Annotated in this window: 51 protein-coding genes and 1 pseudogene (2 of these 52 only partly in view); 17 read left to right on the top strand and 35 right to left on the bottom strand. The window is 63.9% G+C overall.

The genetic code is table 11. From position 1 onward, the window contains the following. A protein-coding gene (locus tag AC0L3J_RS15440; protein WP_473347555.1) for a sensor domain-containing protein crosses the window boundary here: on the bottom strand, positions 1-1,519 show its 5' portion. 1,166 nt of this gene lie to the left of the window's left edge; the window shows 1,519 of its 2,685 coding nt (coding positions 1-1,519); it begins with the start codon at positions 1,517-1,519; its stop codon lies beyond the left edge, outside the window. Positions 1,520-1,721: 202 nt separating this feature from the next. On the opposite strand from AC0L3J_RS15440, the gene AC0L3J_RS15435 reads away from it, so the two are divergent. Next, positions 1,722-2,825: an NAD(P)/FAD-dependent oxidoreductase gene (locus AC0L3J_RS15435; protein ID WP_473347554.1), complete on the top strand. Its 1,104-nt coding sequence runs from the start codon at positions 1,722-1,724 to the stop codon at positions 2,823-2,825. 167 nt (positions 2,826-2,992) lie between these two features. On the opposite strand, the gene AC0L3J_RS15430 is transcribed toward AC0L3J_RS15435, so the two are convergent. Beyond that, a complete protein-coding gene (locus AC0L3J_RS15430) occupies positions 2,993-3,172 on the bottom strand; it encodes a YdcH family protein (RefSeq protein WP_007596254.1) in 180 nt (59 codons plus the stop codon). 327 nt (positions 3,173-3,499) lie between these two features. Here AC0L3J_RS15430 and AC0L3J_RS15425 point away from each other — a divergent pair, with 327 nt between their 5' ends. The 3 genes from AC0L3J_RS15425 to AC0L3J_RS15415 all read left to right on the top strand — a co-directional run bounded on the left by AC0L3J_RS15425 (position 3,500) and on the right by AC0L3J_RS15415 (position 4,305). Further along, positions 3,500-3,706 (top strand): YdcH family protein, encoded by a 207-nt coding sequence (locus AC0L3J_RS15425; RefSeq protein ID WP_027519980.1) that lies wholly within the window; start codon positions 3,500-3,502, stop codon positions 3,704-3,706. A gap of 118 nt (positions 3,707-3,824) precedes the next feature. Further along, entirely contained in the window at positions 3,825-4,031 is a 207-nt protein-coding gene (locus AC0L3J_RS15420; protein ID WP_473347553.1) for a hypothetical protein, read from the top strand. 22 nt (positions 4,032-4,053) lie between these two features. Continuing rightward, complete coding sequence (locus AC0L3J_RS15415) at positions 4,054-4,305, top strand: hypothetical protein (RefSeq protein ID WP_473347552.1); 252 nt, start codon at positions 4,054-4,056, stop codon at positions 4,303-4,305. Here AC0L3J_RS15415 and AC0L3J_RS15410 read toward each other — a convergent pair whose 3' ends face one another. After that, positions 4,306-5,070 (bottom strand): GGDEF domain-containing protein, encoded by a 765-nt coding sequence (locus AC0L3J_RS15410; RefSeq protein ID WP_473347551.1) that lies wholly within the window; start codon positions 5,068-5,070, stop codon positions 4,306-4,308. A gap of 141 nt (positions 5,071-5,211) precedes the next feature. Between AC0L3J_RS15410 and purE the strand changes: the two genes are divergently transcribed. Both purE and AC0L3J_RS15400 read left to right on the top strand, forming a co-directional pair. After that, positions 5,212-5,700 carry a 5-(carboxyamino)imidazole ribonucleotide mutase gene (gene purE, locus AC0L3J_RS15405; RefSeq protein ID WP_473347550.1) on the top strand — a complete coding sequence of 163 codons (489 nt, stop codon included), beginning with the start codon at positions 5,212-5,214 and terminating at the stop codon, positions 5,698-5,700. After that, positions 5,697-6,803 (top strand): 5-(carboxyamino)imidazole ribonucleotide synthase, encoded by a 1,107-nt coding sequence (locus AC0L3J_RS15400; RefSeq protein WP_473347549.1) that lies wholly within the window; start codon positions 5,697-5,699, stop codon positions 6,801-6,803. The genes purE and AC0L3J_RS15400 overlap by 4 nt, the downstream gene beginning before the upstream one ends. 36 nt (positions 6,804-6,839) lie before the next feature. Here AC0L3J_RS15400 and aqpZ read toward each other — a convergent pair whose 3' ends face one another. After that, positions 6,840-7,562 (bottom strand): aquaporin Z, encoded by a 723-nt coding sequence (aqpZ, locus tag AC0L3J_RS15395; RefSeq protein ID WP_247401078.1) that lies wholly within the window; start codon positions 7,560-7,562, stop codon positions 6,840-6,842. Positions 7,563-7,823: 261 nt separating this feature from the next. On the opposite strand from aqpZ, the gene rpsU reads away from it, so the two are divergent. Next, positions 7,824-8,138: a 30S ribosomal protein S21 gene (rpsU, locus tag AC0L3J_RS15390; protein ID WP_007614218.1), complete on the top strand. Its 315-nt coding sequence runs from the start codon at positions 7,824-7,826 to the stop codon at positions 8,136-8,138. Between the two features lie 125 nt (positions 8,139-8,263). Continuing rightward, positions 8,264-8,914, top strand: a complete 651-nt coding sequence (locus AC0L3J_RS15385) for a tetratricopeptide repeat protein (protein ID WP_473347548.1) — start codon at positions 8,264-8,266, stop codon at positions 8,912-8,914. Between the two features lie 27 nt (positions 8,915-8,941). On the opposite strand, the gene AC0L3J_RS15380 is transcribed toward AC0L3J_RS15385, so the two are convergent. The 11 genes from AC0L3J_RS15380 to AC0L3J_RS15330 all read right to left on the bottom strand — a co-directional run bounded on the left by AC0L3J_RS15380 (position 8,942) and on the right by AC0L3J_RS15330 (position 22,378). Beyond that, positions 8,942-9,889, bottom strand: a complete 948-nt coding sequence (locus AC0L3J_RS15380; RefSeq protein WP_473347547.1) for a prolipoprotein diacylglyceryl transferase — start codon at positions 9,887-9,889, stop codon at positions 8,942-8,944. Positions 9,890-9,981: 92 nt separating this feature from the next. Beyond that, positions 9,982-10,266 carry a cupin domain-containing protein gene (locus AC0L3J_RS15375; RefSeq protein WP_275169581.1) on the bottom strand — a complete coding sequence of 95 codons (285 nt, stop codon included), beginning with the start codon at positions 10,264-10,266 and terminating at the stop codon, positions 9,982-9,984. Between the two features lie 35 nt (positions 10,267-10,301). Beyond that, a complete protein-coding gene (locus tag AC0L3J_RS15370) occupies positions 10,302-11,399 on the bottom strand; it encodes a calcium:cation antiporter (RefSeq protein ID WP_473347546.1) in 1,098 nt (365 codons plus the stop codon). 70 nt (positions 11,400-11,469) lie between these two features. Next, positions 11,470-12,951 carry a sodium:proton antiporter gene (locus AC0L3J_RS15365; RefSeq protein ID WP_473347545.1) on the bottom strand — a complete coding sequence of 494 codons (1,482 nt, stop codon included), beginning with the start codon at positions 12,949-12,951 and terminating at the stop codon, positions 11,470-11,472. Continuing rightward, on the bottom strand, positions 12,905-13,702 hold the full coding sequence (locus AC0L3J_RS15360) for an alpha/beta hydrolase (protein ID WP_473347544.1): 798 nt from the start codon (positions 13,700-13,702) through the stop codon (positions 12,905-12,907). The genes AC0L3J_RS15365 and AC0L3J_RS15360 overlap by 47 nt, the downstream gene beginning before the upstream one ends. A gap of 143 nt (positions 13,703-13,845) precedes the next feature. Then, entirely contained in the window at positions 13,846-15,243 is a 1,398-nt protein-coding gene (locus AC0L3J_RS15355; protein ID WP_456768037.1) for an NAD(P)(+) transhydrogenase (Re/Si-specific) subunit beta, read from the bottom strand. Between the two features lie 42 nt (positions 15,244-15,285). Further along, the gene (locus tag AC0L3J_RS15350; RefSeq protein ID WP_007596278.1) at positions 15,286-15,603 is read right to left on the bottom strand and encodes a proton-translocating transhydrogenase family protein; all 318 of its coding nucleotides are present in this window, start codon (positions 15,601-15,603) and stop codon (positions 15,286-15,288) included. A gap of 11 nt (positions 15,604-15,614) precedes the next feature. Beyond that, positions 15,615-16,742 carry a Re/Si-specific NAD(P)(+) transhydrogenase subunit alpha gene (locus tag AC0L3J_RS15345; protein ID WP_473347543.1) on the bottom strand — a complete coding sequence of 376 codons (1,128 nt, stop codon included), beginning with the start codon at positions 16,740-16,742 and terminating at the stop codon, positions 15,615-15,617. Between the two features lie 137 nt (positions 16,743-16,879). Further along, on the bottom strand, positions 16,880-17,032 hold the full coding sequence (locus tag AC0L3J_RS15340) for an aa3-type cytochrome c oxidase subunit IV (protein ID WP_473347542.1): 153 nt from the start codon (positions 17,030-17,032) through the stop codon (positions 16,880-16,882). A gap of 142 nt (positions 17,033-17,174) precedes the next feature. Beyond that, positions 17,175-20,201 (bottom strand): patatin-like phospholipase family protein, encoded by a 3,027-nt coding sequence (locus tag AC0L3J_RS15335; protein ID WP_473347541.1) that lies wholly within the window; start codon positions 20,199-20,201, stop codon positions 17,175-17,177. Positions 20,202-20,455: 254 nt separating this feature from the next. Next, positions 20,456-22,378 (bottom strand): M3 family oligoendopeptidase, encoded by a 1,923-nt coding sequence (locus tag AC0L3J_RS15330; protein WP_473347540.1) that lies wholly within the window; start codon positions 22,376-22,378, stop codon positions 20,456-20,458. Between the two features lie 127 nt (positions 22,379-22,505). Here AC0L3J_RS15330 and AC0L3J_RS15325 point away from each other — a divergent pair, with 127 nt between their 5' ends. The 3 genes from AC0L3J_RS15325 (at position 22,506) to AC0L3J_RS15315 (ending at position 28,419) form a co-directional block, all read left to right on the top strand. Then, entirely contained in the window at positions 22,506-23,999 is a 1,494-nt protein-coding gene (locus AC0L3J_RS15325; RefSeq protein ID WP_473347539.1) for a sigma-54-dependent transcriptional regulator, read from the top strand. A 347-nt stretch (positions 24,000-24,346) separates the two neighbouring features. Beyond that, positions 24,347-26,509 (top strand): L,D-transpeptidase family protein, encoded by a 2,163-nt coding sequence (locus tag AC0L3J_RS15320; RefSeq protein ID WP_473347538.1) that lies wholly within the window; start codon positions 24,347-24,349, stop codon positions 26,507-26,509. A gap of 275 nt (positions 26,510-26,784) precedes the next feature. Continuing rightward, positions 26,785-28,419: a peptidoglycan L,D-endopeptidase MepK gene (locus tag AC0L3J_RS15315; RefSeq protein WP_473347537.1), complete on the top strand. Its 1,635-nt coding sequence runs from the start codon at positions 26,785-26,787 to the stop codon at positions 28,417-28,419. A gap of 15 nt (positions 28,420-28,434) precedes the next feature. Here AC0L3J_RS15315 and AC0L3J_RS15310 read toward each other — a convergent pair whose 3' ends face one another. The 3 genes from AC0L3J_RS15310 to AC0L3J_RS15300 form a co-directional block, all read right to left on the bottom strand. Next, the gene (locus AC0L3J_RS15310) at positions 28,435-28,857 is read right to left on the bottom strand and encodes a DUF1801 domain-containing protein (RefSeq protein WP_473347536.1); all 423 of its coding nucleotides are present in this window, start codon (positions 28,855-28,857) and stop codon (positions 28,435-28,437) included. A 61-nt stretch (positions 28,858-28,918) separates the two neighbouring features. Then, the gene (locus tag AC0L3J_RS15305) at positions 28,919-29,191 is read right to left on the bottom strand and encodes a DUF2312 domain-containing protein (RefSeq protein ID WP_007596286.1); all 273 of its coding nucleotides are present in this window, start codon (positions 29,189-29,191) and stop codon (positions 28,919-28,921) included. 208 nt (positions 29,192-29,399) lie between these two features. Next, positions 29,400-29,702: a DUF1244 domain-containing protein gene (locus AC0L3J_RS15300; protein WP_007596287.1), complete on the bottom strand. Its 303-nt coding sequence runs from the start codon at positions 29,700-29,702 to the stop codon at positions 29,400-29,402. Positions 29,703-29,880: 178 nt separating this feature from the next. Here AC0L3J_RS15300 and AC0L3J_RS15295 point away from each other — a divergent pair, with 178 nt between their 5' ends. Together AC0L3J_RS15295 and pyk are read left to right on the top strand one after the other, a co-directional pair. Continuing rightward, entirely contained in the window at positions 29,881-30,474 is a 594-nt protein-coding gene (locus AC0L3J_RS15295; RefSeq protein ID WP_027570349.1) for a DUF1036 domain-containing protein, read from the top strand. Next, a complete protein-coding gene (gene pyk, locus AC0L3J_RS15290) occupies positions 30,471-31,907 on the top strand; it encodes a pyruvate kinase (protein ID WP_473347535.1) in 1,437 nt (478 codons plus the stop codon). Before AC0L3J_RS15295 ends, pyk begins: the two co-directional genes overlap by 4 nt. 150 nt (positions 31,908-32,057) lie before the next feature. Here the strand turns inward: pyk and AC0L3J_RS15285 are convergent, their stop codons facing one another. Next, positions 32,058-32,738 (bottom strand): TetR/AcrR family transcriptional regulator, encoded by a 681-nt coding sequence (locus AC0L3J_RS15285; protein WP_027520003.1) that lies wholly within the window; start codon positions 32,736-32,738, stop codon positions 32,058-32,060. A 295-nt stretch (positions 32,739-33,033) separates the two neighbouring features. On the opposite strand from AC0L3J_RS15285, the gene AC0L3J_RS15280 reads away from it, so the two are divergent. Then, the gene (locus tag AC0L3J_RS15280; RefSeq protein ID WP_473347534.1) at positions 33,034-34,524 is read left to right on the top strand and encodes a hypothetical protein; all 1,491 of its coding nucleotides are present in this window, start codon (positions 33,034-33,036) and stop codon (positions 34,522-34,524) included. A 205-nt stretch (positions 34,525-34,729) separates the two neighbouring features. Here AC0L3J_RS15280 and AC0L3J_RS15275 read toward each other — a convergent pair whose 3' ends face one another. Beyond that, positions 34,730-34,894 carry a Flp family type IVb pilin gene (locus AC0L3J_RS15275; protein ID WP_456768028.1) on the bottom strand — a complete coding sequence of 55 codons (165 nt, stop codon included), beginning with the start codon at positions 34,892-34,894 and terminating at the stop codon, positions 34,730-34,732. Between the two features lie 298 nt (positions 34,895-35,192). Here AC0L3J_RS15275 and AC0L3J_RS15270 point away from each other — a divergent pair, with 298 nt between their 5' ends. After that, a complete protein-coding gene (locus AC0L3J_RS15270; protein ID WP_473347533.1) occupies positions 35,193-36,674 on the top strand; it encodes a hypothetical protein in 1,482 nt (493 codons plus the stop codon). Between the two features lie 133 nt (positions 36,675-36,807). Here the strand turns inward: AC0L3J_RS15270 and AC0L3J_RS15265 are convergent, their stop codons facing one another. The 12 genes from AC0L3J_RS15265 to tolQ all read right to left on the bottom strand — a co-directional run bounded on the left by AC0L3J_RS15265 (position 36,808) and on the right by tolQ (position 51,938). Then, entirely contained in the window at positions 36,808-37,659 is an 852-nt protein-coding gene (locus tag AC0L3J_RS15265) for a dienelactone hydrolase family protein (protein WP_473347532.1), read from the bottom strand. Between the two features lie 392 nt (positions 37,660-38,051). Then, positions 38,052-39,266, bottom strand: coding sequence for an ABC transporter substrate-binding protein (locus AC0L3J_RS15260; protein WP_473347531.1), 1,215 nt, complete (start codon positions 39,264-39,266; stop codon positions 38,052-38,054). Positions 39,267-39,557: 291 nt separating this feature from the next. Next, complete coding sequence (gene ftsH / locus AC0L3J_RS15255) at positions 39,558-41,480, bottom strand: ATP-dependent zinc metalloprotease FtsH (RefSeq protein ID WP_007596301.1); 1,923 nt, start codon at positions 41,478-41,480, stop codon at positions 39,558-39,560. A gap of 276 nt (positions 41,481-41,756) precedes the next feature. Beyond that, positions 41,757-42,803 carry a tRNA lysidine(34) synthetase TilS gene (gene tilS / locus AC0L3J_RS15250; RefSeq protein ID WP_473347530.1) on the bottom strand — a complete coding sequence of 349 codons (1,047 nt, stop codon included), beginning with the start codon at positions 42,801-42,803 and terminating at the stop codon, positions 41,757-41,759. A gap of 77 nt (positions 42,804-42,880) precedes the next feature. After that, positions 42,881-43,939 (bottom strand): tol-pal system protein YbgF, encoded by a 1,059-nt coding sequence (gene ybgF / locus AC0L3J_RS15245; protein ID WP_473347529.1) that lies wholly within the window; start codon positions 43,937-43,939, stop codon positions 42,881-42,883. Between the two features lie 183 nt (positions 43,940-44,122). Then, on the bottom strand, positions 44,123-44,611 hold the full coding sequence (pal, locus tag AC0L3J_RS15240; RefSeq protein WP_007596304.1) for a peptidoglycan-associated lipoprotein Pal: 489 nt from the start codon (positions 44,609-44,611) through the stop codon (positions 44,123-44,125). A 268-nt stretch (positions 44,612-44,879) separates the two neighbouring features. Further along, positions 44,880-45,641: an N-acyl amino acid synthase FeeM domain-containing protein gene (locus AC0L3J_RS15235; RefSeq protein WP_456768024.1), complete on the bottom strand. Its 762-nt coding sequence runs from the start codon at positions 45,639-45,641 to the stop codon at positions 44,880-44,882. A 163-nt stretch (positions 45,642-45,804) separates the two neighbouring features. Further along, positions 45,805-48,135: a putative bifunctional diguanylate cyclase/phosphodiesterase gene (locus tag AC0L3J_RS15230; protein WP_456768023.1), complete on the bottom strand. Its 2,331-nt coding sequence runs from the start codon at positions 48,133-48,135 to the stop codon at positions 45,805-45,807. A gap of 242 nt (positions 48,136-48,377) precedes the next feature. After that, positions 48,378-49,724: a Tol-Pal system beta propeller repeat protein TolB gene (gene tolB / locus AC0L3J_RS15225; protein WP_007596313.1), complete on the bottom strand. Its 1,347-nt coding sequence runs from the start codon at positions 49,722-49,724 to the stop codon at positions 48,378-48,380. Between the two features lie 41 nt (positions 49,725-49,765). Then, entirely contained in the window at positions 49,766-50,725 is a 960-nt protein-coding gene (locus AC0L3J_RS15220) for a protein TolA (RefSeq protein WP_473347528.1), read from the bottom strand. Between the two features lie 3 nt (positions 50,726-50,728). Beyond that, on the bottom strand, positions 50,729-51,178 hold the full coding sequence (gene tolR / locus AC0L3J_RS15215) for a protein TolR (protein ID WP_018453789.1): 450 nt from the start codon (positions 51,176-51,178) through the stop codon (positions 50,729-50,731). Between the two features lie 43 nt (positions 51,179-51,221). Then, entirely contained in the window at positions 51,222-51,938 is a 717-nt protein-coding gene (gene tolQ / locus AC0L3J_RS15210; RefSeq protein ID WP_007596319.1) for a protein TolQ, read from the bottom strand. A 422-nt stretch (positions 51,939-52,360) separates the two neighbouring features. Here tolQ and AC0L3J_RS15205 point away from each other — a divergent pair, with 422 nt between their 5' ends. Next, complete coding sequence (locus tag AC0L3J_RS15205; RefSeq protein ID WP_473347527.1) at positions 52,361-52,879, top strand: DUF2231 domain-containing protein; 519 nt, start codon at positions 52,361-52,363, stop codon at positions 52,877-52,879. Positions 52,880-52,914: 35 nt separating this feature from the next. Here the strand turns inward: AC0L3J_RS15205 and AC0L3J_RS15200 are convergent. Then, positions 52,915-53,681, bottom strand: a pseudogene (locus AC0L3J_RS15200) (serine acetyltransferase domain-containing protein). 314 nt (positions 53,682-53,995) lie between these two features. Here AC0L3J_RS15200 and AC0L3J_RS15195 point away from each other — a divergent pair. Then, positions 53,996-55,159 carry an acyl-CoA desaturase gene (locus AC0L3J_RS15195; RefSeq protein WP_473347526.1) on the top strand — a complete coding sequence of 388 codons (1,164 nt, stop codon included), beginning with the start codon at positions 53,996-53,998 and terminating at the stop codon, positions 55,157-55,159. A gap of 207 nt (positions 55,160-55,366) precedes the next feature. On the opposite strand, the gene AC0L3J_RS15190 is transcribed toward AC0L3J_RS15195, so the two are convergent. Together AC0L3J_RS15190 and AC0L3J_RS15185 are read right to left on the bottom strand one after the other, a co-directional pair. Then, the gene (locus AC0L3J_RS15190) at positions 55,367-55,852 is read right to left on the bottom strand and encodes a DUF2852 domain-containing protein (protein WP_007614282.1); all 486 of its coding nucleotides are present in this window, start codon (positions 55,850-55,852) and stop codon (positions 55,367-55,369) included. Between the two features lie 120 nt (positions 55,853-55,972). Further along, positions 55,973-56,256, bottom strand: partial view of a TetR/AcrR family transcriptional regulator gene (locus AC0L3J_RS15185; RefSeq protein WP_473347525.1) — the 3' portion only. 457 nt of this gene lie beyond the right edge of the window; 284 of the gene's 741 nt are visible here — the last part of the coding sequence; the start codon falls outside the window, past its right edge; its stop codon occupies positions 55,973-55,975.

The following is a 56,256-nucleotide window of genomic DNA, read 5'->3' as shown; positions in this document are numbered from 1 at the left end:
TGACCTCCTTGAGGCCGTCGAGATCGACGCACAGAACCGCGAACTCCTCGCCGGTGCCCTCGCAGGCCTCGATCATCTGGGTCAACGCCTGCAGGAAAGCCGCACGGTTCGGCAAATCGGTGAGGCCGTCGTGATAGGCCATGTGCGCCATGCGCGACTCGGTCTGCCGGCGATCGGTGACGTCCTCGTGGGTCTTGATCAGATATTGCGGCTCCCCCGTGTCGCTCAGCACGGTGGCGCGGCGGGTGAGGAACAGTCGCAGCCCGTCCTTGGTAGAGATCGGGTGCTCTTCGGTGATCATCCCACGCTTCTTGATCGCGGCTTCGTCGCGCGCGATGATCAGCTTGGCTTCCTTGGGATTGAAGATGTCAGACGCGGTCAGGCCCGTGGCTTCCTCGCGCCTGCGGTTGAGAATCGTCTCCGCGCTGCGGTTGGCGAGCAGGTAGCGGCCGTCCTTGACCTGCTCGACGATCAGCGCCACCGGGATGTTGTCGACCACGAGCTCCAAGAACTTCTTGGTGCTCTCCAGCTCCTGTGACAGCGAGCGACGGTCGGTGATGTCCTCGAACACCACCAGCAGAAATTCAGGCTTGTTGCTCTCGTTTCGGACCACGATCCGGATCGAGGCCACCATGCGCTGGGTCGCGCCGCGCTCGACCTCGAATTCGTTGCGGTACTGGCCGGAGGGCGCGATGAGCGCCGCCCGGTCTGTCGCCTCGATGCTGGCCGCCGAATTCGGCCCGAAAAGCTCGCGCGCATTCTTGCCGACAACCTGGTCCCGCGAAAATCCCCAGAAGCGCTCATAGGCGCTATTGGCGAAGATGTAGCGACCATCCTCGATGTTCTTCGCGGCCACACAGGCCGGCACGTGGTCCAGCAATGTTTCCAGGAACTGCTTGGTGGAGGCGAGCTGCCGGGACAGCCTGCGCTGCTCGCTGACGTCCAGATGCGTCGCCACCGAGCCGCCGTTGGGCAGCACGAAATACTTCACGAGGATGGCGCGCCCGTCAGGCAGTTCGGTGATCAAGCCGTTCGGGCTTGCCGCCTTCTCGTAGAACTCGTCGTCGGAAGCACCGAGCACCCCCCGCTGGCGCCGCAGCTCGAGGATGTCGTGGCCGGTCATTCCGGCCCAGATGTCCGACCGCGTCAAGCCGTAGATATCGAGATAGCGGTCGTTGCAGAAGATGATGCGCCGCTGCGCATCCGTCATCACCACGCCCTGGTTGAGGTTGTTCATGGCGGAGGAGACGAAGGCATTGCGCCGCAGCTGCAGACGCCTGGTCCGGCGCAGCGAGGAATGGATCCACAGCGCGATCGCGGCGAAGAACGAACAGATCACAATGCCCGCGATCAGGGCTTCCCAGATCACGTTGGGATCAAGCTCGCCGAGATAGCTCGGAGGGCTGAAGCTGTCGGAGAGGGCAAAGGCGCGCGCAGGCGCGACCGCTGCGGCCAGGCACACGACGGCCTGCACCGCAATCGGAAGCGCGCTGCCCGCGTGCCAGTTCTTCTCAGCCATCAGCCACCCGCGATTTCAACGTCGGATTGTCTGGCCTGGCGGGTTTGGATCGGGTAAACGCCTGTACGCGCAACGGAACAATGTGGCATCAAATACGGCAATTGCCCTGACATGATAAATGCTTCCTTAACGGAAAACGCCCCCGCGCCGCCGTTCCCAGGCGTGAGGCCTTCGTCGCTTCGAGCGGATGTCCTGCACAACCATGGATAGGGTCGACTGCGTCGTCATCGGAGCCGGCGTGATCGGGCTCGCGGTGGCTCGAAAGCTGGCGCAAGCCGGGCGCGAGGTGATCGTGCTCGAGCAGGCCGAGGCCATCGGCACCATCACCTCCTCGCGCAACAGCGAGGTGATCCATGCCGGCATATACTACCGCGCCGGAAGCTGGATGGCGCGCATGTGCGTCGACGGCAAGCACGCGCTCTACCGTTACTGTTCCGAGCGCGGCATCCCGCACAGGAATTGCGGCAAGCTGATCGTCGCGACCAATCCGAAAGAGACCGAGAAGCTGCAATCGATCAAGGCGCATGCCGAGGCCAATGGCGTGCTCGACATGCAGTTGCTAACGGGCGATGCGGCACGTGCGCTGGAGCCGGCGCTCGCCTGCGACGCCGCGCTGCTGTCGCCGTCGACCGGCATCATCGACAGCCACGCCTACATGCTCTCGCTGCGCGGCGAAGCCGAGGACGCGGGCGCGGCCTTCGCGTTTCATACCCCGCTGATCCGTGCCAAGGCGACCGCCGGCGTCATCGAGATCGAGGCGGGCGGCGAAGCGCCGATGACGCTGCAATGCAGCCTCCTCGTCAATGCCGCCGGGCTCTCGGCGACCACGGTGGCGCGCAACATCGAGGGCATGCCGCTGGAACGGATCCCGACGGCCTACCTCGCCAAGGGAAACTACTTCAGCTGCAATGCCAAGGCACCGTTCTCGCGCCTGATCTATCCGGTACCCGAGCCCGGCGGGCTAGGAGTGCATCTGACGCTGGACATGGCCGGGCAGGCACGTTTCGGCCCCGACGTCGAGTGGATCGAGACGATCGACTATGAGGTCGACCCGTCACGCGCCGAGCGCTTCTACCCGGCCATTCGCAAATACTGGCCGACGCTGCCTGACGGTGCGCTCATGCCGAGCTATTCGGGCATCCGCCCGAAGATCGTGCCGCCGGCGGTGGCCACGCAGGATTTCTTGATGCAGGGCCGGCGCGATCACGGCGTCGAAGGCCTGATCAATCTGTTCGGCATCGAGTCGCCCGGATTGACGTCATCGCTCGCGATCGCGGATCACGTCGCGGAGCTCGCAAACATTTAGCGCTCAAAGCGAACTGAAGTTCGGTCACGCGTAAAGAACCACGTCCAGACAAGACGCTGGAGCCGCGCAATCCTTGCACGGTGCGCACCTTACAGCAGGGATGAGCGCAAAGGCTCTCATCCCTGCTTGAAGGGTGCGATCAACTCTACGCTGTTACGGGGGGGTTACTAGTGGAGCGTGTCGCCGTGCCTTAGACGCTCGATCTGGTCCTTGACCATCAACTTCCGGCGCTTCAACTCAACAATTTGCAGGTCGTCTGTTGAAAGGTGCACGAGAGCTTCGTGCAATTCGTTTTCGAGAGTTTTATGCTTCCGTTCCAATTCAACCAGATGTGCCTGAATTGTCATTCGAAACCTCCTCGGTAGGGGTGAACCTTGGATTCGACCGGACGACGAAGTGTACATCACCGATTCGTTCTGTCGATGGGTATCCGTCGTCGCACTGTCATTTTTGAAAATTCATATGTAACGAAGCGTGAGTAAGGGAACCACGCGGGAAAAATCCGTGATATCAATGCGCTTGCGCAACGTCGGAGCGACCGCAGAAATATCCCGCGGGAGATCGACGCGGGACAGCCCGAGATCGCTTGCGATCACGGCGCGCAAGGACGATAGTTTCCACAGGGCATCCACAGCCTTAATCTCACGCCTATCGGTTTTTCGGCCACCGCAGACATGACCAATGAAGATGCGCGCGAACTCGAATCCGAGCTCGCCCGGTTGCACCAGGAACACCGAGATCTTGATGCGGCGATCGATGCACTGCATCAATCGCCCGCCCCCGACCTGTTGCGGTTACAGCGGTTGAAGAAACGCAAGCTGTTGTTGCGTGACCGTATCGCGTTCATCGAAGACCAGATCACGCCCGATATCATCGCCTGATCCACAGGAGGACAGCTCACGGCGACCCGCCGCATGTGAATCCGCTTGACTCGAAAGGAACAAAATAAGAACATTTGGGCACCAACGCCCCCGGGAAAACCGTCCAAGGAAAACGCAGATGTCGGCAACCGCCCTTCTCGACAACGGCCATTATGAACAAGCCTGTGATCAGGCGATCGCGATGTGCGACGGCAATCTGCGCAGCACCATCAAGGCGCTGATCATGGCCAATGAATATCTGGAGGCCGAGCTGGAGGAATTGCAGGCGGCGGTTTCCGCAGGTTGCATTCCGGAGACCTCGCGCAGCAAGAGCAGCGCCGCCTGACTGTCAGCTATCGGAGCCGACCATGTCCGATGTCACCTATTACGTTGCATTACCTTTCCTGACCGACGAGGACGGCTCGCCGGTCGCAGGTGCGGCCGAGGAATGCCAGAGCGCGGCGGCCGCGTTACGGCGCGCCGAGATCATGTCGCACAGTGCCGGCCACACCGGCGCCGTCGCGTTCAGCCGCAGCGGCGATCCCATGACCGGCGAATTCGGCGACGCCAAACTGCTCCGCAGCTTCGGCAACGTACCGAAAGACCTCGGCACACTTTAACTAGCTGCTGACGAGCCTGATGCGCGGCTCGTGCCGCCGGTGCGCCTTGCGCACATACATGGCGGCATCGGCCTCCTCCAGGGCCCGCGTGGCGTCGGACTGCACTCCAAGCAGGGCGACGCCGGCGGAAGCGCCAGCGCTCACGTGCTGGCCGCGAAAGACAAAGGACAATTCGTCGACGGCCTGCTCGAAAGCCGCGGCCTTCGCCTTCGCGTCGGTCTCGCTGAGATTCCAGAGCAGCAGCGCGAACTCGTCGCCGCCGAGCCGGCCCACCACGTCCGAGGCGCGGATCTGCCGCGTCAGCGTGGTGGCAATCGCCCTCAGCACCTCGTCGCCGGCCGCATGGCCGAAGGAATCGTTGATCGGCTTCAGCCGATCGACGTCGAGCACGATCAGCGCGCCGCTGGCGCGGTAGCGCTTCATGTAGGCGACGGCGCGAGCGAGCTCGCGTTCGAAGCCGCGCCGGTTCGGAATTTCCAACAGGAAGTCAGTGTCGGCGGCTGCCTCGAGCTCCGCGACCCGCCGCAGCGCCCCCTTGAGCTTGCTCCGGAGGTCGCGGATGGTCGCGTTGACGGCCGGCTTCATAGCCCCTTTGGCGCCGCCAGCGGCCGACGCCCCGCGCCGCGCCGGAAGCTTGGCCCGACTCTTGGTCGGACTCTTGGCCCGACCCTTGGCCAGACGCTTGGGAGCAACTTTGGAGCGACCGGCGCTGGTTTTCGGGCCCTTTTTGGCCTTCGCAGCGCTCGCCCTTTTTGGTTTCTTCATGGGCATCCTGCTCAATGAAGGCTTGCGGGGATTCACCAAGACAGGATAGTGCATTCCCTTCTCCTTGCCACCGCCTTGCGAGCAACCGGCCGGAACCGCTAATCTGGCCTATCTTCCTGTTTTTCGAGCACAATTGACGTCATGACCGCGCCAATCGCCATCATCATGGGAAGCCAGTCGGACTGGGACACGATGCGGCATACCGCCGACACGCTCGCAGCGCTCGGCGTTGTCGCCGACACCCGCATCGTTTCGGCACACCGCACCCCCGACCGGCTGTTTGCGTTCGCCAAGGGCGCCAAGGGGGCCGGTTACAAGGTCATCATCGCCGGCGCGGGCGGCGCTGCGCACCTGCCCGGCATGGCGGCAGCGCTGACGGAACTGCCCGTGTTCGGCGTTCCCATCGAATCCAGGACGCTCAAGGGTATCGATTCGCTCTATTCGATCGTCCAGATGCCCGCGGGCATCCCGGTCGGCACCCTCGCCATCGGCAAGGCCGGCGCCATCAATGCGGCGCTGCTGGCGGCCGCCGTGCTGGCCTTGTCCGACGCGGCCTTGTCCGACCGCCTCGCCGCCTGGCGCAAGGCGCAGACCGAGGCCGTGGCCGAATGCCCGGAGGACAAGGCGTGACTGACGCAAAGCAGGTGAAGCTGAAGCCCGGCGACACCATTGGTATCCTCGGCGGCGGACAATTAGGGCGGATGCTGGCTATGGCGGCGGCACGGCTCGGCCTGCGCTGCCAGGTGTTCTCGCCCGATCCGGATTCACCGGCCTTCGACGTCGTCCTGAATGCGACCTGCGCCGAATATGCCGATGTCGAAGCACTCGAGCTGTTCGCCAACGACGTCGATGTCATCACCTACGAATTCGAGAACGTGCCGTCCGCGGCCGCGATGGTGCTGGATGCGCGCCGTCCCGTGCTGCCCAACCGCAAGATCCTCGAGACCACCCAGGACCGGCTCGCCGAGAAGGATTTCGTGACGCGGCTGGGCATCGGCACCGCAGCCTATGCCGACGTCACCTCGGTCCCGTCATTGCGCGAGGCTATCGCCAGGATCGGCCTTCCGGCGGTGCTGAAGACCCGCCGCTTCGGCTATGACGGCAAGGGCCAGGCCATCATCCGCGAGGGCGACGACGTCGCGAAAGTGTGGACCAGTCTCGCCACCAAATCGGCCATCCTGGAAGCCTTCGTGCCGTACGAACGTGAGATTTCCGTGATCGCCGCCCGCTCCGCGACAGGCCAGGTCGAGTGTTTCGACGTCACCGAAAACGAGCACCGCGACCACATCCTGAAGATCTCCCGAGCGCCCGCCCGGATCCCGGATGTGCTCGCCGAGGAAGCGCGCAGCATTGCCGGCAAGATCGCCGGCGCGCTCGATTATGTTGGCGTGCTTGCCGTCGAGATGTTCGTGCTCGCCAACGGCACCGGACCCAAGGTGCTGGTCAACGAGATCGCTCCGCGCGTGCACAATTCCGGACACTGGACGCTCGACGGCGCATCCGTCTCGCAGTTCGAGCAGCACATCCGCGCCATTGCCGGCTGGCCCCTCGGCAAGCCCGTGCGCCACGGCGAGGTCGTCACCATGACCAATCTGATCGGCGACGAGATCAACGACTATGACAAGTGGCTGAGCGTGCCGGGCGCGACCGTGCACATCTACGGCAAGGGCGCGCCGCGCCCCGGCCGCAAGATGGGGCACGTCACCGAAGTGCGACCCACGACCGGCGATTGACGGGACCGCGGCGCATGCCGCGATCCCGCTTTGCGATTACGCCGTCTTTGCGCCAGCGACGACGCCGGTGGGTTCGTCGCTGAGCCAGCGATAGATCACCCCGCCCAGCGCGCCGCCGATCAGCGGCGCGACCCAGAACAGCCAGAGCTGCGACAACGCCCAGCCGCCGACGAACAATGCAGGCCCCGTGCTGCGCGCCGGGTTCACCGAGGTGTTGGTGACGGGGATGCTGACGAGATGGATCATCACGAGCGCGAGTCCGATCGCCAGCGGCGCAAAACCCGCGGGCGCACGGCCGTGGGTGGCGCCCATGATGATGAACAGGAACATCATGGTCATCACCACCTCCGTAAGGAAGCACACGATCATGCTGTACTGGCCGGGAGAATGGGCGTCGTAGCCGTTGGACGCGAATCCTTTGCTGACGTCGAAGCCGGGAGCTCCGCTTGCGATGACGTAGAGAAGCCACGCGGCCACGATCGCGCCGGCGACCTGTGCGATCACATAAGGCAGGATCTGTCCGGCCGGAAAACGTCCGCCGGCGGCAAGACCGACGGTAACGGCCGGATTGAGATGGCAGCCTGAGATGTGGCCGATCGCGTAGGCCATGGTGACCACGCTGAGCCCGAACGCGAGGGAGACACCGACCAGGCCGATGCCAACCTGCGGAAAGCCGGCCGCGATCACCGCGCTCCCGCAACCTGCGAATGTGAGCCAAAAGGTGCCGATAGCCTCGGCCGCGTATTTCTTCATATCCATGTGTGTGGTCCCCTGCTTTCAAAGATTCCGGACCAAAGCTCCGGAAACGGCCCCACCCTTGGCGTCAAATCTCCCAAATCAGGGCCGCACAGAGGTATTTCGCCTCATTTAATGGCTGAACTTGGCCCGAAACCCCGCTTGGCCGGTGGACATCCCAAGTTTTGTCTGATACATCCGCGCCCTCAAGGTTAAGGGCTTGTGCGTTTCGCCATCCCTTTGACTTACCAGAATTCAAATCCGATCCACTGAAGAGGATGCCGCGTGCAGGTTCTCGTTCGCGATAACAATGTCGATCAAGCCCTCAAGGCGCTGAAGAAGAAGATGCAGCGCGAGGGTATTTTCCGCGAGATGAAGCTCCGCGGTCACTACGAAAAGCCCTCCGAGAAGAAGGCCCGCGAAAAGGCCGAAGCCGTGCGTCGCGCACGCAAGCTGGCCCGCAAGAAGCTGCAGCGCGAAGGCCTGCTGCCGATGAAGCCGAAGCCGGTGTTCGGCGCCGGCCCCGGCGGTGATCGTGGCGGTCGCGGTGGCCCCGGTGCTGGTGCAGGTGCAAGTGCTGGTCCGCGCGGACCGCGCTGATTTACCGAATTTGAGAGACTTCAGTTTTCGATAACGCGGGCCCCTGGCCCGCGTTATTGTTTTGTGAACGGTGCCTTCCTGGGATGGGGCACTACCGATGCGGCACCAGCGCGAGCGAACCGTAGATGGCCTCCCCTTTCCCCAAGCGCGGCTTGGCGCGGTTATGCCAGATCTTGCTGCAGCCGTTTGCGCTGGCCTTGATGGGGATTTCGCTGTGCGGCTGCTCCTTCGACCTGGGATCGCTGACGCCAGAGAAGGAGAAGCCGCAGGAGGCACCCAAGGCAGCCACGACCGCCGAGAACGTGGTCAGCGCCGGCAATGTCAGCGAAGCCCAGGCCCATACGGCAAAGGCCCAGGCCCTGGCAAAGTCCGGCGAGACGGCGGCCGCGCTCGATGAATTCAATCACGCGGTCGGACTCGATCCCTACAATGCGCAGGCGCTCTATGGCCGCGCCCTGATCTACCAGGGCAAGAACCAGCACGATTTCGCGATCGCCGATTTCAGCGCCGCGAGCGGCCTAAACCCGCAGAAGGTCGAGCCGCTGCTCGGCCGCGCCATCAGCTATCTCGCCCTCGGCAAGGTCAAGGAAGCCGCGGCGGACCTGGATGAGGCTTCCGAGGCCGACCCCCACAATGCCCAGGTCTGGACCATACGCGGGCAAGCCTATGAACGGCTGGGCGACAGGACCAAGGCGGCGGCGTCCTACGCCAAGGCGGTCTCGCTTCGTCCACGCGACGACGTCGCCCGCAGCGGCCTCGCCCGCGTCGGCGGCTGACGATTCTGGCGCAGCGCAGGCGCCGTCTTAATCCGGGGTGACGCTCTTCGGCAGAACGGAATGGAACATGGACTTGACGCCCGACAGCATGTCGTCGGCGACATTGGTCTTCGGCCGCGGCATGGACGCGCCGGCATCGGCGCGCAGATCGAGAGGGGGCGCGATCATCGGGACCGGAATATCAGCCGGGGGCGTCAGCCGATTCGGGTTCTCGTTGCCGACCGAGGCGGTATAGGGCGGGCTCGCCTGCGACGAGCCGCCATTGCCATAAGCCTCGGCTGCGGGTGTCGAGACCGTGATCGGCGGCGGCAACGGACGCACCGATGACGTATCCACGGGAATGATACGCGGGGCCTCCGGGGTGCGGGCGACTTCACGCACCGCAGGCTCCTGAGTCTTCTCGGGCGACTTGGTCTCGGAAGACTTGGTCTCGGAAGACTTGTTGTCGGAAGCTTTGGCCTCAGCCGCTTTGCTCTCAGGCGACTTGCGTAGGCGCTCGATCGCGGCGCGCACGAGATCGTTGGCGTCGGGGGTTGCGGCCGGCGCGGCAGCAGCCGGCGCCGAATTGGCCTCCACCACCGGGGTGGCGGGAGCGGGTGCACTGACGGCCGGGGTGGACTTGGCGACTGCCTTCTCGCGCGCGGACGGCTTGCCACGCGGCGAGGCCTCGGCCGGTGCCACGTCCGCCGTCGAGGTCTTCGGCTCCGCAGCGGGCTGATCGGCAGCCTTCTCGGTCGCCGGCTTGTCTGTCACCTTCTTCTCGGAAATGCCCTTGGCCTTGACGCCGGGCGCGGGGAGGTTGGCCACATCAGCGGGCTTGCCGTTCTTGCCAGCCTCGGCCGGCGCCGTCACGGCCGCGGGTGCATCCGCCGCCGGCTTGGCGTTGATGTAATGATTAACGATGTACGCCCCGATGATCGTTGCGAGCACCGAGGGGAAGATGTCCATCGAGATTTTAGCGATGTATTTCAGCATTCCGGCCACTCCCCGCGCGATCTGATGCGGGAACTTTGAGGCATAGTGAGGGATCAACTGCGACAGATCAATGGCAAAGGGGTACGCCGGAATTACGGCTTCAGCTCGACCTCAAGGAACACGATCTCGGTTGCGGTTTCGTTAAGCACGTCGTGCTGGACGCCGGCCTTGCGAAAATAGGATTTCCCAGCCGCAAGCTGTGCTTTGGACCGCTCGCCACTGGGTGCCACGATGGTCATTTCCCCTGCGACCACGGGAACAATGACGTAGTCCATGCCGTGCGTGTGATGCCCGGTGGCGCTGTTTGGCGCGAGCCGCCACTCGGTCACCCGAACCTGCTCATTGTCGACCTGAACCTCGGACTTGGCGGCAAGCATCGGAACTCTCCTGGGGGCATATCCGGAAAACCGGTTCAGGGCACGAAAACCATGAACACGTAGACGGCAAATACCACCATATGGACCAGCCCGAACAGGACATTGGTCCTGCCTGTACCGAAGGTCAGCATGCTCAAAAAGAAGGTCAGGAGCAAAAGCACGATGCCCTGCTCGCTCAGGCCGAGCGTGAGCTCCTTGTCGAGTGCATAGGTGGCGACACCGACGGCCGGGATGGTCAGCCCGATGGTAGCCAGCGAGGAGCCCAAAGCGAGGTTGATACTCTTCTGGAGGTCGTTCTTGCGGGCCGCCGAGACGGCCGCGACGCCTTCCGGCAGCAGGATCAGGAGCGCCACCAGAAGTCCGGCAAAGGCAGGCGGCGCACCAATTTTGGCCCCGACGGCGTCGACGACCAGCGAGAATTTCTTGGATAGCAGCACGACCGCCAGCAACGCGATCAGCAGCAGCACGATGCTGAGCACCATAGTCCGGCCCGACAGATGCGCCTCGCCGCTGCCGCCGCCCGCCCGTTCGTGAACGAAGTAATCCTTGTGCAGTACGGTCTGGGTGTAGAGAAACACCCCGTACAGCGCGAGCGTGACAACGTCGACGAAGCCGAGTTGAACCGCCGAATAGACCGGGCCCGGCGTGGTCGTGGTGTAGTTCGGCATGATCAGGGTGATGGTCGCGAGCGCGAACAGCACGCTGAGATAAACGTTGGCGCCGGAGAGCTGAAAGCCCTGCTCGCGATAGCGCAGGCCGCCGATGAAGATGCAGAGCCCGACGAGGCCATTGCAGACGATCATGACCACGGCGAACACGGTGTCGCGCGCCAGTTCCGGGGCCGGCTTGTCGCCCAGCATGATCGTGGTGATCAGCGCCACCTCGATGATGGTCACCGCGAGCGTCAGCACCAGCGTGCCGTAGGGTTCGCCGACCCGCTCGGCGATCACTTCGGCATGATGGACCGCGGCAAACACCGTGCCGAACAGGATGACGAGGAGCACGAGGGCGAAGACGAGCCCGCCGAACGACAGCGTAAACACGTAGCCCGTCGCGCTGACGGCCGCGAACAGCAGCACCGCCAGCGCCGGAAAGATCCAGGCCGACCGAGGCATCGGATTGTGCGCGCTCATCCACCGGCTCCAATTGCTTCGCGCAAATTCATCGCATCTTGGGCGAGCAGTAGCAAATCGGGCGGCAGATTCAATGCCAGCGCAGGATCGGAGCGAACGGCAGCAGCGTCAGCAGCACGAATAGCGGGATCAGCACCGCGCTGGCGCGCACGAAATAACCGAAGAAGCTCGGCATCTCGATGCCGTTCTCGCGAGCGATGCTGCTCACCATGAAATTCGGCGCGTTACCGATATAGGTGAGCGCGCCCATGTAGACTGCGCCCATGGAGATGGAGGCGAGCGTACCCGAGAGCTCGTGCATCATCACCTGCGGGTCCCCACCGGCCAACTCGAAGAACAACAGGTAGGTCGGCGCATTGTCGAGGAACGCCGACATCAGGCCGGTAAACCAGAAATAGGCAACCTCGCGCGGCGTGCCGTCCGGCGTCGTCACGGCCGACAGCAGCCAGGCGAACGCGCCGTGATGGCCGGCATTGAGCATGGCGATGACCGGGATGATCGCGATAAAAATGCCGGCGAACAGCTTTGCGACCTCGCGGATCGGCTCCCAGGTGAAGCCGTTGGCCTGCCTGTGCTCGTCCGGCGTCAACCACACCGACAGGCCCGCTATGGCCAGCAGCGCCGCGTTGCGGGCGATGTCTTCCAGCTCCAGCGTGGTCCCGAGAATGTCGAAGGCGATGCCGGGCTTCCACATCGCCGAGGCCAGCAGGCTCGCGACGATGGCAGCGATCAGCACCAGGTTGACGAGGCCGCGGATGCGGACCGGCTTCGCGGCGCCGGCAGCGCCGGGCAAGGGTTCGCTACGGAAGCGCCAGACGTCGATGACGACGAAGATCGCGAGCAGCAGTCCGGCAACGATCGCCGTCTGCAGCCAGATGGTCCGCGTGGTCCAGAAGAAGCCGACGCCATGCAGGAAGCCGACGAACAGCGGGGGATCGCCGAGCGGGCTCAGCGCGCCGCCGACATTGGCGACCAGGATGATGAAGAAGATGACGACATGGGCGTTGTAGCGCCGCGGCCGGTTGGCGCGGATCAGAGGGCGGATCAGGATCATGGCCGCCCCCGTGGTGCCGACGACGCTCGCCATCACCGTACCGAGCGCGAGGATGCCGGCGTTGGCCGCCGGCGTCGCCTTGATGTCGCCCGTCACGAGAATGCCCCCGGCCACGACATAGAGCGAGAACAGCAGCACGATGAAGCCGAGATACTCGGCGAGCATGGCGTGAACGAGCGCCGCCAGCGTCGCCATGCTCCCGGCAAGGATGACCAGCGAGGCGAGTGCCAGCAGCGACCAGGCTGCGGCGATCTTGCCGTAATGATGGTGCCAGAATCGTGCAAACAGCAGCGGGCCGAGCGCGATCGACAGCAGGAGGCCAGCAAACGGCAGCGCATAGGGCCAGCCCATCGCCGCGCCGTCGAGCCCGGTCGCAGCCCATGCGTGCTGTGGCAACAACATCACGAGGATCGCGGCAATGAACCCGCTCGCGCGCCGAACGACAAGTCGTCTAGAAAGCAATGAAGCGCCTCGCCGTTTCAATCGCACCGAATGCATCGAGATTATCGTGTCCACCGCCTGGAAAGCGAACGAACTGCTTCGGTTCGTGCGCAAGCGCGAACAGACGCTCTCCGAACACGATCGAAATGGCAAGGTCATCGGTGCCATGCATCACCAATAGCGGCACAGTGACGCGCGGGATACGCTCGTCGGAATGAAATGGATCGCGCATCAGCAGGCGCACCGGAACGTACCAGAACGATGAAGCTGCAATGTCGGCCGTCGATGTATAGGGCGCTTCCAGGATGAGTTTTCCAACACGATGCTCCGAGGCGCTCGCGACAGCGACGCCGGTCCCGAGCGAAAAGCCCCAGGCGGCGATTCGTTCCGCCGCGTAGCGCGCGGTGGTGAAGGCGTAGGCTGCCGCGGCATCGCGCAGCAGGCCGGCCTCACTCGGCGCCCCGCTCGAGCCGGCATAGCCACGATAGGACAGCGCGACGAGGCCGGTGCCGTCCGCCGTCATGGCCTTGAAACGGCTGATGCGACCGGCGAGATAATCGCCATTGCCCGGAAAATACAGGATCACGGGACGACCGGGCTTCGCCGGCACGTGCCAGACGATGACCTTTTCGCCATCGGAGGTGGTCAGGACGTGCTCTTCGGCCTCAGGGAGGCCTGCGGCGTCCGGCGTGGTGCGACCGACGGGCGGGATCGGAAACAGCATCTCGCGCTGCCTGACATACAGCACGACGAGACCGGCGCAATAGACGGTCACGAGCAGGACGGCGATCCACTTGACGATGGTCATGATGACGCGGCCCGGCCCCCGTTCTGGGCTTTGCGCCGGCTCCGCAGCAATTTCATGACCTCGCCCGTGGCGCGCCGGAACGTCACAGCAGCCGCACGCCGCCGCATGGCGGCGCGCTTGGCAATGGCCCGCTTGCCTGCGCGCTACATCGCCTTGACGATGTTCTCGGTGACCTTCTTGGCGTCGCCGAGCAGCATCATGGTGTTGTCGCGATAGAACAGCGGATTGTCGATGCCGGCATAGCCCGAAGCGAGCGAGCGCTTGATGAACATCACTGTGCCGGCCTTCCAGACCTGGAGCACGGGCATGCCGTAGATCGGCGAGGTCTTGTCCTCTTCGGCGGCCGGATTGGTGACGTCGTTGGCGCCGATCACGAAGGCGATGTCGGCCTGCGCGAATTCGGAGTTGATGTCCTCGAGCTCGAACACCTCGTCATAGGGCACGTTGGCTTCGGCCAGCAGCACGTTCATGTGGCCGGGCATGCGGCCCGCGACCGGGTGAATGGCGTATTTCACCTCGACGCCTTCCTTCTTCAGGACGTCGCCCATTTCGCGTAGCGCATGCTGAGCCTGCGCCACCGCCATGCCGTAGCCGGGCACGATGATGACCTTCTGCGCGTTCTTCATGATGAAGGCCGCATCGTCGGCCGAGCCGAGCTTGGCCGGCTTCTGCTCGCCGCCGCCACCGCCGGCCGCCGCGGTCTCGCCGCCGAAGCCGCCGAGGATGACCGAGATGAAGGAGCGGTTCATCGCGTGGCACATGATGTAGGACAGGATCGCGCCGCTTGATCCCACCAGCGCGCCGGTGATGATCAGCGCGGAATTGCCGAGGGTAAAGCCGATGCCGGCCGCGGCCCAGCCCGAGTACGAGTTCAGCATCGAAATCACGACCGGCATGTCGGCGCCGCCGATCGGGATGATCATGAGGACGCCGAGCGCCAGCGCGATGATGACGATCAGCCAGAAGTCAAGCGCGCTGCCCGACATCACCAGCCCGACGATGAAGACGACGAGGGCGACCGCGAGCGCGATGTTGATGATGTGACGGAACGGCAGGATGATCGGCGCGCCGCTCATGCGCGCGGACAGCTTCAGGAACGCGATCACCGAACCGGTGAAGGTCAGCGCGCCGATGGCGACGCCGAGCGACATTTCGACCAGGCTCTGCGGATGAATGTTGCCGGGGCTGCCGATGTCGAAGGCCTCCGGCGCGTAGAACGCGCCGGCGGCGACCAGCACCGCGGCCATGCCGACCAGCGAATGGAAGGCGGCGACCAGTTCCGGCATCGAGGTCATCGGCACGCGGCGCGCGATCACCGCGCCGACGCTGCCGCCGATCGCGATGCCAAGGATCACCAGGATCCAGGCGAGGCCGTCCGCCGGCGGATGGCTGGCCAGCGTGGTGGCGACCGCGATCGCCATGCCGATCATGCCGAAGAAATTGCCCTGCCGCGATGAGGCGGGGCTGGACAGCCCGCGCAGTGACAGGATGAACAGCACACCCGCCACGAGATACAGAACTGCAGCCAGATTGGCGTTCATCTCAGGTCCCCTTTGTCTTTGTCACCCCGAGGTGCACGCCGCTCACTTCACCTTCTTCTTGTACATCGCCAGCATGCGCTGGGTGACAAGGAAGCCGCCGAAGATATTCACGCAGGCAAAAATGAGCGCGATGAAGCCGAAGCCGCGCGCCCAGCCTGAGCCGCTCGAAATCATGCCGACGCCGACCGCGAGCAGCGCGCCGACCACGATCACCGAGGAGATCGCATTGGTCACGCTCATCAGCGGTGTATGCAACGCCGGGGTCACCGACCACACCACGAAATAGCCGACGAAGACGGCGAGAACGAAGATCGACAGCCGGAAGACGAAGGGATCGACGACCTGTGCAATATGCTCCATGACGGCTCTCCTTACGCTTTCGGCTGGAAATTCGGGTGGATGACGGCGCCGTCTCGGGTCAGCGCGGTCGCCTTGACGAGTTCGTCGTCCCAGTTCACGGCCAGCGCCTTGCTGGTCTTGTCGACCATCGTCTCGATGAAGTTGAACAAATTGCGCGCGTAGAGGCTGGAGGCCGACGCCGCGACGCGGCCGGCGACGTTGGTGTAGCCGACGATCTTGATGCCATCGACCTCGGCGACCTCGCCCGCCTTGACGCCTTCGACATTGCCGCCGCGTTCGACGGCGAGATCGACCAGCACCGACCCTGGCTTCATCGACTTGACCATCTCGGCCGTGACGAGCCTCGGCGCAGGCCGGCCCGGAATCAGCGCGGTGGTGATCACGATGTCCTGCTTCTTGATGTGCTCGGCGGTGAGCGCGGCCTGCTTGGCCTGATACTCTTTCGACATTTCCTTGGCGTAGCCGCCGGCGGTCTGCGCGTTCTTGAATTCCTCGTCCTCGACGGCGAGGAATTTCGCGCCGAGCGATTCGACCTGCTCCTTGGTGGCGGGCCGGACGTCGGTCGCGGTGACGACGGCGCCGAGACGGCGCGCGGTCGCGATCGCCTGAAGGCCGGCGACGCCGACACCCATCACGAACACTTTGGCGGCGGGCACCGTGCCGGCCGCGGTCATCATCATCGGGAAGGCGCGTCCGAAGGCCTCGGCGCCCTCGATCACGGCGCGGTAGCCGGCAAGGTTGGCCTGCGAGGACAGCACGTCCATCACCTGCGCGCGCGTGATGCGCGGCATCAATTCCATCGCGAAGGCGGAGACGCCGGCATCGGCGATCGTCTTCAGCGCGGCCTCGTTGCCGTAGGGGTCCATGATAGCGATGACGAGCGCGCCGCGCTTGTACTGCGCCAACTCGGAGGCTTCAGGGCGCTTCACCTTGATGATGATGTCGGCGTCCTTCAGCGCGTCGGCGCTGACGGTGGCGCCCACGGCGGTGAATTCGGAGTCCGGCAGGCCCGACTTGAGGCCGGCGCCCGGCTCGATGGCGATCTCGGCGCCTAACGCCTTGAACTTCTTCACCGTATCCGGCGAAGCGGCGACCCGCGGCTCCGACGGATCGATTTCCTTGGCAACGGCGATCTTCATAGGCCCTCCGGCGACGCGGGAAGAAGCGCGCACGCGAACTTAGCGTTACTCCCGCAACGTTGGATACCGGTTTTCAATCCGGCTTGATTGCAAATTTTATGGGCACCGACGACGCTGGCGGTGCTGCAGGCGGTGGATCAGGTCAGGAAGATCGCCATCAGGATCACGATAAGCGCGACCGAGACCGTGCCGTACTTCACCAGCGTGATGAAGCCCTCGTAGGTCTGCTCGTGGGCAACGTAGTCGTTGCCGTCGGCGGTGCTGTACGCCACTTCGCTATGGTCAGCCATGAATTGTCCCCAGTCGAAAGTCGAATTTCACGGCTGGGATACCGCAAACTTCCGGGTAGGGCAACGGCAGGCAGGCGCGGTTTCCCGGCAAATCGGGTCATTTGGAATTCCAATTGGCGGGAAAGCTCGGCGCGAGAGCCGCTCAGCCTTGATCGATCATGGTGCCCGTGGCGGTCGCGGCCTGTCGCGGCAACGCCGGAAGACCGAGCGCCTCGCGGACCGCATCGACCACCGGATCTCCTCCCTTGGTGAAGTTCGCGGTCCGTCGTCCTGTTCCCGAGCCGACGGACACCGGAAGCTCGCCGTTGAGGAAACCATGGGTCATGTGGAAACCGAGCGCGCGGTAGACCTCGAACTGTTCCTCCGAGAAGAACTGATCGCCCGTCGCTTCATGCGGGAAGGTGTCGTTGCGTCGGGCAAAGTCGCAGATGTAGTCGTTCTCGTCGCCGGTGAGCGAGGATTTGATGTAGATGAGATAGCCGTTCTGCTCGGCGCCGTAATCGATGACGCCGATGGCGACGTGGACGTGATCCTGCGAAGCGTCGTCCGCCTTGTCCTGCGCCGTCAACTCGGTCTTCCGGTCGGCATTGCGCGCCATCAGCGCGCGCGTGCGATCGCGAATAGGTTGCCATGGCAGGTTGATCCGGACGCCGAGATCGATGCGGGCGTAACGCTGCAACGTCATCAGAGAGCTGAAATTCATCGGCGCATCGGCTTCCGCATCGACCGCGATGATCACCTTGCAGCGCCGGCGCAACAATTCGTAGACACCGAGATTCTCGATATGCCCCCCGTCGGTCAGGTAGACCGCGTCCGCATTCTCGTAGAGCCGGCCCGAGATTTCCGACCATAGATACAGTGTCGAGCGATGCTGCGGCCGCTCCCGATCGTCGACATATTGTGGATTCTTCAGCCAATAGCCGAGCCGTACATTCAAGAGCGCGAGCGTCGGCGTCAGCGGCCTGATCGAGTTCGATCCCATATTGGACGAGGCGGCGGCTCCTGAAATGGCCATCGCGGTCGCAAGATCGAGTCCGCTTTCTTTCTGCTCGAGCTTGGCGGTGTCGCAATAGCCGGTCGCCTCGCTGCCGGACCATACCGGCGAGAACAGAAAGAAATCCGCATTGCGGCCGCGCCGGTTGGCATAATCCGAGCCCTGGATGTTGAGCGCAGCATTGATCAGATGGTAGGGCGCCGCCAGCTGATAGGTCCTTGTCCCGTCCTGTGCGGTCTCTCTCGGGCACAAATCGCTCAGCTTGAGGTCGAGTTCGGGGAAATCGCGCCCCTGATCGAGGCTCGGGACGTCCTTGGCCATACGCCGCTTGGGCATGTCGGGGCGGAAAAGAAAGGCCTTGCTCAGCCGGTCGCGATACAGCCTGTGCAACGAATTGGCATTCGGCCGCATGATGAGCGATACGATCAATAAGACGAGCGCGACGGTAAAATACAATCCCCCCATCGGCAGGTTGATGTTGTTGGAAATCCTGTAATAGCCGAGCAGCGTCATCGACCAATGGTCGGGATTGGGATCGCCGAACGGCTTCGCTGCGGCCAGCAGCCAATGCGGGATGTGCGAGGCCACGTCGACCTTCGCCGGAGCCGCAACGATTGCGCCGTCCTTGCTGGCAATCTCGGCCGACAATGTCTTGGCTTCCGAGTTGAACTGAACCTTGCCGGACAGGCTGGCAGGCGCGGCTTCGACCGGCCCGGTCATGGGATCCGCGCTCCAACCGCTGACATCGCACTGCCGGCTATTGGCGCCAACCGCCTTGTCGTTCGCGATGCCCCAGAAGCAAAGATAGAGATAGCCGATCCAGATCAGCAGCGGCAGCGCCAACCCTGCGATCCAGACTGCCGCCTTGGCGACATAGGCAAGGATGCGGGAGGTGAGATCCGACGCACCCGCGCCCTTCAAAAGACCGCCCAGTTGCTGCCGGAACACCGTCACGAGAGCTGCAATCGGCGTGGTGACCGCTGCAAGTGACTTGACCCACCCAACCACAACACCGGCAACCAGTCCCGCCGCCTGATCGGTCCCGCTGCCCTCGGCCACGCCAAACATCTGCGCAATCATGAAGGGCTGGAATTCGAAGAAGGCGATCGCACCAACCAGCACCAGATAAGTCGCACCCATGGTCGGCAGATGGCCACGGAACTCCTGGAGACGATCGTCCGGCAGGAACGAGCGCCGCAGCGCCCACAGCAGGAACAGCAAGAGGCCCAACAGCGTCGCGGAAAGCGTGAGCGCAAAATGCGCGATCGGAAAGTAGTGCGCGGCGTTGCAGATCAGGCCCATGACGAGCGAGATGCCGACGAGATAAGTAAAGAACTCGCGGCGATTGACCGGCCAAATCATGCGATGAATCACGCCGACGATCAGAAAGACAACTGCGAGAAAGGCACCGGCCAGAGAGAATCCGAACGTCTTTATGACCGGATAATTGCCGATGAAGGAAAAGACCTGTCCGTCAAGAACGTTGACGCCGAACAGATTGGGCGCATAGAGGCACGACCTTGCCGGATTCGAGATGATTGTCAGCGCGACGAGCAGAAGAACCACCGGCAGCACGAAGCCAACATTAGCGACAAGCCCGCGGACGACGATGGCAATGCCGGTCAGCAGGTCGCGCGCACCGGCCGGAATCAGATAGTTGGAATAGTTCCTGATATGGCCCACGGCCTGCGTGTCGCTGATTTCGCTTGCACGGTCAGTCGAGCCGGGAAGCGGCTGCTCGCCAAAGACGAACCTGTTCGCCGCGGTCATCGTCGCGCTGAGCGAGCTGCCGATATAGCCGCCGCCAGAGACCGTCGAGAGATAGTCGATGCGCTTGATCAGTTCGTAATGATTGAGGGCCTGCAATACGCCAAGACATATGGCGGACGAACGGATGCCGCCGCCGGACAGCGCGAGCCCGACGACGTCGTTGACGTCGCGCTTTGCCGGGATGACGGGAACGAAAGGTTTCCCGGAATCGGGCGAAGAACCCTCGCGAGGGCCTGCGTCGAGCCCCTTGATGCGGTCGGCTTCCAACGCCGCGCGCCGGCTGTTGATGGCCGCGAATTCGGTCTCGATGATCCGGCTGAACTGGGTGGACCACCCCGTTTCATCGTTTGCCGCCGTCAAGTTCGGCTCAAAGACTTCCGTCTGCCGATCGCTTTCGCTGGCCACGTCCGCCTCCCCAGCGCCTCGCACAATCAATTAAAAATTGCACACGAAGGAATTAGTACGCAGAAGATTAGTCTACGGGCGCAGGCGAACGTTCAACTTCCTCCCGAAGCATTTCGAGGCCACCAGCCTAGCATGCTGCGGCTGCGAGATGGCCGAATGAGCCGCTACAGTTCCGTCGGAGACCCGCTTCCGTTGACGGACCCTTCGCGAGGTCCCATCCACACCGCTCCGACGTAGGATCGACAGCGCCGCCTTCAGCCCATCGCTTCCAGCTCGTCGATCATCCCAGCGATGACGCTCAGGCCGCCATCCCAGAACTTTGGATCCTTGGCATCGAGCCCGAACGGGCGCAGCAGTTCGGAATAATGCTTGGTGCCGCCGGCGGCGAGCATGTCGAGATAGCGTTCAGCGAATCCCTCGGCCGCATTCTCGTAGACGGCGTAGAGCGAGTTCACGAGACAATCGCCGAACGCATAGGCGTAGACGTAGAACGGCGAATGGATGAAATGCGGGATGTACATCCAGTAGTTCTCGTAGCCCGCTTTGATTTCGATTGCCGGCCCGAGGCTCTCGCCCTGCACCGAGAGCCAGATCTCGCCGAGCCGCGTCGCGGTGAGCTCGCCGTTCTTGCGTTCGGTGTGGACCGCGCGCTCGAAGGAATAGAACGCGATCTGTCGCACCACGGTGTTGATCATGTCCTCGACCTTGCCGGCGAGCAGCGCCTGGCGCTGCTTCGCGCTCCTGGTCTGCGCCAGCAGCCGCCGGAAGGTCAGCATCTCGCCGAACACGCTCGCGGTCTCCGCCAGCGTCAGCGGCGTCGGCGCCATCAACGCGCCGTTCCCGGCGGCCAAGACCTGATGCACGCCGTGGCCGAGCTCGTGGGCGAGCGTCATCACGTCGCGCGGCTTGCCCTGGTAGTTCATCAGCACGTAGGGGTGCGCGGACGGCGTGGTCGGATGCGAGAACGCGCCGGGCGCCTTGCCCGGACGCACCGGCGCGTCGATCCAGCGGTCTGTGAAGAAGCGCTCGGCGATGTCAGCCATCTTTGGCGAGAAGCCGCGATAGGCGGTAAGCACCATGTTTCGCGCGTCGCCCCAGCCGATCACGTCGGTCGCCGCAAAAGGCAGCGGCGCGTTGCGGTCCCAATAGGCCAGGCGCTTCCTGCCGAACCAGCGTGCCTTCAGCGCGTAATAGCGATGCGACAATTTTGGATAGGCCGCACGCACCGAGGCGACCAGCGCATCCACCACCTCGCGCTCGACGCGGTTGTTCAGATGCCGGGAATCCGCGACGTCCTTGAAACCGCGCCAGCTGTCGGAGATGTCCTTGTCCTTGGCCAGAGTGTTCGTGATCAGCGCAAAGGTGCGCTCATTGGCCTTGAAGGTCTTTGCGAGCGCCTCCGCCGCAGCCTTGCGCTTGGCGCCGTCGCGGTCCTGCAACAGATTGAGCGTCGGCTCGATCGCGAGCTCCTTGGGCCCGACCTTGAAGCGCAGGCCCGAGATGGTCTGGTCGAACAGCCGGTTGAAGGCGGAATATCCGGTCTGCGCCTTCTCCAGGAAGAGCTGCTCGAGCTTGTCGTCGAGCTGGTACGGCTTCTCCTTGCGCAGATCCTCGATCCAGGGACGGTAGTGCGCGAGCTCGGTGGCCTGCATCGCGCGGTTCAAAATATCGTCATCGACGCGATTGAGCTCGAGCGCGAAGAACAGCAGATGCGTCGATGCCGCCGTCAGGCGCTCGGAAACGTCGCCGTAAAACTTTGAAATCTTGGGGTCCACGCTGTCGCCGGCATGGACGAGACCGGCATAGGAGCCGAGACGGCCGGCGAGGTCGTCGATCGCCTCATAGCGTCGCACGGCTTCAGCGAGCCATTTTCCGCCATCTTCCTTTGCTGTTCCTGTTGCGAGCTTGCCCTTGTAGTCCGTCTCGAACGCGACGCAATCGGCATCCATCTTTGCGAGATCGCGCGCCACTTCCGGCGCATCGATCCCGGAATAGAGGTCGGCGAGGTTCCACTCCGGAAGCTTGCCGGTCTTGCTCGCAGGCTTGACGAGTGAAGGCTTGGCGAGTGAACGCTTGGAGGGTTTTGCCTTGGCTGCGGATGTCTTGGTGTTCGGCTTGCGGAGAGCGGGCTTGCTAGCGGCGGACTTCTTAACTGCAGACTTGGAGCGCGAATTCATTGTGTGGGAAACCTGTGTTCAACAATCGCGACGGCGGGCGGGGGCATCAGGATTTAACAGTGCGTTAATCGGCTTCGGCCAGAGTGCCCCGATTCGAGACAGATAGTAGTAGCGTGCGGGGAACACCATGGCTGCCAGTATTTTGATCGCCGACGACGACGCTGTAGCCCGCCGGCTGGTCGAAAACATGGTGCAGAAATGCGGCTATGAGACGATCGTGGTGGACTCCGGCGACGCGGCGATTGCCGCCCTCACCGCCCCTGACGCGGCCATCGACGGCGTCATCCTCGATCTCGTGATGCCCGGCCTCGACGGCATGGGCGTGCTGGCGAAAATCCGCGAAGCGGGTCTCAGCATCCCCGTCATCGTGCAGACGGCCCATGGTGGCATCGACAATGTGATCTCGGCGATGCGCGCGGGCGCGGCCGATTTCGTGGTCAAGCCGGTCGGCCTCGAGCGGCTCCAGGTCTCCCTTCGCAACGCGCTCAATTCGTCCGCGCTCAAGGGCGAATTGCAGCGCATCCGTCACAGCCGCGAGGGGCGGCTGACCTTCTCCGACATCATCACCCGCGCCGAGGCGATGGCGGGCGTGATGCGCGCGGCGCAGAAAGCAACAAACTCATCGATCCCGGTGCTGATCGAGGGCGAGTCCGGGGTCGGCAAGGAGATGTTCGCGCGCGCCATCCATGGCAGCGGCGAGCGCAAGGCAAAGCCGTTCGTCGCGGTCAATTGCGGCGCGATCCCCGACAACCTCGTCGAGTCCATCCTGTTCGGTCACGAGAAGGGTGCCTTCACCGGCGCCACCGAACGCCACACCGGCAAGTTCGTCGAAGCCCATGGCGGCACGCTGTTCCTGGACGAGGTCAGCGAGCTGCCGCTGAGCGCGCAGGTCAAGCTGCTTCGCGCGCTCCAGGAAGGCGCGGTCGAAGCGGTCGGCGGCCGCAGACCCGTGAAGGTCGACGTCCGCATCATCTCGGCGACCAACCGCAGGCTGCTTGAGCGGGTCAAGCAGGGCCACTTCCGGGAAGATTTGTTCTATCGCCTGCATGTGCTGCCGCTCACGATCCCATCGCTGCGCGCCCGGCGTGAGGACATTCCGCATCTGCTCAGGCATTTCCTGGCCCGCTTTGCCGCCGAGGAGAACCGCCCCATCACCGGCATCAGCGGCGAGGCCGTTGCGCACCTTGCCCAGCTCGATTGGCCCGGCAACATCCGCCAGCTCGAAAACGCGGTCTATCGCGCCGTGGTGATGAGCGAGGGCGACCAGCTTGGCCTCGACGACTTCCCCCTGATCGCCTCGCAGCCGCATCCGGGAACAGACATTCCGACCGCGCCGCTAATGCTGGAGCCAATCGCGGCCCCCTCCGTCGTGTCGGGTAACGACATACCGATCGCACCGCTGCCGCAAGCGGGTGCTCTCTCCATGCTGACCGCGACCGGCGACGTCCGGCCGCTGGAGGACATCGAGAACGAGATCATCCGTTTCGCGATCTCGCATTACCGCGGGCAGATGTCCGAGGTCGCCCGCCGCCTCAAAATCGGCCGGTCCACCCTCTACCGCAAACTCGATGAGGCCGGGGTTCCCGGTCATGGCGGCAAAAGCGGTGAGGAGACGCACTGAGCCTGACGCGAACGGAGGTTCGTCCGGGCGGAGCGATACGACTGTAAGCCGTTCGTACGACGACGGAATTCGACTGCGATTTGAACCGTGACTTGGAAGTGACAGACACAGGGAAAAGCGCGTGGCAGAAGAGCACAATCCGTTGCCAAGAGGCTTGCTTGAAGTCAGTTTGTCGTGAGTTGTCCCGGGTAGCGCTGGCTGCGAAATCGGGGCCTGTATATCGTCTGCGTAGGATTCGTTGCGTGCAGGCGTGCAACTTTCGAGAGGCCGGCGCGGTTTAGCCGAAGCTCAATAGGCGATAACGAAGCTGTTCCACGGGGGACAGTTCACCCGAGGGGTGCGACACAATGCGTGACTGTTTGAACCACCGTGCAGGCTTTGACCGTGTCTTGATGACGGTCGCGGCGACCTTCCTCACGGTATCGGCCAGCTCGGCCCTGGCGCAGGATCAGGCGCGCAGCAGCGCTGCCGAGCTCGCGATCGAAGCCGCGATCCCGCGCCCCGAACCCGCAAACGTCCCGCCCCCGACCGCATCCGACATCAAGCTCGACACCACCGCCACGGTTCAGGACTCGGCAAAAGAGCCGGTCAAGGAACCCGTGAAGGCCGAAGCCGCTCCCGCGCCGGACAAGGTCGAGACCAAGCCTTCCGACGTCGCCACCACGCCGGCGACCGAGGCGCCGAAGAGCGAGACGGCGAAGACCGAACCTGCCAAGGCCGACACGGCGACAACGCCGGCCGCGCCCGCCACCGCTGCGGCTCCGTCCTCGGAGCCGGTGAAGGCCGCGAGCAACGTTCCCGCGGCCGACCAGCCGGTCGCCGACAAGCTCAAGGACATCATCGGCGCCAAGACTTCGCGCTATTTCGACCGCAAGAACGAGCGCGCGGCGATCGAGAAGTTTTACGGTGCACGCGACTTCGCGCCGGTCTGGACCCAGGCCGGCAGCCTGACCGCTGCGGCCAAGGGCGTGATCGCGCGGCTGAAAGACGCGGCGTCCGACGGTCTCAATCCCGCCGATTACCCGCTGCCGGACTTCGCAGCCGCCACGACACCCGATACGCTTGCCGATGCCGAGCTCAAGCTCACCGCCAGCATGTTCGACTATGCGCGCCAGGCCCAGAGCGGCCGCATGCACTGGTCGCAGGTCAGCGGCGACATCCTCTATCCCGAGCATCCGGTCGATCCGAACGAGGTGCTCGCCAAGGTCACGACGGCGGCGGACGCCTCCGCGGCGCTCGACAGCTACAATCCGCCGCAGAAGCTCTACAAGGAGCTGAAGGCGAAGCTCGCTGAGCTCCGCGGCCAGGGCAACGGCCCGGCGATCGAGATCGCCGATGGTCCGACGCTGAAATACACCCCGGCCGGCAAGAAGCAGGCTGAAATCGTCGTTGAAGATCCGCGCGTGCCGCAGCTGCGCGCCAAGCTCGGCATCACTGAGAACGCCAGCGACACCCGCTATGACGCGGCGGTCGCAGAAGCCGTGCGCAAGTTCCAGAACAGCGCCGAGCTCAAGGCGACCGGCATCCTCGACGACAAGACGGTCAAGGCGATCAACACCCCGAAGCGCGACAAGCAGATCGACGTGGTGCTGGTGAACATGGAGCGCTGGCGCTGGCTGCCGCGCGACCTGGGCGTGCCCTCGCTCGGCGACGCCTACGTCATCCTCAACATTCCCGACTACACGCTGAAGGTGATGCAGCGCGGCCAGCAGGTCTGGACCACCCGCGTCGTCACCGGCAAGCCCGGTACGCATGCGACCCCGCTGCTCACCGAGACGATGAAGTACATCACGGTCAATCCGACCTGGAACGTGCCGCCGTCGATCGTCTACAACGAATATCTGCCGGCACTTCAGCAGGACCCGACCGTGCTCCAGCGCATGGGCCTCAAGCTCGAGCAGAACCGCGACGGCTCCGTGCACATCTCGCAGCCGCCCGGTGAAGCCAATGCGCTTGGCCGCATCCGCTTCAATTTCCCGAACAAGTTCCTGGTCTATCAGCACGACACGCCGGACAAGAACCTGTTCGCCCGGGACGAACGCGCCTTCAGCCACGGCTGCATGCGCGTGCAGAACCCGGATCAGTACGCGTCGGTCCTGCTCAACATCGCGATGCCGAACGAGAAGTACACGCCGGAACGCGTCCGCAGCATGTACGGGAAGAGCGAGATCGACCTGAAATTCCCGACCCCGATCCCGGTCAACATCACCTATCAGACTGCATTCGTGGACGATGGCGGCAAGCTGCAATTCCGCAAGGACGTCTATGGCCGCGACGCGACCATGATCAACATCCTGAAGAACGGTCGCGGCAAGGATCTCGAGAACGTCGTCGCGCACTCCCAGCCAAGCTATTCACGCCCGGCAACGACGCTGCCGAACGGCGTCCTGGCGGCCAATGGCGGCTCGTCCGGCCCGAATTTCTTCGAGCGCCTGTTCGGAGCGCCGACCCCGCCGCCGGCCCCGGTCGGTCGCCGGCCGCCGCAGCAGCAGCGGGTGTTCACCCGCTGAGCCAGGCCGCCCTGGGTCTGATTTCCTGAAATTCCGCAGTAAAATCAGCGACTTCATCCTCTGGATGGGGTCGCTTAACGTTAACCATTCTCCACCTGACCTCGGGCAGCGGGCGTTTTTTTGCCACACTCACCCGGTTAGGTTCGCGATCTGACTTGGTTTGGGGGCGGGAAGGTCAACGTCGAATTAACCTTCTCGCTTTAACAAAGCGTTCACCCTCTTTCGCGCGCTACCGGGGTTAGCGGGAGAGTCCATTTTGAACGCTCGTCGACTGGGTGGGCTCTAACGTGCTGACTGGTATTGCACGCCAATTTGCTGTGCTGTCGTTGTCCCATGCGGGAGTGAAGGCCGGATCACGGATCGGCCTCGCTGCCGTATTGCTGCTTGCTGCCGCGGGTTCAGTTCATAACGCCGCCGCGCTGAACGAGACCAAGACGCTCTCCTTCCACCACACCCATTCCGGCGAAGACCTCACCGTCACCTTCAAGCGCGACGGGCGCTACGACGAAGCGGCGCTGAAGCAGCTCAACCACTTCCTGCGCGACTGGCGCAGCCAGGACGAGACGGTCATGGACCGTCACCTCTTCGACATCCTCTGGGAAGTCTATCGCGACGTCGACGGCAAGCAGCCGATCCAGATCATCTCGGCCTACCGCTCGCCCGCCACCAACTCCATGCTCCGCCGCCGCTCCTCCGGCGTGGCGCGCTTCAGCCAGCACATGCTGGGGCATGCGATGGATTTCTACATCCCGAACGTGCCGCTGGAGCAGATCCGCTTCGCCGGCCTGCGCCTCCAGCGCGGCGGCGTCGGCTTCTATCCGACCTCCGGCTCGCCGTTCGTACATCTGGACACCGGCAGCATCCGGCATTGGCCGCGCATGACGCATGACCAGCTCGCCCGGGTCTTCCCGGACGGACGCACCGTCCATGTCCCGACCGACGGCACGCCGCTGAAGGGCTATGAGCTCGCCAAGGCCGAGATCGAGCGGCGCGGCAGCGGCGAGGATTCCGGCAGCAAGTCGAATTTCTTTGCCGCCCTGTTCAAGGGCAAGCCGGCTCCGGCCGCCGCGAGCAACGACGAGGATGACGAGGGCGCGCCCGCTCCGGCCGCGAAGCCTGTCGCGCCGACCGTGGTCGCCGCCGCGACCAAGCCGGCCGATCCGGTGCCGACGCCACGCGCCAAGCCGTCAGTCGCAGCGACGATCCAGCTCGCCTCGGCCGATGCGCAGATCGTCGCGCTGCCCAAGCCGAAGCCGGCGCCCGTAGCTGACAAGCCGGCCGCCGGCAAATCTGCTGACGCCAAGCCCGAGACGCCCGCCGATATCATCAATGCCCGTGGCTTCTGGGATGCCCCGGCTACGCCGCAGCAGGCGACGCCGGCCCAGATTGCCGCGCTGAAGGCCCGGCAGGCGCTTGCCGCCGCCACCGATCCGCAGCCGACCGCGAGCGTGTCCAGCGCCGCCTATCAGGCCCTGGCCTACGCGCCGGCGTCCGCCTCCCCGGTCGACCGCGCCAATGTCGTCGCCGCCTCCGCGCCGATCCCGCGCTCCGCCCGTCCCACCGCCGCGTCGCGCAACCTTGCGCCCGCGACCGAGATCAACACGGTGGTCGGCAAGCGCATCGATGGCTTGGTCGCAACCGCGACCCGGCTCTCCGCAGCCAAGGGCGAAAGCATCTGGCTCAAGATCGTGATGCTGTCGCCGAGCGCCAGCCGCGCGATGTCGGTCACGCTGATGGGCGAGCTCGACACGGCCGCAATGCGCGCCTACTTCGTCAAGCCGCAATCCGTGATCGCCATGGGTTTTGCCGACGATCCGATGCAGGGCCTGTCCTGCGACAGTTTCTCGGGCACCGCCACCGCCAAGCTCGAGACGACGTCGTTCGTCATGCGGACGGCTTCGCTGCGCTGAGGTCTTCGCGCGCCGCTAACGCTTCTTCCTTCGTCGATCCAGATGATACGTCAACGCCAGCGACAGGCAGACCGATAGGTCCTGCTTCGGCAGCTTGCCCGACACCGGCAACAGCAGCGCCCTGGTCTGCCGATATTCGAACTGATCGGGAAAGCGTTCGCGAAAGGTATCGACCAGCGTCGTCTTGCAGTTGAACAGAATCGCGGCGTGCGCGGAGTCCTTCAGGCGGCCGAGCCGGATCGTGCTGCCACTGCCGGTCTCTTCGGTGAGATAAGCGGGCTCGCCCCATTTCAACGTTTCGGTGAGACGGCCGATGCCTTCATGCGCCGCGGCGGTCGCGAAGATCAGCTCGCGCACCCAAAGCATGCGCTTGCCGATCGACGCCGGAAAAGCGTCGTAGGCACGGCTTACCTCGCGCGGCAGCGGCGGCGCAGTCACCGCGGTCTCCTTCGATCGACATGGTGTCGCCCTGGCGAAAGCCAGGACGACACCGATAAGCTCAGATCATTCCCAGTGCCTGCATGTAGGTCTCGAGGATCGTCTCGGCCTCGGCGCGCTCGTTCGGGTCCTGCTTGCGCATGCGCACGATGGTGCGCAGCGCCTTGACGTCGTAGCCATTGCCCTTGGCCTCGGCGAAGACGTCGCGGATGTCGTCGGAGATCGCCTTCTTCTCTTCCTCCAGCCGCTCGATGCGCTCGATGATGGACTTGAGCTGGTCCTTGGCAAATTTCGTCGCGGGCTCGTCGTCGCGGACGGCGGCGGAGGTGGCCATCTTGGTACTCCCAATGGAACTGGCAAAACGAGGTGACGCCGGCATCCTCACCGCGCGTGCTGGTTAGACCCTTAGGGTTCGGACCTCTCGGGTTCAAGGCAGCATCGCGCTCGTCCACAGCGCGCCCACACCTTCCTACGATGCGTCGAAGAAAGCTGTTGTGTGATGCGACTCAAGGCACTGTGCAGCAGGCTGCCGGCGAGGCCGTTCAGTGCCCGGGATGAACCTTCTTCATGGCATCGAGCTGCTCAGGCGTGGCCGCGCCCTGGTATTTCGACTTCCACGCCTCGTAAGGCATGCCATAGACGGCTTCCCGGCTCTCGTCCTTACTCAAGGCGACGCCTTGGGCGTCGGCGGCGTCCTTGAGCCAGTTGGACAGGCAGTTGCGGCAGAAGCCTGCGAGATTCATCAGGTCGATGTTCTGGACGTCTGTCCGCGTCTTCAAATGATCGACCAGGCGCCGGAAAGCGGCAGCCTCGAGTTCCGTTCTGGTTTTGTCGTCGATTGCCATGGCTGGATCCCTCGGCTTTGCGAAATTGGCTGTGACCTGGATGGGTCACCCTTACGAGATCAGGTGGGGCCTGTCACAGATTTTGCCATATCGCGGCGCACACGGGCGCGAAACCGGCTTCGGGCAGTTCCCGGGCCCTACGCCAAATCGTCAATGATCTGATATAGCTTCCGCGACAATGATCGCCGAATCTCCCCGCTCCCCCCTTCGCCTGCTCGCCCGGTTGGTCCCGGTGCTGGTGGTTGGCTTGCTATGTTTCTGGGCTAGCCCAGCCTCGGCCGATTTCCGGCTCTGCAACAACACGTCGAGCCGGGTCGGCATCGCGCTCGGCTACAAGGATGCCGAGGGCTGGACCACCGAGGGCTGGTGGAACATCTCCTCCCGTTCCTGCGAGACCCTGCTGCGGGGAACGTTGGTGGCCCGTTTCTATTACATCTACGCCATCGACTATGACCGCGGCGGCGAATGGTCGGGCCAGGCCTTCATGTGCTCGCGCGACAAGGAGTTCACCATCCGCGGCACCGAGGATTGCCTCGCGCGCGGCTATGACCGGACCGGCTATTTCGAGGTCGATACCGGCGAGCAGCGGGCCTGGACCGTGCAGCTCACCGATGCCAACGAGCAGCCGTCAAAACAGCAGCGCGTACCCGGTCTCCCCGGCCCGGTTGGCCCGGGGGTTCCGGGTTTGCCCAATGGCCCGCCCGGTGGTACGCCCCCCGCCGCGCCTGGCCTCCCGCCAGCTCCCTCGCCCCCGTCTGGAAATAAGCCATGAGGCGTCTTCGCCGTATCAAGATTCTCGCGACTCTGGGACCTGCTTCTTCGGACCTCGCGATGATCCGCCGCCTGTTCGAGGCCGGCGCCGACCTGTTCCGCATCAACATGAGCCACACCCCGCATGACAAGATGCGCGAGCTCGTGGCGACGATCCGCAACGTCGAGAGCAGCTATGGCAGGCCGATCGGCATTCTGGTCGATCTCCAGGGGCCAAAGCTCCGGCTCGGTGCCTTCGCCGAAGGCGCGGTCCAGCTCCAGAACGGCCAGACCTTCACGCTCGATTCCGACAAGACGCCGGGCGACACCACCCGTGTCCAGCTCCCGCATCCGGAGATCCTGGCCGCGCTGCGGCCGGGCCATTCGCTGCTGCTCGACGACGGCAAGGTGCGGCTGATCGCCGAGGAGACCTCGAAAGATCACGCGGTGACGCGCGTCGTGGTCGGCGGCCGGATGTCCGACCGCAAGGGCGTCAGCCTGCCCGACACCGACCTGCCGGTCTCGGCGATGACGCCGAAGGACCGCGCCGATCTCGAAGCGGCGCTGGTCACCGGCGTCGACTGGATCGCGCTGTCCTTCGTGCAGCGCGCCGACGACGTGCTCGAGGCCAAGAAGATGATCCGCGGCCGTGCGGCAGTGATGGCCAAGATCGAGAAGCCGCAGGCGATCGATCGCCTCGCCGACATCATCGACGCCTCCGACGCCCTGATGGTGGCGCGCGGCGACCTCGGCGTCGAGCTGCCGCTGGAACGCGTGCCGAGCCTGCAGAAGCAGATGACACGCATGGCGCGGCGCGCCGGCAAGCCGGTGGTGATCGCGACCCAGATGCTGGAATCGATGATCCAGTCGCCGGTGCCGACCCGCGCCGAAGTCTCCGACGTCGCCACAGCCGTCTACGAAGGTGCCGACGCCATCATGCTGTCGGCGGAATCGGCGGCCGGCAAATTCCCGGTCGAGGCCGTCTCGACCATGAACCGCATCGGCGAGGAGGTCGAGCGCGACCCGATCTATCGCTCCGTCATCACGGCACAGCGGCCCGCCCCGGAAGCCACCGCCGGCGATGCCATCGCTGACGCCGCGCGGCAGATCGCCGAGACGCTCGACCTGCCGGCCCTGATCTGCTGGACCAGCTCGGGATCGACCGCCGTGCGGGTGGCGCGCGAGCGGCCGAAGCCGCCGATCGTGGCGATCACGCCGAACGTCGCGGCGGGACGCCGGCTGTCGGTCGTCTGGGGCATACATTGTGTGGTGGCGGAAGATGCGCGCGACCAGGACGACATGGTGAGCCGCGCCGGCCAGATCGCGTTCCGCGACGGCTTAGTCCGGGCGGGCCAGCGCGTGATCATCGTCGCCGGCGTGCCGCTCGGCATCCCCGGCACCACCAACATGGTGCGCATCGCCTCGGTCGGCCCCGAGGGCGAAGCGAATATCTAGGCCCGCTAACACGCGGCAAACAAAAATGTCGAAAACAACCCCATGCACAGTAGCCGGCGGGTCCGGCGCATGTGCTGGGGTTTTTCGCAAAGGCGAGCTCTGGCAATGGCCTGGGCGCGATCAGGTCCGCCGGTCGATCAGGCTGACGTTTTAGGCCCCAACCAGCGCTTTCGCCGCCGGCAGCAGCGTCTGCTGTACGACGAGACCCCTGGCGCGAGCGTCCATGACGCCGACCGCGCGGAGCGCCAAAAGCGTCACGGTCTGCACGGCATCGCGCATCCTGGCGGGATCGTCGAGATTGTCCGGCGCAAGCGGTCCGACCAGGGCCTCGTGCAGGGCGCCGAGCAGCGCGGTGGCGGCGAGCGCGGTGTCCTGCGCCGGCAGGTGGCCGGCGCGCACGGCGGCGTCGATCCGCGAGGCCATCTCGCCTGCGATCTCGCGCCGGCTGGCGAGACGTGAAGCGCTGACATCGACATCGACCGGCTCGGCCAGGATGCCCCAGGCGAGCCTGCGCTGTGACAGGGTATGCACCGCCACGGTGGTCACCGCCGCCGCCAGCGCCGAAGACGGCCCCGGCGCCGCATCGGCGGCTCGCCGGATCGCCGTGAGCTCGTCGCGGGAGACTTCGGCGATCAATTCGGAGATCAAATCGGCCTTGGATGGGAAGTAGCGGTAGACCGTACCCGCAGCGACGCTTGCGCGAAGCGCGACCGGCGCAATCTGCACCGCCGCCATCCCGCCTTCCGCCGCCGCCTCCCGCGCCGCCGCCAGTATCGCACTGCGCCGGGCCGCAAGGCGCTTCACCACTTGATGCGTCCGCCGATAAACCATGGCGCGCTTCCTGTCCCCAGCATCCGGTCCGGCGCAAAGCTCGACCGCATGCTTTTTCGCTGATCTTCGCCCAAATCGCCCTCAAGAACTGAACAACTATTCAGGGCGGAACACAAGACGCAAATGAGCATATGCGCGCGACGCAAACTTCGACGCGAGGAGAGCAGGTAAACGCATTCTTGCTTGGCGCGGCCGCGGTATGACGATCCGGTTTACCTCAACTTAAAAGCGATCATGCTCAGGTTGCCGATGCTTGCGCGCTGCTGCGTGCTGTCGTTTCAGCCCCGAGAGTCCGATGTCGATTTCCATGACAAGCAGCGTGCCCGTCCGCGGTGTTGCGCGCTGGCTTCTGCCGTTCTGCATCGCCGCCGGCGTCTACCTGTTCTTCCTGGGCATCGGCGACATCATGCTGCGGGATACCGATACGCTGTGGCAGATCAAGATCGGGCAGTGGATTCTCGAACACCGCGCCCTGCCCTACACCGACATCTATTCCTTCACGCGAGCCGGCGAGCCCTGGATCTCGAGCTCCTGGCTATCACAAGTCCTGTTCGCGCTGGCTTACGAGCCGTCGAACTGGTCGGGGGCAGTTATCCTGACGTCGCTCGCGATCGGAGCGACGGCGGCGATTTTCGTCTACTTGCTTGAGCCCTATCTGGAGCCTGTGCGCGCCTTTCTGCTCGTCACCCCGCTCCTCTTCATGTCGATGGGCCACTTTCTCGCCCGCCCGCACATGCTGGCACTGCCTGTCATGCTGGCCTTCGTCGGCGGGCTGCTGGCGGCCGCCGATCGGCGCACCGCGCCCTCGTGGCTATTGCTTCCCTTGATGGCGCTATGGGCCAATCTTCACGGCGGCTTCGTCATGGGGCTGGCGCTGATTGGACCCATCGGCCTCGATGCGATCGCGTCCACCGATCGCAAGGACCGCTTTGCACTGGCGTCGCGCTGGGCCTTGTTCGGGCTTGCTGCGCTTGCCGCAAGCTGCTGCACGCCCTATGGCTGGAATACGCCGCTCGCATCGGCGAAAATCCTCAGCCTAGGCAAGTTGCTCTCGCAGATCTCGGAGTGGATGCCCGCTGATTTCAGCTCGTTCGACTTGTTTGGTGCCAGCCTGCTCGGATTGATCGCCCTCGGCTACTACAAAGGATTGGTGCTGCCGTGGACCCGCATTCTTCTGCTGCTCGGCCTGGTCTGGGCGGCACTCAACCACGTCAGAAACATCGAGGTCTTTGCGTTGCTGACCCCGCTCGTGCTGGCGAAACCGTTGAGCGAACAATTGGGCGCGGCCAGAGCGGTCGTGCTCGCACGGGCTGAAGCACGGCCGTCCTTTGTAGTGACCGCGATCGCCGCGCTCGTGATCGTTGCGACCAGCTGGAGTATCACGCGGTCCTATGCCACGCCGACGCGGTATGCCTTTATCGGCAATCCGACCCCTCGGGCTGCAGTCGACCTGCTCGAGCAGCGGCACGCGCAACGCATCTTCAGCACCGCGCCGATCGGGAGCTATCTGATCTTCCGCAATATCAAGACCTTCATCGATGGCCGTGCCGAGCTGTATGGAGAGCAGTTCGTGCTTGACTATTTCGACGCCATCGAGGGCAAGAACGCGGAGACTCTGCTGCGTCTGCTTGATACCTACCAGATCGACGCCACACTGCTGAACGGATCGACTCCCGCCGCAAGGATCATGGACCACGTGCCGGGCTGGAAGCGGCTCTACGCGGATGACCTTGCCGTCATCCACGTCCGCGACGACGCACCGGCGAAACCACCCTCATCACCGTGAACCACGGATCAGGCGTTTAACCGTCGCGGACTCGCATGGACGCGACGGCTTCGGCGAAGAAAGGACTTCGCTAGAACAAGACTTTGCTGGAACAAGTCTTGGCCGGAACAAGACTTGGCACGAAAGGCTTGGCACAAAAGGCTTGGCACAAAAGAAAAGAGCCTTGTCCGGGACAAGGCTCTTTCTACTCTTGGTTCGTTCAGTCTTACTTGAGGCTGGACGAGATCGAGTTGAACTTGGCGTTCAACGTGGAGCCCAGGTTATTGACGACAGTGATGATCGCCAGCGCGATACCGGCGGCGATCAGACCGTATTCAATGGCGGTGGCGCCGGATTCATCTTTCGCGAAATTCGCAACGAGGTTCTTCATAAAGAGCTCCAAATGAGTACACGAGGCTACAACTGATCTGGTCTGTTTGGGCTTCCCAGCGCCGCTCGACCATGAAACCGAACGTAGTGGCAAAGAATTGCGCCGCAGTTAATTCGACTGCGGAAACACAGAGCGGTTTGCGTGTATCCGCCGATGGTAAACCAAAATCTAAAACGATCCGTTAAATTGTCGAGACATCAAGCCAGCCCGGCATCCCCGGTTTACCCGGAATTATGCCCGCCGTGGTCCAATGTCGATCGCTCGGCACCCCGACAAAACAACAGGACGACGAGGCGGCATGTCCCTTTCCTTTGCCAACAGCATCACGGTGCAAGGTCGTGCGCGAGCCCTGGTGCCGCTGTGCGTCGGTGCGGGCGCCTATCTCTTCTTCATGTATGTCGGCGACACGCTGCTTCAGGACTCCGACTCGTTCTGGCAGATCAAGATCGGACGATGGATCCTCGATCACGGCGCCATGCCGTACACGGACATCTATTCCTTCACGCGGACGGGCGCGCCGTGGATTTCGACGTCGTGGCTGTCGCAGGTACTGTTCGCTCTCTCCTATGCGCAATTGGGCTGGGCAGGTCCCGTTATCCTCACCGCGACGGGAGTCGCGCTCACGGCCGCGATCTTCGTCTATCTGCTCGACCTGCAGATCGAGGCACCGCGCGCAGTGCTGTTTGCGATGCTGGCCCTGCTGCTGTCGCTGCATCACGTCCTGGCGCGTCCGCATATCCTGGCGCTGCCTGTCATGGTGGCGTGGGTCGGCCTGTTGATGGCGGCCGCCGACCGCAGGAGCGCGCCGTCCTGGTACTGGCTGCCGCTGATGGCGCTGTGGGCGAACTTGCATGGCGGCTTCGTGCTCGGTCTGGCGCTGATCGGTCCGATTTCGCTCGAGGCCGTCGAGCACGCCGAGAAAGGACGGCGGCTGCAGCTGTTCCTGCGCTGGGTGCTATTCGGCATCGGCGCATTGGTCGCGAGCTGCTGTACGCCGTACGGCTGGAGAACGCTGCTGGGCGCCAGCAATATCTTGGGCCTGGGCGAGTTGCTCTCGCTGATCTTCGAATGGATGCCGGCGAACTTTGCCACCTTCTCCTCGTTCGAAGGCGCCCTGCTCGGTCTGATCGCGTTCGGCTATTATCGCGGCCTCGTGCTCTCGGCGCCCAGGATCTTCCTGATCCTGTTCCTGACCTGGAGCGCGCTGACCCACGTCAGGAGCATCGAGGCGTTCGCGTTCCTGGTGCCGCTGGTGCTGGCAAAACCGCTGGGCCAGCTGGCTTCGCGCCCGCAGCCGGACGCAACCGGTGCCGACCGCTGGCCGGCCCGCTATGTCACCGCGCTTGGCGCGCTGATGATCGTCGCCGCGAGCTGGACCTCGACCTCGCTTTACATGCAGCATCACCACTTCACCTTCACCATGACGCAGACTCCGGTCGCGGCAGTCGACTTGCTCGAACAACGCAAGGTCCAGCGCGTCTTCAACGCCTATCAGTTCGGCGGCTATCTGATTTCGCGCGACATCCCTGTTTACGTCGACGGCCGAGCCGAGCTCTATGGCGAGAATTTCGTCATGGACTTCTTCAAGGCGACCGAGGGCAAGAAGCCCGAGCTGCTTCCGCGGCTGCTCGACGAATACAAGATCGACGCAACGCTATTGGCCGCCGACGCGGCCGGACCGCAGATCCTGGACATGCTCAAGGGCTGGAAGCGGATCTATACGGACGATATCGCAGTGATCCATGTTCGGGACAATGCGGCTGCGACGCCGCCGAAGTGAAAACGTAGCTCCCGTGAATGGGACGTCCGCTTCAAAGGGTGAAGCAGACTTGAACAGGCACTCGGGCCACTTCGCCGCTGACCCGAGGCGGACGATGCGTGATGCCGATGCCGCGCACTCGCCTCGCCGTCACTTAATGGGAAAATTGAGCAGCGAGGAAACTCCGCATCTCCTGGACTGACTGGGCGGCCGCGGTGGGATCATATTTGAGCCAATGTCCGAGATATTCCCTGCCGTCGGCGAAGGCCGGGGAATTAAAGGCGTGATAGGCACCGGGATAGACGATCAATTTTACGGGTGCTCCCCTGTCGGCCCGCCGCTTCATCCAACGCTCGCAGTCCGTCGCGGGCGTCCAGTCATCGAGTTCGCCGATCATGATCAATGCAGGAACGATGAGTTCCTCGGAAGCGACGCCGCAAAGCGGGTAGTAGGCCACGGCGGCCTTGAACTTTCGATCCCGGGGGACGTCAAAGATTTCCGCCTGATGGTTCGACGCCAACTGCAGCGCAACCATTGCACCCTGCGAATATCCAATAACCGCGATACGGTGAGAATCGACGAAGGGAAGATTGGAAAGATAGGATAGCGCGCCTAAAGCATCACCTTGGCGGGTAAGCAGCAGACCCGGCGTCACCTGGGTGCAGGCGTTCTTGATGCCACGGGTCGCAAAGCTATCCAGCATAAGCGACACATAGCCCCGCGCGTTGTACGTTCGGGCGTCTTCCGAAAGTCCATCGCATCCGTGGAGATACACAATGGCGGAAAATGGGCCGTCGCCCTCAGGTTTCGACAGGTACCCCTCAATCGTTTCAGACGCTGCTTTCGGCGTTTCGCCACGTTCGCGCGCCAGGCGCTGTTGGAGTTGGCCGACGTGAACGGAAGCACTTTCGAACCTGACCAATTCTCCCGCCAAGGTGGCGGCGTTGGTGGAAAGGTATGCAACGAACACCGCTACACCGAGACATGCTTTGGCTCGTGTAACCATTTCCTTCCCTCCGTTTCCCGAACGGAGTCAACGTAGCAGGCTCATGTCCGCCCATCCACACCGTAAGTCTATGAACTGCACGGACACTTATGGCCGGCGCAAACGAACGAACGCCTGTCCTCATGTCGCCTTTCGGGGGTGGACTGGAAATGGTCGACGCGCGGCCAAACGATGCGAATGGCCCGTGGTCGACGCGCCAAGGCGAGTTGCCGCTCCTCGCTTCCGAGGGCGTAGCAGACATAGCAAGCGTTCGCGGGCTGATCGGGGTTTCAGTATCCGTCTCGGCGCTTTGAATTGGGCGTCCAGGAAGTCAAACCTTCCCCGATCGAGAGAGATGATCCGAGTTCCGGACTCGCATTGGTTCGACCAAAAAGCCGATCCCTCATCAATCATCAATTGCCCGTTTGCAGTTCGCCGAAGCGCTCCCAGCTCTTGCCATTGAAGCGCATGAACTGCATCTGGTCGACCGGGACATGGTCGGTGGTGCCGGTACTGACCTTGATGCCGGGCAGCAGCATCGGCAATTCGAGATCGCGGATCGCAAACGCCTGCTTGAGGATGTTCTCGGTCGACAGATCATTGCCGCAGGCTTTCAGCACCGCCTCCAGCGCCATGGCGCTGTTGTAGGCGTTGACGTAATTGGTGTCGTGCTGGTCGGCCTCCGGCAAATATCTGGTCATGAACTCGCGCCAGCCCCTGACGCCGGCATCGTCCTTCCAGGCGGGATCGTCGGGGTCCTTCACGTAAGCGGTGGAGAGGATGCCGGTGCCGGCTTCCAGTCCCGCAGGCTCCATCACCGTCGAAACCCACACCGCAACGTTAGACAGGAACGTCATGGGCCGCCAGCCGATCTCGAAGGATTTGCGGATCGCTTGCGCCGCGAATTTCGGCGTCGCCGCGATCACGAATACATCGGCGCCCGAGGCCTTGAGCTTCACGATCTGGGAATCGATGGTCGGGTCCTGGATCTCGTAGGTCGCGCCCGTGACGACGCTATCGTATTTCTCGCCGAGCACGTCCTTCAGCCCGGCGAGATAGTCGCGGCCGTAATCGTCGTTCTGCGAGATAACGGCGAACTTCGCGTTCGGATTCTTCGCCAGCGCGTAACGCGCATAGAGCCGCGCTTCATAGCGGAACGGCGCCTGCACGCCCATCGTCGCCTGCGGATATTGCGCGACGTCGGCGAATTTCGAGGCGCCGGAGCCGATGAAGAGCTGCGGCACGTTCTTGGACTGGAGGTATTTCGCGATCGCCGTGTTGTGGGCGGTACCGATCGAGGAGAAGATCAGCGCCACCTCGTCGCTCTCCACCAGCCTGCGGGTCTGCTCGACCGATTTCGGCGGCGCGTAGCTGTCGTCGAGCGAGATCAGATTGACCTTGCGGCCGTTGATGCCGCCCTTCTCGTTCAGCATCTTGAAATAGCCGACCTCGCCCTTGCCGAGCGCCCCGAAGGCCGACACCGGCCCGCTATAGGGCATGGTCTGGCCGATTCTGATCTCGGTCGCGGTGACGCCGCGCATTTCCGCGGCGGCGGATGGAGCGGACGGGAATGAGACTATCAGGAACGATACGGCGCCAAGCGCGCCCAATGCCCTCGCAAAGCGCATCGGCTTGCCCTCCCCTTTGTCTGCGCGGTCGAGCCGCACCTTTATTTGAGGAGAGCATGCCACGACATCACCGCAGACTCCAATGGCCATGAGTCGCGAGGATCGGAGAGCCAGCAAAGGTAAGGGTGCCACCAACGGCGGCGCCCCAGAGATGGTCGGCACTGCGCAAGGGCGGCTTTGCGCACCTACCTGTTCGTCGCGAGACGCTCAGTTGCCCACGTTCGAAAAGCACCACCCAACAAAAAACGCGGCGTTTCCGCCGCGTTTTTCAATTCAATCTGCCGTACGCGATTACGCCTGCGGCTGCGGCTCCAGGCCGGGATCCGGATCGGGCCGCGGGCGCGACTTGCCGGCCGGAGGCACGGCGGAGGCGCGCGGCGTGGTCGGCTCGAGCACAGATTCGCGGTTCGGCTTCTTGCCCTTGAGCAGGTCGATGATCTCGTCGCCGGAGAGCGTCTCGAATTCGAGCAGGCCCTTGGCGAGAGCTTCGAGATCGGCGCGCTTCTCGGTGAGAATACGCGTCGCTTCGTTGTAGCCTTCTTCGACGAAACGTCGGATCTCGGTGTCGATCTTCTGAACCGTCGCTTCCGATGCGTTCTGGGTGCGCGACACCGACATGCCCAGGAAAACCTCGTCCTGGTTCTCGCCATAGGACACGGTGCCGAGCGCCTCGGACAGGCCCCAGCGCGTCACCATCATGCGCGCCAGACGCGTCGCCTGCTCGATGTCCGACGACGCACCCGAAGTCACCTTCTCGCGGCCGAAGATCAGTTCTTCGGCGACGCGGCCGCCCATCATGATGGCAAGGCGCGAGGTCATCTGCTCCAGCGACATCGACAGCTTGTCACGCTCGGGCAGCTGCATGACCATACCCAGCGCACGGCCGCGCGGAATGATGGTCGCCTTGTGGATCGGGTCGGTCGCGACGACGTTGAGGCCGACGATGGCGTGGCCGCCCTCGTGATAGGCCGTCAGCAGCTTCTCTTCCTCGGTCATCACGAGCGACTTGCGCTCGGCGCCCATCATCACCTTGTCCTTGGCTTCCTCGAACTCGGCCTGGGTCACCATCCGCTTGTTGCGGCGGGCGGCGGTGAGCGCGGCTTCGTTGACGAGGTTCATCAGGTCGGCACCGGAGAAACCCGGGGTGCCGCGCGCGATGGTCTTGAGGTTGATATCCGGCGCCAGCGGCACCTTGCGGACGTGGACCTTGAGGATCTGCTCGCGGCCGACGACGTCAGGGTTCGGCACCACGACCTGACGGTCGAAGCGGCCGGGACGCAGCAGCGCGGGATCGAGCACGTCGGGACGGTTGGTCGCGGCGATCAGGATCACACCCTCATTGGCCTCGAAGCCGTCCATCTCGACCAGCAACTGGTTCAGCGTCTGCTCGCGCTCGTCATTGCCGCCGCCGAGGCCGGCGCCACGGTGACGACCGACGGCGTCGATTTCGTCGATGAAGATGATGCAGGGCGCGTTCTTCTTGGCCTGCTCGAACATGTCGCGGACGCGGCTGGCGCCGACGCCGACGAACATCTCGACGAAGTCCGAACCCGAAATGGTGAAGAACGGCACGTTGGCTTCGCCCGCGACCGCACGCGCGATCAGGGTCTTGCCGGTGCCGGGAGGGCCGACCAGCAGCACGCCGCGCGGAATGCGGCCGCCGAGGCGCTGGAATTTGCCGGGGTCGCGCAGAAATTCGACGATCTCCTGCAGGTCCTGCTTGGCCTCGTCGACGCCCGCAACGTCCTCGAAGGTGACGCGGCCATGCGCTTCAGTCAGCATTTTTGCGCGCGACTTGCCGAAGCCCATCGCCTTGCCGGCGCCGCCCTGCATCTGCCGCGACAGGAAGATCCACACGCCGATTAGCGCGATGAAGGGCAGCCAGGAGACCAGCAGCGAGACGAACCACGGCACGTTGTCGCCGGGCGGCTTCGCGGTGATCTGCACCTTGCTGTCATAGAGGCGCTTCACGAGCGTCGGATCGCTCGGCGCATAGGTCTGGAAGCTCGAGCCGTTGGTGAAGGTGCCGTGAATGTCCGGCCCCTGGATCACGACGTCGCGCACATTGCCGCGGTCAACCTCGCTCAGGAGCTGGGAGAAGGCGATGTCCTGCGAGGAGGCGCGCTGACCCGGATTCTGGAAGAGCGTGAACAACGCCAACAGCAGCAGGACAATGATGACCCAGAGGGCGAAATTGCGCAGATTGGCGTTCATCGATCTTCCTTCGTGGTCGCGCGGATCGCGGCCTGAGCCTTGGGCAGTTATTTGGGCAGCGCGAGGAAATCCCCAAGGAATCCTCTCGGTTAGACGGATACAATCTAGGTGTCGCTCCGGTCGCTGCCAAGGGAACGAGATGGGACTATTTAGCCCATCTTAGTCCGATTCCCGCTGAAATAATGGCGCCCGGATCCGGGTTTTTCCTGCCTGGTTAAGGTGTCCTCACGGCGCGGTCTCGAAACGGCCGGTGCGATGATCCGCCCTTATCCAGCCTTATCCACGCTTGCGCCGGGCCGGCGCCGGCGCGATGCGGATCCGTCCCCCGGCAAGGCTGATCAAGGCCCCCGCAAGCGTCTGCTTCAGGGCCGGCCGGCCATTTGCGGGTGCGCGCGCGGCAATGGCCTGATCGAGCACGGCCAGGAGGGATTCGACCTTGCCGAGTTCCGCCGGTCCCTCATGCCCGAACGCGTTGATGGCCCGCAGCAGGATCCGCAGCCGGACCTCCTCCGGCAGGGCGGCAAACATGGGGGCCTCGAAGCTTCGAACGCCGGCCTGCGGCGCATCGCCGCGATCCCGCAAACGGAGGAAGCGCTCGGCTCCATCGGTCAGCACCTCGACGGCCGCATTGGCGCGCGCCAACCTTGCCGCGAGCCGGGCCAGGCTGCGGGCATCACCGCCCTCCGCCGCGAGCTGCGGCAGCAGCGCACGCAGCCGCGGCCGGGTAAAGGCAGCGTCGTGGTTGGTGGGATCGTCGGCAAAGCCGATCTTCGCCCGCTTCAAGGTCGCGATCAGCTGCGACTTCGGGACATCGAGCAGTGGACGCGCAAGAACGACGCCGTCGCGCTCGGTGAGACGGGCCATCGCCGACAGCCCGGCCAATCCGCTGCCGCGGACAAGCCGCATCAACAGGGTCTCGGCCTGGTCGTCGCGGGTGTGGGCGGTCAGCACGTGGCTCGCACCGGCGATGCGCGCGGCCTGCACGAGCAGGCGGTAGCGGGCTTCGCGCGCGGCGGCCGGCAATCCCGTTTTCGGCTTGGCGCCGCGCCAGCGCAGGGTCCGATGCGGCAAGCCAAGCCCGGTCGCCAGACGCTTGACCTCGCGCGCCTCGCGCGCCGCCTCCGGCCGCAAGCCGTGGTCGATGGTGACGACGGTGAGACGCGGGCCGCGCGCAAGGCTGCGGTGCCAGCGCGCCGCAAGCCACATCAGCGCGACCGAGTCGGGCCCGCCGGAGACCGCGAGCAACAGTCCCTGCGCGCCTTTCAGGCCTGCGAAGAGGCGCTTGGCCTCACGCGCCGAGATCGGGGAATTGTCCTCTGACATGACGCTGCAATCGTCCGCGGATGGACCGAATGTTTAGCGCAGCGCCATCAATCTTGTCAGGATCAATCGCTCCGGGGTCAGCACTTCACGCGCTTCTGCTCGCGGTCGACCGCGGCTTTGACGCCGGCGGAAGCGCGCGGATATTTGCGGCCGACTTCGCCGAAGGCGGCGCACGCGGCCTCTTTCTCCTTCAGCGCGGCCAGCGACTGGCCGAGCCGCAGCAGGGCGTCCGGCGCCTTGGCGGATTTGTCGTATTTGGTGGTGACGGCGAGGAAGGCTTCCGCGGAGTCGCGATATTGCTGGCGCTGGAAATAGCTCTCGCCGAGCCAGTATTGCGCGTCGCCGAGCAACGGGTCGCTCGGATATTTCTGCGAGAAGTTCTTCATGGTCTGTTCGGCCAGCGCATAGTCCTTGCGCTGCATGTAGCCGATGCCGAGGTCGAATTCGTCGCGCGGCGTGGCCGAGGGCGGCAGGGTCGTCAGCGCCGGGGCGCCTGCCGGCGCGGGAGAGCCGGATGGGGCCGGCGGATAGCCGGGCTGCGCAGCCTGGGGTGCGGTCGCCTGCGGATAGCGAGCGCCGCTGTTGCCGAGATCAAGCGGTTCGCCGGCGCCACGGCCGCCGGGCGCGCCGCTCGGGGCACCTGCAGGCATCGGTTGCTGCCCGCCGCCGAGCGCGCGCGGCGCACCCGGCGCATTCGGGCTCTGGTTCGGGTCGAAGGCATCGCCGCGGCGGCGCATGCCCGGCGCGCCGGGCGCAGGCTGCTCCTGAACGATCGGTGCCGGAGAGGCGATCTGCGGCTGCTCGTAATTCGGCTGGGCCGCTTGCTGGTGCGGCGGCTGCTGGCGATAGGCCGGCGCGGCTTGCGCGGGCGGCATGGCCGCGACATTGGGCTGGACCGGCGTCTGGCCGGGCGCAGCTTGCGCGCCGCCCTCGAGCGCTCGCAGCCGCTCTTCGAGCTGGCGGTTGCGATACTGCAGCTCTTCATTCTGGCCGGTGAGCTGGCGCAACTGGTTCTCCAGCCGCTCGATCCGCATCTCGGGATCTGCATCGTCCGACTGTGCGAGGGCGGGCGAGCACAAAGAGAGCAGCGCGGCGATCGCCACGGTGCCGGTGAAGACCTTAAATCTGGATGACATCTTGCCCTGACGACGAAAGCGAAATGGCCTGCGACCGAACATTCGACGCGCCACACATTGAAGGGGAGTACGCCAAAACTGTGACTGAAACAAAGGGGTTTCCGTCACAGATCGCTGAAACGAAACCGGCGCCCGAGAGGGCGCCGGCATAATCGGTTTCTGAAGATGAACGGCGCCTGAGTGTCAGGAGCTCGCGTTCAGCACGGTGACGGCGCGCCGGTTCTGGGACCAGCAGGAGATGTCGTTGCAAACGGCCACCGGCCGCTCCTTGCCGTACGAGATCGTGCGCATGCGGTTCGGATCGATGCCGCGCGAGGCGAGGAACGAACGCACCGACTGGGCGCGGCGGGCGCCGAGCGCGATGTTGTATTCGCGGGTGCCGCGTTCGTCGGCATGACCTTCGACGGTGAAGCTGTAGCGCGGATAGCTCTGGAGCCACTGCGCCTGCTTCTCCAGCGTCACGATCGCCTGCGGGGTCAGATCGGTCTGGTCGCTTTCGAAGAACACGCGGTCGCCGACATTGACGACGAAGTCTTGCTGACTGCCTGGCGTCGCCGCGTTGGCCATCGCATCCGTGGCAGCGTTCTTGTTGGCGCAGGCACCCATCGACAACGCGACGGCAAGCACCGCGGCCAGCTTCAATCCCTGGAGGATGCGCATAGGATGTTTCATTCCGGAGCCTCCACGCTCACGTTTCGTCCACTGCTGTCCGGTCTACAGGGGGTTGGTTAAGCGAACGTTCCGTCAACCTTGATGGAACCTTGCCACAGCCGGTCAAATGCCCCCAACCAGCGAAAAGCAACCGTCATGGTTAATGGGTTGTAAATGTGGCGCGACGGTGAAGGCAAGCCGCGCCGACCGGCAAAAACGCCGGCGTTTGCTGGAATTTTAGGCTCGTGGCGTGGAGATCCAGTCGAGACCCTCGGCCCAGACCTGGGGCCTAGCGGGCAGAACCAGTCGCCGAGGCGACGTCCGGGGTCCGCTGCGTCGCCAGCGACACTGGGCGCGGGGCCGCCTGGCGCGGGCTGCTGCGTTGAAACAACATGCGCCGCTCGAAAGCGCTGGAGCGCATGATCGGAAAGCGCGTCAGCACCTTTTCCCGCTGGTTCCGGAAATCGGACGCCATCAGCACGGCCTTCTTGGTGGGCCAGCCCGGAAACCCGCGCGGCTCCGGTGAAATGGTCTCGTGCAGGAAGATGCGACGATAAAACGCCTGATGATCGGTCCGGATCATGGCCAGCCCGGTGTCGGCGTTGAAATGATCGCAAGCCACAAAAGCCAGCCGCACCGTCAGATAGGGCAGCTCCGGAAAACGCTGGTGCTTTTCGGGATCGGCAACAAACCGGCATGGATCGATGAGAACTTCGCCGCGGTCGAGGCGGGGATGCAGGACGTCGCCAAACACTTCGGTCGTGTAGGACATCCGCCAGTCGGACGTTAGGACGTGAATGCGAACGGAGCTGCAGAGCTCTCCATCGACATAGACCCCGAAATTCCAGGTGTTGGGCGCATCGTCGAAGCGATCGGTCACGCGCCGCGACTCCGACGGCTCGATCAGTCCGGCGTGCAGATAGGCCCGGTACCGCATCAGATAGAGGTTGTCTCGGTCCTCGGGAGTTTCGATCAGGCGGTAATCGATGCGGTCAAACAGAGCGGCTCCCCGCGGAAGGAGCACCGTTTGCGGTTCAGCTCCAGACGTCATCCAGTACCCCTACACTCCAAAGCAACTTCTGCGAGTGTGACGAGATTAATGGTTCATTAACGGAATTGCAAAGGCTTAGAAACGTTAGGGTTAACCTTTGCGGCCCGCAAAAACACGGGGCGCGCACAAGAGCCAAGGCGTTGAAGGAGCAGGCAGTGAAAGATCAGGCGATCGATCGCGAGGACACCATGACGATCTGGTCCTCAGCCCCGCGACGGCCATGCGAGGCATTGAGCAATTGGCGAATCCGGACTGCCGGCACCGGCCGGCTGAACAGATAGCCCTGCCCTTCGGTCACGGTGCCGTCGGCGCTGATCAGCTCGAGCTGATCATTGGTCTCGATGCCCTCGACCACGACCGCCATGCCGAGATCGGCCGACAGCCGCGCCACGCCGCGCAGCAGCGTCAGCGGCCGGTCGGCGTCGATGCCTTCGAGGAAGGAGCGGTCGATCTTCACCTTCTGCATCGGGAAATTGTGCAGGTAGCTGAGGCTCGAATAGCCGGTGCCGAAATCATCCAGCGAAATGCGCACGCCGATCGCATGCAATTGCGACAGGATGTCGTGCGTGAGCTGGGTATTGCGCAACAGCGAGGATTCGGTGATCTCGATCTCCAGCCGATGCGCCGGGAGCCCCGAAACCTCGAGTGCGTAGCGGATTTCACTCAAGACGTCGCGCTGGTGGAATTGCTGCGGCGAGAAGTTGACGGCGACGTTGACGCCCTCCGGCCATTTCATGCATTCCATGCAGGCGCGGCGCAGGATCCAGCGGCCGAGATCGACGATCAGCCCCATGTCCTCGGCGACCGGGATGATGTCGACCGGCGAGACCGTGCCGCGCACCGGATGATTCCAGCGCAGCAGCGCCTCGCACGTCGTGATCTTGCCGGACTTCAGATTGACCAGCGGCTGGTAGAACAGCTCGAATTCCTCGTTGGCCAGCGCCTTGCGCAGGTCGAGCTCGAGGATGCGGCGCGCCTCGACGGTCGCCGCCATCTCGTCGCGGAAGAAGCAGAAGGTGCCGCGGCCGTCGGCCTTGGCCCGGTACAGCGCCATGTCGGCGTTCTTGAGCAGCGTGTCCGCGCTGACGCCCTCCGGCGAGGTCAACGCGATGCCGACGCTGGCGCCGATCTCGACCAGATGATTGTCGATGCGGTAGCGCTCGCTCAGCCGTTCGACGATCCGGCGCGCCAGCGCGGCGGCGTCCTCCGGCGAGGAGATGTTCTCCTGGAACACGACGAATTCGTCACCGCCGAAGCGGGCGACGAAATCCTCGGGGCGCAGCATCTCGCGCAGACGGTTGGCGACCGCGCACAGCAGCTGGTCGCCGCAGGGATGGCCGAGCGTGTCGTTGACCTGCTTGAACTGGTCGAGATCGACGAACAGCAGCGCGGACAGGCGCTCGGCGTCGTGCGAGATCGCCAGCAGCCTTTCGATCTCATCGCGGAAATGAACGCGGTTGGGGAGCGCGGTGAGGTCGTCGTAGCGCGCCAGATGCGTAATCTTGGCTTCGGCGCTGCGACGGTCGGTAATGTCCTCGAGCAGCACCACTGCGCCGCCGTCAGCCATTGGCTGGACAGTCCAGGACAACGACCGGTTTCGCTGCGTGTCGGGATCGGCGGTGATGATCTCCTTGGCTTGCGAACTCTCGATGTCCGCGACGATCCGCTCGCCGCTGCCAGCCGAGATCGATCCGGCGCTGACGCACGCCGCGACGATGTCACGCGCGTTGATGCCGCGTTGCGCGAGACCTTCCGGCAGGTTCATCATTGCGCCGAAGCGGTGGTTCATGACCGCCAGCTGTCCGTCGACGCGGAACATGCAGAGGCCGTGCGGCATGTTGTTCAACGCCGTATCGAACTGGCCGGCGAGCGCGGCTTCACGTTCCCGAGCCACGACCGCACCCATGAAGATTCGGTGCAGATTCACCGAGAGCTGCATGATCGCCATCAGGAACGCGCCGCTGACCAGCGCCATCGCGATGTAGTAGGGCGTTCCACGCAGCGCCAAGGCAAGCACGGCCGGACCGAAAATCAGCACGGCCTGGAGGTGGAAGATCGCAGGCCGGCCATATGCCCTGCCCGCGCCGCCCGCCGCGATTCCGGTGGTGACCGACAAGGCGATCATGTGGGCCACGGCGTCGTCCGTGGCTAACAGGGCGGTAGCGCACCAGATGCCTATCGCAGCCGCCTGGATCTTTGCCCCGATCTGATAGCGCTTCTGCCAGCGTGCGGCCGCCTCGACGGTCATGACCGCCTGACGTGCCTGATAGAGGCGCAGGTCGATCGCGCGCGCGGACCCGGCCAGCACAAGAAGTGCGACGCACGCCCAGATCAGCGGCTCTCCCGTCCTCAGGGCGGTGAGGGCCGCACCGATCGACACGAAAATGAGTCCGGCCAGCAAGGGGCCCGGCGCTTCGAACAGCGAATCGATTTGCGCCGCCGAAGTTTTCGGCGGCCGCTGTTCCGGCTCTCCGCTCTGACTTGCAAACTGCATCTGGTGTTTACGCGCGTCCTGTCTGGAGCGCAGTTTTACCGATCCGGTATGAAGTCTTTCTGAGGGAACATCGTTAAAGTCGAGTTGTTTTGAGTGACCAATAGTCGAAATACATCAATAGAAACAAACCCATGGGAAAAGTTTGCCGAGTGCAACCTTAAAGAACAATTATCGCGGGGAAACATCTGGCAAAGTTTTCGGAAAAGGCGCGCGGTCAAATCATCGCGCGCCGCGGGCAGCGGCTAGCCCGATGTCGAGGACAATAGCGGCGACCATGCCGGGTCGGAAGCGAAGCCCGGCGTCGGCACCTTCAGCTCGTTGCGCCCAGATATGTCGACGGAGAACAGCGACGGCCCGCCGCTGCCGCCGGGATCGCGGAAGAACATCAGCACGCGGCCGTTCGGCGAGAAGGTCGGACCTTCGTTGTGGTAGCCGGAGGTGAGGAGCCGCTCGCCGGAGCCGTCCGGCTTCATCACGCCGATCGAGAACTGCCCGCCGCCTTGCCTGGTGAAGGCGATGTAATCGCCGCGCGGCGACCACACCGGCGTCGAATAGGTGGCGTTGTTGTCGTCCTTGGAGAAGGAGATGCGCTGCGCCGCTCCGCCGCCCGCGGCCATGACATAGATCTGCGATCTGCCGCCGCGATCGGACTCGAAGCAGATGCGGGCGCCGTCCGGGGAGTAGGACGGAGAGGTGTCGATCGCGGGCGTGTCGGTGAGGCGCGTCGTCGAGCGCGAGCGCAGATCCATCACGAACAGGTTGGAATTGCCGCCCTGCTGCAGGCTCATGATGACGCGCTGGCCGTCCGGCGAGAACCTCGGGGCAAAGGTCATGCCCGGGAAGTTGCCGACGATCTCGCGCTGGCCGGTCTCGATGTTGAACAGGTAGACCTTCGGATCGCCCTGGCCAAACTCCATATAGGTGATCTCTTGCGAGTTCGGCGAGAAGCGCGGCGTCAGCACGAGGTCGGAGCCGCGGGTCAGATAGCGCACATTGGCGCCGTCCTGGTCCATCATCGCGAGCCGCTTGACGCGGCGCTCCTTCGGCCCGGTCTCGTCGACGAACACCACGCGGCTGTCGAAATAGCCCTTCTCGCCGGTCAGCTTCTCATAGATCTGGTCGGAGATGATGTGGGCGATGCGGCGCCAATATTCCGGCGAGGTGAAATATTGCTGGCCGGCGAGCTGCTGGCCGGTGACCACGTCCCACAAGCGGAATTCGGCCTTGAGGCGTCCGTCCGGCTGCCGCGTCATGCGCCCGGTGACGAGGGCCTGCGCGTTGAGGGTCTTCCAGTTCTCGAATTGCGGCGCGACGTCGATGTTGCTGATGCGCTCGATGAAGGCGGCCTGGTCGACCGGCGCGAACAGGCCCGAGCGCTTCAGATTGTTGGTGATGACCTGGGTGACGCCGTTGCCAACGTCGCCGTCGGCCGGCGAGCCCGGCACAAAATTGGTGATCGCGATCGGAATCGGCCGAAACTCGGTGGGATCGATGCGGAGCCGTCCCTGCGGCTGCTGGGCGAAGGCTTGTCCGCCCCCCAGCATCGCGAGTGTCGATCCGGTCAGGGTCATGAAGCGGCGGCGGTTCATCGAGCGAACGTCATTCATCGCAAAATTCTTTTGTTCGGATGTCACAACATGTCTTTCAGGCCGAAAGTCATCGGAATGAGCTTCCAGCTCTCGTATTGCTGCTTCGGCATGAACGAATAGACCTGGCACTGCACGATGGCGCGTCTGGCACTCTCCGCCACCGCCTGTGCGATCGACCGCGACGGCCCCCTCACCGCGACGACGATCGGCTCGGACGCGAGCGATCCGTCGATCTTCATGGGAATGTCGATGTCGGCTTCGTATTGATCGGCATCCTGCCCGTTATAGGTCGGCGTGAAGCAGCGCTTCACCGCCCCCTGGAACGCCCCCCGCCAGGTCGCAACGTTGTTGGCGGCCGTTCCGCTCGTCGATCCCAGCGAGGCCGACGCATTCAGCGTCGAGCCGGCGAGTTCGTGCCGGGTCGCCGCGCGCTTGTCGAGGTCACGGGCAATCTGCGCGGGATCGAACGTGCGCTCCTTGGGCTTCGGCTGCTGCTGCGGCTGCACCGCCGCGACCTTCTGCTCCACCGGCTTGGGCGGCGGCTTCTTGGTTTCGAGCTTTTTCTGCAGCTCGGCGATCGGATCTTCCTTGGCCGGATCAGGCTTCTTTTCCTGTGGCTTCGGCTCTTCCTTCGGCTTCGCCTCAGCCACGGGCTTGGGCGGCTCGGGCTTCTTCTCGACCGGCTTTTCGACGGGTTTTGGCGGCGGTTCGGGCGTCGAGTTGGTCTTGATCAGCTCTTTCTTCTCGGTGACCTTGCCGACGGCGTCTTCCTCGGGCTTGGCTTCCGCGATCTTCTCGACCTTCGGCTTCGGCTCTTTCTTGTCGCCGGTCTTCTGCCCCGACATCATCTGCGCGAGCTGGTCGGTGGAGATGATGTCGATCGGCAGCGACTCTTCGGCCGGCACGAAAGCCCTGCTGCTAAAGGTGACGAGCCCCCATCCCAGCACGAGAACGTGGAGGGCAATCGACGCAACGAGTGTCTTGTCGACCTTCACCTTCACGGTTTACCCCTGATCCGCTTCCGTGACGAGCGCCAGCTTCTTGAAGCCTGCGCCGGACAACTGGCCCATCACCTTGGCCACCGTCCCGTAATCCGCCTTCTTGTCGGCACGCAGATAGATGCGTTCCTCGAGCCCGCCGCGCGCGTCCGTGATCGCCTTCAGCTTCGGGATCAGTTCGTTGATCGCGATCTCGGCGTCGTTGATGAACACCTTGCCCTTGATGTCGACCGACATCTGGATCGGCTTCTGGTCATTGTTTTCGAGGCTCTTGGCCTGGGTCTGCGGCAGGTCGAGCGGCACGCCGACCGTCAGCATCGGCGCCGACACCATGAAGATGATGAGCAGCACCAGCATCACGTCGACCATCGGCGTGACGTTGATTTCGGCCACGACCGGCTTGCGCCGGCCACGGCGTCCACCGCCTCCGGACGAACTCGCAACGTTCATGCCCATGGTCTGGTGCCCAAATTGCCCTTCACACTATACATGCCGTCCGTCAGCCCCGCTCGTCGATCTGGCGCGACAGGATGGCTGAAAATTCATCGGCGAAGCCTTCGAGCCGCTGGGCCTGCCGGTTCACCTCGGAGGTGAACTTATTGTAGAAAATAGTGGCAGGAATGGCGGCGATAAGGCCGACGGCGGTCGCAAACAGCGCCTCCGCGATACCGGGGGCCACCACCGCCAGAGAGGTATTTTTCGACGCCGCGATCGACTGGAAGCTCGACATGATGCCCCAGACGGTGCCGAACAGGCCGACGAAGGGGCCTGCGGAGCCGACGGTGGCGAGCACCAGCAGCCGGCGTTCCAGCCGCTCGACCTCGCGGGCGATCGAGACATTCATGACCTTGTCGATGCGCATTTGAAGGCCTGCGACCGAGCGAGCCTGGCTTTCGAACGAACGCTTCCACTCGCGCATAGCGGCGACGAAGCAGGCCGCCATGGAATGCGTCGGCTTGGCCGAGAGCGTGCGGTAGAGGTCTTCGATCGACTCGCCGGACCAGAAAGCCTGCTCGAAACGGTCCATCGAGCGGCGGGTGCGGGCAAACAGGAAGATCTTGTCGATGGCGATCGCCCAGACCCAGACCGAGCAGGCGAGAAGCCCCAGCATAACCGCTTTCACGATCCAGTGAGCCTGCCAGAACAGCGCGATCAGCGACACGTCCGCGGAAGCGGCAACCGGAAGGGCTGACTGAGCCACGTCGGCCGGATTCATAAGCAGTATCCTCTCAAGGCGATCGTTACCTGATGTCCCGACCTAATGTCCCGGCCAGCAAATGGCCGCCGGTTCCCCAATAGCCGCGCTAGAACCGGCGCGGCCGGCAAGCCCGCTCAAAGCTTTGTCTTTCTGGGGTGCAGGGCTCGTCCAAAGCCAGCCGCCTGCATTCCCTGCCAAGATGTCAAAACTATGGGCCCGACCCCAAGGCTCAGACTTCGGGCTCTGGGCGCGATTGTCCGCAATTACCAGAGCCCGGCGATGGTTAATTCGGGGTTACCGGGACTGAATTTGGCTGCGGGAAAGCTAGGCGTTGCAGGTGGTTGGCAAGCTGCCGGCCCCGGCTGTTGCTGACATCCGTCGGAGGAACCAGCCCTCGCCTGAAAAATTGTCCCGAAAATCACTCCTCGCGAGGTTTTGCCATGAGCATCAACCCCAAGTCGACCGCCGCCATCGGCGATCATCCGCTCCACCCCATGATCATCCCGTTCCCCGTCGCCTTCCTGGTCGGCGCGCCCATCGCCGATCTCGCCTTCATCGGAACCGGCGACGGCTTCTGGGCCAGAGCCGCGATATGGCTGATCGGCGCCGGCATCGTCATGGCGCTCGTTGCCGCCGTGGCCGGCTTCACCGACTTCTTCAGCGACGCCCGTATCCGCAGCCTCAACGATGCCTGGTATCACATGGTCGGCAATCTGGCGGCGGTCGTGCTGGCCCTGATCAATTTCTACCTCCGTTATGCGCAAGGCGCGGAGGCTGCGGTCAAGCCGTGGGGCGTGGCGCTCTCGCTGATCGTGGTCGGCATCCTCCTGTTCACGGGATGGAAGGGCTGGGAAATGGTCTACCGGCATCATGTCGCAGTGCTGGACGCGCCGGGCCAGACCAGTTCGGAGCCGGTCAGGCCGCATCATGGCGGCGAGCGCCACCGCCGCGCCGCCTGAACGAGGAGCACGTCGCCTGATGACTTGAGGGCGAATCAGGCCGCCGAGGCGGGCTCTGGGCAATTGGTCAGCCGCGCCGGATTGCCGACTGCGGTGCAACCCCGGGGCACGTCGCTCATCACGACGGTGTCGGCGCCGATCTTTGCAAAATCGCCGATCCTGACGTTGCCGAGAATCGTCGCGCCGGAGCCGATGAACACACCGCGGCCAATGCGAGGCGAGCGCGCCGGCAGTTCCGTGCCGCGACCAATGCTGACGTTCTGAAGGATGGTGGCCTCGTCGCCGATCGCCACATCGGCACCGATCACGATGCCGGTGGCGTGGTCGAGATACACCGACGATCCCAAGCTCGCCGCCGGATGAATGCTGACCTGCAGGACGTTCGAGGCCTCGTTCTGAAACAGCAGCGCCGCGTCGCGATGGTCGTGATGCCAGAGCCAGTTCGAGACACGCCAGGCCTGCAAGGCGACGTAGCCCTTGAAATGCAGCAGCGGCGCCAACAGTCCGGTGATGGCGGGATCGCGGAGCACGATGGCCTGCAAGTCGCGGCCGGCCGCCTCGATCAGATTCGGCTGGCCATTGAAGGCATCGCGGGAAAATGTCGTGAAGCGCGCGCGTTCGGCCGCGCTGTCGCAAGCCGCCGTCCGATCAGGTCGGACAATGCGGCGGTAAAATCGTCATGGGCGAAGATGAGACCGCCAAGAGTCCGGCCGAATATGGGGTCGGCTGCCGCTGCGCGCTGCGCCTCGTCGCGGATCTTCTGCCAGAGGGTCTCGCTCGGCATGATCGCAGCTTCCGTCATCGTTGCCGCCTGCGATGTTTTGACGCTTCCTTTTCGCTGTCGGATATAGAGCGTCGGCGGCGCGCGCGCCACGCTCCCCGTGAGGCTACGAGCTTGCATGCCAGGCGGCCGGGATCATATATATGGAGGAAGTCGAGTTCCCGGCCGAAGCTATGGTCTCAGGATCGTGCTGCCGCGCTGGCCCGGGTTGTTCAGGCAAAGTATCTCGTTCGAAGCCCCGCAGCGGTCCGCCACCCCCGGATTTGTCGTACACAGCGGCCCTCAGTGCTGCCGAAGCGACTCCGGATCCCCGTCATCCAAGGTCACGCCAATCCATGTCGCCCAACGCCTCCGCCGACGACCAACACGACGACATCATGTATCCCTCCGCCCTGCCGTTCCTGCTGGTCCATCTCGGCTGCGTTGCAGCAATCTGGACCGGCGTGACCTGGCAGGCCATCGCGATCTGCGCCTCGCTGTATGTGGTCCGCATGTTTGCAATCGGAGCGGGCTACCACCGCTATTTCTCCCATCGGGCTTTCGCGACCGGCCGGGTGTTTCAGTTCATCCTGGCCTGGCTTGCGCAAAGCACCGCGCAGAAAAGCGTTTTGTGGTGGGCGGCCAAGCATCGACATCATCATCTGCATTCCGATACCGAAGACGACGTGCATTCACCGCGTCATCGAGGCTTCCTCTACAGTCATCTCGGCTGGATTTTTTACCGGGAGCACGATGGCACCGACCTCGTGAAGGTCGGCGATTTCGCAGCCTATCCGGAGTTGATGTGGCTGCATCGCCTGGAACTGCTGCCGGCCGTTACGCTGGCTGCGCTCTGCTTCCTGGTTGGCGGGTGGTCCGGCCTCGTCGTCGGCTTCCTGTGGAGCACCGTGCTGGTTTATCACGCAACCTTCTGCATCAACTCCCTCGCCCACGTGCATGGACGCAAGCGGTACGTGACCGGCGATGATTCTCGCAACAATTGGCTGCTGGCCTTGTTCACCCTCGGTGAGGGCTGGCACAACAATCACCACGCTTACCAGAGCAGCGTGCGGCAAGGTTTTCGCTGGTGGGAAATCGACATCACCTATTACATCCTGAAGGTGCTGTCCTGGTTCGGCATCGTCTGGAACATGAAGTCGCCGCCCGAGCAGGTGCTGCGCAACGAGCAGCCGCTTGGCGCACGCGTCATCAACCGGGCGGCCCGTGAGCTCGCCGGACGGTTCGATGCGCAGACACTGGCGCATGCGATCTCGTCAGCGCTCCGCCGAGCCGATCTGGCCCAGCTGCAACTGCCGACGCTGCATGACATCCTCGGTCGCGCGCACGAGGGCGTCGATGCACTGACGCATCTGCATTTGCCGAAGATTCCGACCCGCGAGGAGTTTCTCGCCGAGGCCAAGGCGACGTTCGCGCGAACGCGATCACTCAACGAGATCGTGGACTACGCCTACGAACACTTCCTGGAGTCGGTTCGCGCGCAGCTCGCCACGGCGCGCTGACCAAGTCTCTCTCTCTGGACCAGACTTCCAGACCAAGACTTTTCCAAACCAAGGCAAATCCGGACGGTCGCGGCAGCCTGACGCGCATTCCCAAAACCAAACCGCCCGCCTGCGGGTTGCGCAGGCGGGCGGCTCGGGGCCATCAGGACTTTGGGGGCATGCGCCTGACGGCTTTGAGAGGCGTCAGTCCCGAGATCAACCTTGAGATCAACCCTGCTGCTGGTCGGTCGGCGGCGGGGTCGGGCGCGTCTTGTGTTGGGCCATGAACTGGTCGAACTCTTCCTTGTCCTTGGCGTGACGCAGACGGTCGAGGAAGTTCTTGAACTCGACCTGCTCTTCCTCCAGCCGCTGCAATGTCTCGGTGCGGTACTCGTCGAAGGCGCGGTTGCCGCTCGAGGGCGGGCCGAAGCCAAAGCCGAAACCGTGGCGCTCCATGCGGCCGCGCATACGGTCCATCTTGTACTGCATCCGCTCCATCTTGTTCTGCCAGCGATCCTGGTTGCTCCAGCACGACATTCTTCTGCTCCCGAGTGTGAAAAAGAGAAGGGCAAGTCCGATCGGCCACCAGATGATGAAGCCGACGATGGTCACGGCGATCCAGCCGGGATGCCAGGGCGTATTGAGCATGTGGGGGCGCTCGTAGTGTTGGTCCGAAGGGCCGCGCCATCGATTGACATCAGCGGTGTAGGCCATTTCCCTCTCCATGACGGCATCAGCGCCGTTGTGAATGTAAATAACATTTACATAGGTAGATCATCCCGCGATTTTGTCAAGCCGACCGCCCGACAGGGCGGGGGAATTATTTGGGTAACTTTATTTCGGCTTGCCCCAGGGACCACCGGGCGGCACGCCCGAACCGGAGGATGCCTCCGGTGGCACCGGCGGCGGCTCGGCGCTTTTCGCCGGGGGACGGCGATCGGTCGGGAAGCCGAGACCGCGCAGATAGATCAGCACCTCGGCTTCGAGCAGTTCGTCCGGCGACATCGGCAGCTTTCGACGCGCAGCATCGCCGCGGGAGAACAGCGAGGCCACGCCATGCGCCATCGACCAGATGTGCAGCGCCATCATCATCGCCGGAGGCCGCGGGGTGCCCGGCG

The sequence above is a fragment of the Bradyrhizobium sp. Kon37 genome, assembly GCF_055807535.1.
Note: the sequence above shows the minus strand (reverse complement) of the source record. Positions and strands in the feature narration are given on the sequence as shown.

Excerpts from the sequence above, each read along its gene's own strand:
- AC0L3J_RS15435 (WP_473347554.1), top strand. The coding sequence starts at position 1,722 with ATGGATAGGGTCGACTGCGTCGTCATCGGAGCCGGCGTGATCGGGCTC.
- AC0L3J_RS15430 (WP_007596254.1), bottom strand. The coding sequence starts at position 3,172 with ATGACAATTCAGGCACATCTGGTTGAATTGGAACGGAAGCATAAAACT.
- AC0L3J_RS15425 (WP_027519980.1), top strand. The coding sequence starts at position 3,500 with ATGACCAATGAAGATGCGCGCGAACTCGAATCCGAGCTCGCCCGGTTG.
- AC0L3J_RS15420 (WP_473347553.1), top strand. The coding sequence starts at position 3,825 with ATGTCGGCAACCGCCCTTCTCGACAACGGCCATTATGAACAAGCCTGT.
- AC0L3J_RS15415 (WP_473347552.1), top strand. The coding sequence starts at position 4,054 with ATGTCCGATGTCACCTATTACGTTGCATTACCTTTCCTGACCGACGAG.
- AC0L3J_RS15410 (WP_473347551.1), bottom strand. The coding sequence starts at position 5,070 with ATGAAGAAACCAAAAAGGGCGAGCGCTGCGAAGGCCAAAAAGGGCCCG.
- purE (WP_473347550.1), top strand. The coding sequence starts at position 5,212 with ATGACCGCGCCAATCGCCATCATCATGGGAAGCCAGTCGGACTGGGAC.
- aqpZ (WP_247401078.1), bottom strand. The coding sequence starts at position 7,562 with ATGGATATGAAGAAATACGCGGCCGAGGCTATCGGCACCTTTTGGCTC.
- AC0L3J_RS15385 (WP_473347548.1), top strand. The coding sequence starts at position 8,264 with ATGGCCTCCCCTTTCCCCAAGCGCGGCTTGGCGCGGTTATGCCAGATC.
- AC0L3J_RS15380 (WP_473347547.1), bottom strand. The coding sequence starts at position 9,889 with ATGCTGAAATACATCGCTAAAATCTCGATGGACATCTTCCCCTCGGTG.
- AC0L3J_RS15375 (WP_275169581.1), bottom strand. The coding sequence starts at position 10,266 with ATGCTTGCCGCCAAGTCCGAGGTTCAGGTCGACAATGAGCAGGTTCGG.
- AC0L3J_RS15370 (WP_473347546.1), bottom strand. The coding sequence starts at position 11,399 with ATGAGCGCGCACAATCCGATGCCTCGGTCGGCCTGGATCTTTCCGGCG.
- AC0L3J_RS15365 (WP_473347545.1), bottom strand. The coding sequence starts at position 12,951 with ATGCATTCGGTGCGATTGAAACGGCGAGGCGCTTCATTGCTTTCTAGA.
- AC0L3J_RS15360 (WP_473347544.1), bottom strand. The coding sequence starts at position 13,702 with ATGACCATCGTCAAGTGGATCGCCGTCCTGCTCGTGACCGTCTATTGC.
- AC0L3J_RS15355 (WP_456768037.1), bottom strand. The coding sequence starts at position 15,243 with ATGAACGCCAATCTGGCTGCAGTTCTGTATCTCGTGGCGGGTGTGCTG.
- AC0L3J_RS15350 (WP_007596278.1), bottom strand. The coding sequence starts at position 15,603 with ATGGAGCATATTGCACAGGTCGTCGATCCCTTCGTCTTCCGGCTGTCG.
- AC0L3J_RS15345 (WP_473347543.1), bottom strand. The coding sequence starts at position 16,742 with ATGAAGATCGCCGTTGCCAAGGAAATCGATCCGTCGGAGCCGCGGGTC.
- AC0L3J_RS15340 (WP_473347542.1), bottom strand. The coding sequence starts at position 17,032 with ATGGCTGACCATAGCGAAGTGGCGTACAGCACCGCCGACGGCAACGAC.
- AC0L3J_RS15330 (WP_473347540.1), bottom strand. The coding sequence starts at position 22,378 with ATGAATTCGCGCTCCAAGTCTGCAGTTAAGAAGTCCGCCGCTAGCAAG.
- AC0L3J_RS15325 (WP_473347539.1), top strand. The coding sequence starts at position 22,506 with ATGGCTGCCAGTATTTTGATCGCCGACGACGACGCTGTAGCCCGCCGG.
- AC0L3J_RS15320 (WP_473347538.1), top strand. The coding sequence starts at position 24,347 with ATGCGTGACTGTTTGAACCACCGTGCAGGCTTTGACCGTGTCTTGATG.
- AC0L3J_RS15305 (WP_007596286.1), bottom strand. The coding sequence starts at position 29,191 with ATGGCCACCTCCGCCGCCGTCCGCGACGACGAGCCCGCGACGAAATTT.
- AC0L3J_RS15300 (WP_007596287.1), bottom strand. The coding sequence starts at position 29,702 with ATGGCAATCGACGACAAAACCAGAACGGAACTCGAGGCTGCCGCTTTC.
- AC0L3J_RS15295 (WP_027570349.1), top strand. The coding sequence starts at position 29,881 with ATGATCGCCGAATCTCCCCGCTCCCCCCTTCGCCTGCTCGCCCGGTTG.
- pyk (WP_473347535.1), top strand. The coding sequence starts at position 30,471 with ATGAGGCGTCTTCGCCGTATCAAGATTCTCGCGACTCTGGGACCTGCT.
- AC0L3J_RS15285 (WP_027520003.1), bottom strand. The coding sequence starts at position 32,738 with ATGGTTTATCGGCGGACGCATCAAGTGGTGAAGCGCCTTGCGGCCCGG.
- AC0L3J_RS15280 (WP_473347534.1), top strand. The coding sequence starts at position 33,034 with ATGTCGATTTCCATGACAAGCAGCGTGCCCGTCCGCGGTGTTGCGCGC.
- AC0L3J_RS15275 (WP_456768028.1), bottom strand. The coding sequence starts at position 34,894 with ATGAAGAACCTCGTTGCGAATTTCGCGAAAGATGAATCCGGCGCCACC.
- AC0L3J_RS15270 (WP_473347533.1), top strand. The coding sequence starts at position 35,193 with ATGTCCCTTTCCTTTGCCAACAGCATCACGGTGCAAGGTCGTGCGCGA.
- AC0L3J_RS15265 (WP_473347532.1), bottom strand. The coding sequence starts at position 37,659 with ATGGTTACACGAGCCAAAGCATGTCTCGGTGTAGCGGTGTTCGTTGCA.
- AC0L3J_RS15260 (WP_473347531.1), bottom strand. The coding sequence starts at position 39,266 with ATGCGCTTTGCGAGGGCATTGGGCGCGCTTGGCGCCGTATCGTTCCTG.
- ftsH (WP_007596301.1), bottom strand. The coding sequence starts at position 41,480 with ATGAACGCCAATCTGCGCAATTTCGCCCTCTGGGTCATCATTGTCCTG.
- tilS (WP_473347530.1), bottom strand. The coding sequence starts at position 42,803 with ATGTCAGAGGACAATTCCCCGATCTCGGCGCGTGAGGCCAAGCGCCTC.
- ybgF (WP_473347529.1), bottom strand. The coding sequence starts at position 43,939 with ATGTCATCCAGATTTAAGGTCTTCACCGGCACCGTGGCGATCGCCGCG.
- pal (WP_007596304.1), bottom strand. The coding sequence starts at position 44,611 with ATGAAACATCCTATGCGCATCCTCCAGGGATTGAAGCTGGCCGCGGTG.
- AC0L3J_RS15235 (WP_456768024.1), bottom strand. The coding sequence starts at position 45,641 with ATGACGTCTGGAGCTGAACCGCAAACGGTGCTCCTTCCGCGGGGAGCC.
- AC0L3J_RS15230 (WP_456768023.1), bottom strand. The coding sequence starts at position 48,135 with ATGCAGTTTGCAAGTCAGAGCGGAGAGCCGGAACAGCGGCCGCCGAAA.
- tolB (WP_007596313.1), bottom strand. The coding sequence starts at position 49,724 with ATGAACCGCCGCCGCTTCATGACCCTGACCGGATCGACACTCGCGATG.
- tolR (WP_018453789.1), bottom strand. The coding sequence starts at position 51,178 with ATGGGCATGAACGTTGCGAGTTCGTCCGGAGGCGGTGGACGCCGTGGC.
- tolQ (WP_007596319.1), bottom strand. The coding sequence starts at position 51,938 with ATGAATCCGGCCGACGTGGCTCAGTCAGCCCTTCCGGTTGCCGCTTCC.
- AC0L3J_RS15205 (WP_473347527.1), top strand. The coding sequence starts at position 52,361 with ATGAGCATCAACCCCAAGTCGACCGCCGCCATCGGCGATCATCCGCTC.
- AC0L3J_RS15195 (WP_473347526.1), top strand. The coding sequence starts at position 53,996 with ATGTCGCCCAACGCCTCCGCCGACGACCAACACGACGACATCATGTAT.
- AC0L3J_RS15190 (WP_007614282.1), bottom strand. The coding sequence starts at position 55,852 with ATGGCCTACACCGCTGATGTCAATCGATGGCGCGGCCCTTCGGACCAA.